General features: G+C 53.8%; 56 protein-coding genes. 16 read left to right on the forward strand and 40 right to left on the reverse strand.

Annotation, left to right across the window (positions count from 1 at the left end):
• Positions 1 to 261: 261 nt before the first annotated feature.
• Positions 262 to 1557 (reverse strand): adenylosuccinate lyase, encoded by a 1296-nt coding sequence (purB, locus tag JUJ53_RS08950; RefSeq protein WP_204151786.1) that lies wholly within the window; start codon positions 1555 to 1557, stop codon positions 262 to 264.
• Positions 1558 to 2023: 466 nt separating this feature from the next.
• Between purB and JUJ53_RS08955 the strand changes: the two genes are divergently transcribed.
• Together JUJ53_RS08955 and JUJ53_RS08960 are read left to right on the forward strand one after the other, a co-directional pair.
• Positions 2024 to 3334, forward strand: coding sequence for a hemolysin family protein (locus JUJ53_RS08955; RefSeq protein WP_204151663.1), 1311 nt, complete (start codon positions 2024 to 2026; stop codon positions 3332 to 3334).
• Positions 3335 to 3845: 511 nt separating this feature from the next.
• On the forward strand, positions 3846 to 7772 hold the full coding sequence (locus JUJ53_RS08960; RefSeq protein WP_204151664.1) for an EAL domain-containing protein: 3927 nt from the start codon (positions 3846 to 3848) through the stop codon (positions 7770 to 7772).
• 3 nt (positions 7773 to 7775) lie between these two features.
• Here JUJ53_RS08960 and JUJ53_RS08965 read toward each other — a convergent pair whose 3' ends face one another.
• From JUJ53_RS08965 to JUJ53_RS08990, 6 genes are all read right to left on the reverse strand, one after another.
• Positions 7776 to 10877, reverse strand: a complete 3102-nt coding sequence (locus tag JUJ53_RS08965) for a TIR domain-containing protein (protein WP_204151665.1) — start codon at positions 10875 to 10877, stop codon at positions 7776 to 7778.
• A gap of 307 nt (positions 10878 to 11184) precedes the next feature.
• Positions 11185 to 11367, reverse strand: coding sequence for a DUF4278 domain-containing protein (locus JUJ53_RS08970; protein WP_204151666.1), 183 nt, complete (start codon positions 11365 to 11367; stop codon positions 11185 to 11187).
• Between the two features lie 264 nt (positions 11368 to 11631).
• Positions 11632 to 12249, reverse strand: a complete 618-nt coding sequence (locus JUJ53_RS08975) for a hypothetical protein (protein ID WP_204151667.1) — start codon at positions 12247 to 12249, stop codon at positions 11632 to 11634.
• Between the two features lie 313 nt (positions 12250 to 12562).
• Positions 12563 to 13570: a GTPase Era gene (gene era, locus JUJ53_RS08980; protein ID WP_204151668.1), complete on the reverse strand. Its 1008-nt coding sequence runs from the start codon at positions 13568 to 13570 to the stop codon at positions 12563 to 12565.
• 68 nt (positions 13571 to 13638) lie between these two features.
• Complete coding sequence (locus JUJ53_RS08985) at positions 13639 to 14448, reverse strand: ABC transporter ATP-binding protein (RefSeq protein ID WP_204151787.1); 810 nt, start codon at positions 14446 to 14448, stop codon at positions 13639 to 13641.
• Between the two features lie 49 nt (positions 14449 to 14497).
• Complete coding sequence (locus JUJ53_RS08990) at positions 14498 to 15832, reverse strand: branched-chain amino acid ABC transporter permease (RefSeq protein ID WP_204151669.1); 1335 nt, start codon at positions 15830 to 15832, stop codon at positions 14498 to 14500.
• 416 nt (positions 15833 to 16248) lie between these two features.
• On the opposite strand from JUJ53_RS08990, the gene JUJ53_RS08995 reads away from it, so the two are divergent.
• Positions 16249 to 17835 (forward strand): glucose-6-phosphate isomerase, encoded by a 1587-nt coding sequence (locus tag JUJ53_RS08995; RefSeq protein ID WP_204151670.1) that lies wholly within the window; start codon positions 16249 to 16251, stop codon positions 17833 to 17835.
• 34 nt (positions 17836 to 17869) lie between these two features.
• On the opposite strand, the gene msrA is transcribed toward JUJ53_RS08995, so the two are convergent.
• From msrA to hisF, 3 genes are all read right to left on the reverse strand, one after another.
• Positions 17870 to 18352 carry a peptide-methionine (S)-S-oxide reductase MsrA gene (msrA, locus tag JUJ53_RS09000; RefSeq protein WP_204151671.1) on the reverse strand — a complete coding sequence of 161 codons (483 nt, stop codon included), beginning with the start codon at positions 18350 to 18352 and terminating at the stop codon, positions 17870 to 17872.
• 360 nt (positions 18353 to 18712) lie between these two features.
• A complete protein-coding gene (locus tag JUJ53_RS09005) occupies positions 18713 to 18997 on the reverse strand; it encodes a hypothetical protein (protein WP_204151672.1) in 285 nt (94 codons plus the stop codon).
• A 223-nt stretch (positions 18998 to 19220) separates the two neighbouring features.
• Positions 19221 to 19988 carry an imidazole glycerol phosphate synthase subunit HisF gene (gene hisF / locus JUJ53_RS09010; RefSeq protein WP_204151788.1) on the reverse strand — a complete coding sequence of 256 codons (768 nt, stop codon included), beginning with the start codon at positions 19986 to 19988 and terminating at the stop codon, positions 19221 to 19223.
• Between hisF and JUJ53_RS09015 the strand changes: the two genes are divergently transcribed.
• The 7 genes from JUJ53_RS09015 to JUJ53_RS09045 all read left to right on the forward strand — a co-directional run bounded on the left by JUJ53_RS09015 (position 19915) and on the right by JUJ53_RS09045 (position 27100).
• Positions 19915 to 20163 carry a hypothetical protein gene (locus JUJ53_RS09015; protein WP_204151803.1) on the forward strand — a complete coding sequence of 83 codons (249 nt, stop codon included), beginning with the start codon at positions 19915 to 19917 and terminating at the stop codon, positions 20161 to 20163. The genes hisF and JUJ53_RS09015 overlap by 74 nt on opposite strands.
• Positions 20164 to 20229: 66 nt before the next feature.
• Positions 20230 to 20433, forward strand: a complete 204-nt coding sequence (locus JUJ53_RS09020; protein ID WP_204151673.1) for a DUF2862 domain-containing protein — start codon at positions 20230 to 20232, stop codon at positions 20431 to 20433.
• Between the two features lie 199 nt (positions 20434 to 20632).
• Positions 20633 to 21721 (forward strand): ArsA family ATPase, encoded by a 1089-nt coding sequence (locus tag JUJ53_RS09025; RefSeq protein WP_204151674.1) that lies wholly within the window; start codon positions 20633 to 20635, stop codon positions 21719 to 21721.
• A gap of 174 nt (positions 21722 to 21895) precedes the next feature.
• The gene (locus tag JUJ53_RS09030) at positions 21896 to 23338 is read left to right on the forward strand and encodes a TldD/PmbA family protein (RefSeq protein WP_204151675.1); all 1443 of its coding nucleotides are present in this window, start codon (positions 21896 to 21898) and stop codon (positions 23336 to 23338) included.
• Positions 23335 to 24678 carry a metallopeptidase TldD-related protein gene (locus JUJ53_RS09035; RefSeq protein ID WP_204151676.1) on the forward strand — a complete coding sequence of 448 codons (1344 nt, stop codon included), beginning with the start codon at positions 23335 to 23337 and terminating at the stop codon, positions 24676 to 24678. Before JUJ53_RS09030 ends, JUJ53_RS09035 begins: the two co-directional genes overlap by 4 nt.
• 398 nt (positions 24679 to 25076) lie before the next feature.
• The gene (locus JUJ53_RS09040) at positions 25077 to 26237 is read left to right on the forward strand and encodes an AI-2E family transporter (RefSeq protein ID WP_204151677.1); all 1161 of its coding nucleotides are present in this window, start codon (positions 25077 to 25079) and stop codon (positions 26235 to 26237) included.
• A gap of 521 nt (positions 26238 to 26758) precedes the next feature.
• Complete coding sequence (locus JUJ53_RS09045; protein WP_204151678.1) at positions 26759 to 27100, forward strand: DUF1815 family protein; 342 nt, start codon at positions 26759 to 26761, stop codon at positions 27098 to 27100.
• 157 nt (positions 27101 to 27257) lie between these two features.
• Here JUJ53_RS09045 and glcD read toward each other — a convergent pair whose 3' ends face one another.
• Both glcD and JUJ53_RS09055 read right to left on the reverse strand, forming a co-directional pair.
• Positions 27258 to 28736: a glycolate oxidase subunit GlcD gene (gene glcD / locus JUJ53_RS09050; protein ID WP_204151789.1), complete on the reverse strand. Its 1479-nt coding sequence runs from the start codon at positions 28734 to 28736 to the stop codon at positions 27258 to 27260.
• 174 nt (positions 28737 to 28910) lie between these two features.
• On the reverse strand, positions 28911 to 30704 hold the full coding sequence (locus tag JUJ53_RS09055; protein WP_204151679.1) for an SLC13 family permease: 1794 nt from the start codon (positions 30702 to 30704) through the stop codon (positions 28911 to 28913).
• A gap of 235 nt (positions 30705 to 30939) precedes the next feature.
• On the opposite strand from JUJ53_RS09055, the gene JUJ53_RS09060 reads away from it, so the two are divergent.
• The gene (locus tag JUJ53_RS09060; protein ID WP_204151680.1) at positions 30940 to 31962 is read left to right on the forward strand and encodes a bifunctional riboflavin kinase/FAD synthetase; all 1023 of its coding nucleotides are present in this window, start codon (positions 30940 to 30942) and stop codon (positions 31960 to 31962) included.
• A gap of 189 nt (positions 31963 to 32151) precedes the next feature.
• Here JUJ53_RS09060 and JUJ53_RS09065 read toward each other — a convergent pair whose 3' ends face one another.
• Together JUJ53_RS09065 and JUJ53_RS09070 are read right to left on the reverse strand one after the other, a co-directional pair.
• Positions 32152 to 33048, reverse strand: a complete 897-nt coding sequence (locus JUJ53_RS09065) for a 3'(2'),5'-bisphosphate nucleotidase CysQ (RefSeq protein ID WP_343327922.1) — start codon at positions 33046 to 33048, stop codon at positions 32152 to 32154.
• Positions 33049 to 33259: 211 nt separating this feature from the next.
• Complete coding sequence (locus JUJ53_RS09070) at positions 33260 to 35905, reverse strand: EAL domain-containing protein (RefSeq protein WP_204151682.1); 2646 nt, start codon at positions 35903 to 35905, stop codon at positions 33260 to 33262.
• Between the two features lie 721 nt (positions 35906 to 36626).
• Here JUJ53_RS09070 and JUJ53_RS09075 point away from each other — a divergent pair.
• From JUJ53_RS09075 to JUJ53_RS09095, 5 genes are all read left to right on the forward strand, one after another.
• Entirely contained in the window at positions 36627 to 38333 is a 1707-nt protein-coding gene (locus JUJ53_RS09075; RefSeq protein ID WP_204151683.1) for an ABC-F family ATP-binding cassette domain-containing protein, read from the forward strand.
• A gap of 322 nt (positions 38334 to 38655) precedes the next feature.
• Positions 38656 to 40254, forward strand: coding sequence for a 2,3-bisphosphoglycerate-independent phosphoglycerate mutase (gene gpmI / locus JUJ53_RS09080; RefSeq protein WP_204151684.1), 1599 nt, complete (start codon positions 38656 to 38658; stop codon positions 40252 to 40254).
• Positions 40255 to 40490: 236 nt separating this feature from the next.
• The gene (gene secG, locus JUJ53_RS09085; protein ID WP_204151685.1) at positions 40491 to 40730 is read left to right on the forward strand and encodes a preprotein translocase subunit SecG; all 240 of its coding nucleotides are present in this window, start codon (positions 40491 to 40493) and stop codon (positions 40728 to 40730) included.
• A gap of 33 nt (positions 40731 to 40763) precedes the next feature.
• Positions 40764 to 41519 carry a peptidase gene (locus JUJ53_RS09090; protein ID WP_204151686.1) on the forward strand — a complete coding sequence of 252 codons (756 nt, stop codon included), beginning with the start codon at positions 40764 to 40766 and terminating at the stop codon, positions 41517 to 41519.
• A gap of 11 nt (positions 41520 to 41530) precedes the next feature.
• Entirely contained in the window at positions 41531 to 41785 is a 255-nt protein-coding gene (locus JUJ53_RS09095) for a hypothetical protein (protein WP_204151687.1), read from the forward strand.
• Here JUJ53_RS09095 and JUJ53_RS09100 read toward each other — a convergent pair.
• The 26 genes from JUJ53_RS09100 to rpsC all read right to left on the reverse strand — a co-directional run bounded on the left by JUJ53_RS09100 (position 41782) and on the right by rpsC (position 57656).
• The gene (locus JUJ53_RS09100; RefSeq protein ID WP_204151688.1) at positions 41782 to 43038 is read right to left on the reverse strand and encodes an exonuclease SbcCD subunit D; all 1257 of its coding nucleotides are present in this window, start codon (positions 43036 to 43038) and stop codon (positions 41782 to 41784) included. The genes JUJ53_RS09095 and JUJ53_RS09100 overlap by 4 nt on opposite strands.
• A 4-nt stretch (positions 43039 to 43042) precedes the next feature.
• Positions 43043 to 44149, reverse strand: coding sequence for a peptide chain release factor 1 (prfA, locus tag JUJ53_RS09105; protein ID WP_204151689.1), 1107 nt, complete (start codon positions 44147 to 44149; stop codon positions 43043 to 43045).
• A 114-nt stretch (positions 44150 to 44263) separates the two neighbouring features.
• Positions 44264 to 44491, reverse strand: a complete 228-nt coding sequence (rpmE, locus tag JUJ53_RS09110) for a 50S ribosomal protein L31 (RefSeq protein WP_204151690.1) — start codon at positions 44489 to 44491, stop codon at positions 44264 to 44266.
• An 83-nt stretch (positions 44492 to 44574) separates the two neighbouring features.
• Positions 44575 to 44988, reverse strand: coding sequence for a 30S ribosomal protein S9 (gene rpsI / locus JUJ53_RS09115; protein ID WP_204151691.1), 414 nt, complete (start codon positions 44986 to 44988; stop codon positions 44575 to 44577).
• Complete coding sequence (rplM, locus tag JUJ53_RS09120; protein WP_204151692.1) at positions 44988 to 45440, reverse strand: 50S ribosomal protein L13; 453 nt, start codon at positions 45438 to 45440, stop codon at positions 44988 to 44990. The genes rpsI and rplM overlap by 1 nt, the downstream gene beginning before the upstream one ends.
• Positions 45441 to 45475: 35 nt before the next feature.
• Positions 45476 to 46345, reverse strand: coding sequence for a tRNA pseudouridine(38-40) synthase TruA (gene truA / locus JUJ53_RS09125; protein WP_204151693.1), 870 nt, complete (start codon positions 46343 to 46345; stop codon positions 45476 to 45478).
• Between the two features lie 41 nt (positions 46346 to 46386).
• Complete coding sequence (gene rplQ, locus JUJ53_RS09130; protein ID WP_204151694.1) at positions 46387 to 46737, reverse strand: 50S ribosomal protein L17; 351 nt, start codon at positions 46735 to 46737, stop codon at positions 46387 to 46389.
• Positions 46738 to 46877: 140 nt separating this feature from the next.
• Positions 46878 to 47822, reverse strand: coding sequence for a DNA-directed RNA polymerase subunit alpha (locus JUJ53_RS09135; RefSeq protein ID WP_204151695.1), 945 nt, complete (start codon positions 47820 to 47822; stop codon positions 46878 to 46880).
• A 151-nt stretch (positions 47823 to 47973) separates the two neighbouring features.
• The gene (gene rpsK, locus JUJ53_RS09140) at positions 47974 to 48369 is read right to left on the reverse strand and encodes a 30S ribosomal protein S11 (protein WP_204151696.1); all 396 of its coding nucleotides are present in this window, start codon (positions 48367 to 48369) and stop codon (positions 47974 to 47976) included.
• Between the two features lie 220 nt (positions 48370 to 48589).
• On the reverse strand, positions 48590 to 48973 hold the full coding sequence (gene rpsM, locus JUJ53_RS09145; RefSeq protein WP_204151697.1) for a 30S ribosomal protein S13: 384 nt from the start codon (positions 48971 to 48973) through the stop codon (positions 48590 to 48592).
• Positions 48974 to 49053: 80 nt separating this feature from the next.
• Positions 49054 to 49167, reverse strand: a complete 114-nt coding sequence (rpmJ, locus tag JUJ53_RS09150; RefSeq protein WP_204151790.1) for a 50S ribosomal protein L36 — start codon at positions 49165 to 49167, stop codon at positions 49054 to 49056.
• A gap of 317 nt (positions 49168 to 49484) precedes the next feature.
• Complete coding sequence (gene infA, locus JUJ53_RS09155) at positions 49485 to 49709, reverse strand: translation initiation factor IF-1 (RefSeq protein WP_036002386.1); 225 nt, start codon at positions 49707 to 49709, stop codon at positions 49485 to 49487.
• Between the two features lie 270 nt (positions 49710 to 49979).
• Positions 49980 to 50543 carry an adenylate kinase gene (locus JUJ53_RS09160; protein ID WP_204151698.1) on the reverse strand — a complete coding sequence of 188 codons (564 nt, stop codon included), beginning with the start codon at positions 50541 to 50543 and terminating at the stop codon, positions 49980 to 49982.
• A complete protein-coding gene (gene secY, locus JUJ53_RS09165) occupies positions 50543 to 51850 on the reverse strand; it encodes a preprotein translocase subunit SecY (protein WP_204151699.1) in 1308 nt (435 codons plus the stop codon). Before secY ends, JUJ53_RS09160 begins: the two co-directional genes overlap by 1 nt.
• Positions 51851 to 51968: 118 nt before the next feature.
• Positions 51969 to 52415 carry a 50S ribosomal protein L15 gene (gene rplO / locus JUJ53_RS09170; RefSeq protein ID WP_204151700.1) on the reverse strand — a complete coding sequence of 149 codons (447 nt, stop codon included), beginning with the start codon at positions 52413 to 52415 and terminating at the stop codon, positions 51969 to 51971.
• A gap of 28 nt (positions 52416 to 52443) precedes the next feature.
• The gene (gene rpsE, locus JUJ53_RS09175; protein WP_204151701.1) at positions 52444 to 52965 is read right to left on the reverse strand and encodes a 30S ribosomal protein S5; all 522 of its coding nucleotides are present in this window, start codon (positions 52963 to 52965) and stop codon (positions 52444 to 52446) included.
• Between the two features lie 108 nt (positions 52966 to 53073).
• On the reverse strand, positions 53074 to 53436 hold the full coding sequence (gene rplR, locus JUJ53_RS09180; protein ID WP_204151702.1) for a 50S ribosomal protein L18: 363 nt from the start codon (positions 53434 to 53436) through the stop codon (positions 53074 to 53076).
• Between the two features lie 2 nt (positions 53437 to 53438).
• Positions 53439 to 53978, reverse strand: a complete 540-nt coding sequence (gene rplF / locus JUJ53_RS09185) for a 50S ribosomal protein L6 (protein ID WP_204151703.1) — start codon at positions 53976 to 53978, stop codon at positions 53439 to 53441.
• A gap of 98 nt (positions 53979 to 54076) precedes the next feature.
• A complete protein-coding gene (gene rpsH / locus JUJ53_RS09190) occupies positions 54077 to 54478 on the reverse strand; it encodes a 30S ribosomal protein S8 (RefSeq protein ID WP_204151704.1) in 402 nt (133 codons plus the stop codon).
• A 23-nt stretch (positions 54479 to 54501) separates the two neighbouring features.
• Complete coding sequence (rplE, locus tag JUJ53_RS09195) at positions 54502 to 55047, reverse strand: 50S ribosomal protein L5 (protein WP_204151705.1); 546 nt, start codon at positions 55045 to 55047, stop codon at positions 54502 to 54504.
• Between the two features lie 93 nt (positions 55048 to 55140).
• Positions 55141 to 55488 (reverse strand): 50S ribosomal protein L24, encoded by a 348-nt coding sequence (rplX, locus tag JUJ53_RS09200; RefSeq protein ID WP_239124913.1) that lies wholly within the window; start codon positions 55486 to 55488, stop codon positions 55141 to 55143.
• A gap of 3 nt (positions 55489 to 55491) precedes the next feature.
• A complete protein-coding gene (rplN, locus tag JUJ53_RS09205; protein WP_204151706.1) occupies positions 55492 to 55857 on the reverse strand; it encodes a 50S ribosomal protein L14 in 366 nt (121 codons plus the stop codon).
• 18 nt (positions 55858 to 55875) lie between these two features.
• Positions 55876 to 56127, reverse strand: a complete 252-nt coding sequence (rpsQ, locus tag JUJ53_RS09210) for a 30S ribosomal protein S17 (RefSeq protein ID WP_204151707.1) — start codon at positions 56125 to 56127, stop codon at positions 55876 to 55878.
• Between the two features lie 76 nt (positions 56128 to 56203).
• Complete coding sequence (rpmC, locus tag JUJ53_RS09215) at positions 56204 to 56431, reverse strand: 50S ribosomal protein L29 (protein WP_204151708.1); 228 nt, start codon at positions 56429 to 56431, stop codon at positions 56204 to 56206.
• 3 nt (positions 56432 to 56434) lie between these two features.
• Entirely contained in the window at positions 56435 to 56854 is a 420-nt protein-coding gene (gene rplP, locus JUJ53_RS09220; RefSeq protein ID WP_204151709.1) for a 50S ribosomal protein L16, read from the reverse strand.
• Positions 56855 to 56912: 58 nt separating this feature from the next.
• Positions 56913 to 57656, reverse strand: coding sequence for a 30S ribosomal protein S3 (gene rpsC / locus JUJ53_RS09225; RefSeq protein WP_204151710.1), 744 nt, complete (start codon positions 57654 to 57656; stop codon positions 56913 to 56915).
• Positions 57657 to 57671: the final 15 nt, after the last annotated feature.

The raw sequence follows: 57671 nt of genomic DNA on the forward strand, positions 1-57671 counted from the left end.
ACCACTCCGACCCATCCCGAACTCGGTTGTGAAACGCTGCAGCGGCGAAGATACTTGGGGGGTAGCCCCCTGGAAAAATAGCTCGGTGCCAGGGCTAATACTAACGAGAGCCGCCTTTATTGTCATGATAGAGGCGGTTCTTTTTGGCATCTATTGTCACTCATGACTCTGGTTTGGAGGTCGCCAGTTGCGTGAGGATAAACAAACGGGGCGATCGCTAAGATCGCCCCGTTTAATTCCCTGTCGGTCTATGTTGGGCTATCAAATACTGAGGCGCTGATAGATATGTTCTAGGTTGCGAAGATGGTGCTGAGGGTTGAAACAATCGTCAATGTCTGCCTCTGTTAGTGTTGCTGTGACACTAGGTTCTTGGCTAATCAATGCCTTGAAGTCTCCCCCTTCTTTGTTCCAAGCGGCATGGGCGCAGGTTTGAACAACGGCATAGGCATCTTCTCGGCTCATGCCGGCCTCAACGAGAGCTAGCAGAACCCGCTGACTGAAGACCACGCCGCCATAACAGTTGAGGTTGCGCTTCATGTTGTCTGGGTAGACCAAAAGGCTTTTGACGAGGTCAATGGTCTCGACCAACATGAAGTGGGTGAGGATGCAGGCATCGGGAAGGATGACGCGTTCAACGGAGCTATGGGAGATATCGCGCTCGTGCCATAGGGCCACATTTTCGAGGGCGGAAACCGCGTAGCCGCGGACAATGCGGGCCATGCCGGTCAACCGTTCTGAACGAATTGGGTTACGTTTGTGGGGCATGGCAGATGAACCCTTCTGCCCTTTCGCGAAAAATTCTTCGACTTCTAGAACATCGGTGCGCTGCAGGTTGCGAACCTCGACGGCAAATCGTTCAAGGGATGCTGTGAGCAGGGCTAGGGTTTGCAGGAAGTCGGCGTGGCGATCGCGTGAGATCACTTGAGTTGAGGCGGTGTCTGGCTCCAAGCCCAACATTTGACAGGCGATCGCTTCAATTTTAGGATCGATGTTGGCGTAGGTACCGACGGCACCGGAAATCTTACCGACGGCAATTTCTTTTTGGAGACGACAGAGGCGATCGCGATGGCGCAGGACTTCAGCTAGCCAGCCCGCTAGCTTGAAGCCAAAGGTAATCGGCTCTGCATGAATGCCATGGGATCGCCCGGCCATCACCGTATATCGATGCTGTTGAGCCTGGTAGCGAATGGCTTGAACGAGGTCTTCCAGCCGCTCCATCAAAACATTGACACTTTCAACGAGTTGCAGAGCTAGGGCTGTGTCTAAGACGTCAGAGCTGGTCAGCCCTAGGTGGATATATCGTCCAGCATCGCCAACATGTTCATTCACGTTGGTTAAAAAGGCGATCATGTCGTGGCGGACTTCAGCCTCAATTTCGAGGACGCGCTGGATATCAAAGTCAGCTTTGGCCTTGATCTCCTCGACTGCCTCGACGGGGATGCGGCCTAGCTCTGCTTGGGCTTCGCAGACCGCAATCTCCACTTGTAGCCACGTCTTCAATTTATATTCGTCAGTCCACAAGTTGCCCATCTCGGGCAAGGTATAGCGTTCAATCAAGGCTCGTATCGCAGAACACAACCGTTACATTTTAAGCTATAGTCTGCCGCCTTGAGCTTGAATTGTGATAGATCGCGGTGGATACGGTTGCTTGTTGCTGATGGTTTGGCACAATGCAGGGTATTGGTGGCATGGTTGGTTGAATCAGCCTGTTTTGCTTAGGAGTAGAACTGATGCTGTTGATAGGAATCTATGATGCTGGTGCTAAAAGTCTGGACTGCGTAGGGCTTGAGCCGTCGGGTTGAATGGTGCTAACTCGACTATCTTGGTGGACGATGAGGTAGGCGCAGGGCGATCGCTTTTAGACCGTTAGTTCTCCATGCTTTGTCCAGGGCTTCGTTAAGATTCTAGATAGGCTTAGCGATGGAGAAACGGTTGTCGAGAAGAGTTTTGTGGGGAATGCGCTAGGTCTAGAACAGCATCTGGCTATCAACGTTCACATTTATCATTGAGCACACGGCCTTTTATGTCTTCAATCACGTTGGAGCTGCTGATTATTTTGGTGTTGGTGTTGGCCAACGGATTGTTTGCCATGTCAGAAATTGCGGTGGTGTCCTCTCGTAAGGCACGGCTGCAAGAGATGTCGGATAAAGGCGATTTGAAGGCGCGGGCAGCGCTGGAGTTGGCGAATTCTCCCAACCGCTTTTTGTCCACAGTGCAAGTGGGCATTACGCTCATTGGCATTCTGGCGGGGGCCTTTGGCGGTGCGACCTTGTCTCAAAGTTTAGCGGTCTATTTGAAGCGGGTTCCGATCGCCATGATTGTAGAGTCGAGCGATGCGATCGCCCTAGTTGTTGTTGTCTTGAGTATTACCTACCTCTCGTTGATTTTAGGAGAGCTGGTGCCCAAGCGCTTGGCGTTGAACCATCCGGAAAAGATCGCGGCCTCCGTCGCCGTTCCCATGCGATTTCTATCCGTGATGACTGCGCCCGTTGTGCATCTTTTAACGACATCGACGGAGTGGGTTTTGAAGGTGTTAGGGATTGAGGCGAATCCCAATGAACCGTTAGTCACCGAAGACGAAATTAAGGTTCTCATTCGGCAGGGTACCGAGGCCGGCATGTTTGAAATGGCAGAACAAGACATGCTGGAACGGGTCTTTCGCCTCAGTGATCAGACGGTGAGTGCTCTGATGACGCCTCGCCCAGATATTCTGTGGCTAGATCTCAACGATACGATTGACATGAACCGTCAGAAGCTAATTCGCAGCAACCATACCCGGTTTCCGGTTTGCCAAAATAGCTTGGACAACATGCTGGGGGTGGTGAGCGTGACGGATGTACTCGCTCGTAGCTTGACGGAACAGGCGATTGACTTCACGGCCCTTTTACAGCAGCCTCTCTTCATTCCAGAAAATACTCGGGCCTTGAAGGTTTTAGAGTTCTTCAAACAGTCGGGCACCCACATAGCCTTAGTGGTAGACGAATATGGCGTCATACAGGGCTTGGTGACGCTGAATGACGTGATGGAAGTGATTATTGGCGACATTCCTTTCTCCGATCAGCCTCAAGAACAGCCTGCCATTCAGCGAGAGGATGGTTCCTGGCTTGTTGATGGCATGTTGCCGATCGATCGCTTCAAAACCCTCTTTAAAGTCCGTGATTTACCGGGAGAGCAGTGGGGAAACTATCAAACCTTGGGAGGTTTTGTCATTACCTATTTAGGACGGATTCCTGCTGCTGCCGATCATTTTTACTGGAATGGATTTCGGTTTGAAGTGATGGATATGGATGGTAACCGAGTTGACAAAATGTTAGTCATGCCGCCGACTTCATAAATCTAAAAACCTAGCTATATAAGTTTTTGTTTTGTAACAAAAGTGACGCGTAGATTCTGGACTTCGTTAGTGTGTTTTATAACAAGGGTTTATCTTTTTTAAGAATTGTTGTGCTTAAATAGCTCCTTCCCATAGCTTCATAGCCATGGTTTTGATGGATTATAACGATGCCTTTCTTGCGACCTTAGAGCACGAAAAAATCTGTGAAGCTTAGTGGCACGGGGTAAACGGGGATCATTCTACATGTAGAAACATAGGGGATCATGGGATGATTGGATCTAATGCTATGGGGCAAGCGTTACCCACAGGCTATAACCCACACTTCATATCCTCAAAATCAGGGCATTCTAGATATAGGGGTGTAGCTCAACGTCCAGGGTGGGATCAACATACAACGTCTAGGTTTGGGATGTGAGTTAGGGGATGACCGTGCGACTGTCGATTATGATCGCATCGAGTGGCTGTAATCTTGCTCTTTCCCCAGACGGTGGCTGGGACTTGCGTAAGCAATATGTATAAAAACGAACAAGGTTGTGAACATAATGGTACTCAGGCACCTTTTGTTGTCTGTGGTCAATTACGTTCATCTCCAGGATCAGATGGCCAGGCGATCGCTCCAGTATCCACGAGCTGGATCACATCGCCCCTATTAGGCTTGGAGGATTATCCAGAACTGTCGGAGGGGCAAATGTTGGAGGCCAGTGATACCTCTGCGATTACCGCCTTGCTCGGCATTCCGTTGGCGATCGCCCACCCCCAGGATGGACGTATTTTATATGCGACGCCTGTCTTGGCTGAGCAGTTAGCCATGCCGTTAGACGGGCTGATGGGGCAACCTTTGTCTGCCATCGTGGAAGATGTCTGCCATTTAGAGTGGGTCGCGCAGTGTCAAGAGCAGCCCAATGATCAGCATGAGGCGATCCGTCGATTGCGGCACCAACCGGATCATGGGTCTTGTGATGATGCAGAACCAGGGGCGGGCGATCGCTGGCTAGATTTGCGCTATGCGTCAGTTATTTTTGAAGGGCAGCCTGCCCTAGGCATACTCGTATACGATATTACACCCCAGACCCAGGTCGCCCAAGAACTACGGGGGCGAGTGGCTCAACAGGAAGCGATCGCTCGCCTAGGACAGCAGGCCATTGCTGAGCCTGATCTTGTATTCTTGCTGAGTACTGCGGTGGCGGTGGTGCAGGAGACCTTAGGGGTTGACTATGTGCAGATTTTAGAACTGTTGCCCAATGGTCACACCCTTTTGCTGCGCAGTGGTGTGGGCTGGCAGGATGGCATGGTGGGGAATGCGACCATCAGCACGCGACCGGATACCCAAGCGGGCTATACGCTGCTGCACCAAAAGCCTGTGATAGTGGAAGATTTGCAGATTGAAACCCGCTTTTCGGGCGCACCCTTCCTGCACAATCACCAAGTAATGAGCGGGATGACGGTGGTGGTGCCGGGAAAGCAGGATGGCTTTGGCGTTTTGGGGGTGCATACGCGTCTCTATCGTCGTTTCACCCAGGATGACGCTAATTTTTTGCAGGCGATCGCCAATGTGCTGGCTGCCGCCATTGCTCGCCAGCAGGTGGAAGATGATCTGCGGTTGATGAAACGAGCGATCGCGGCCAGCAGCAACGGCATTGTGATCACCGATCCGACCCAATTAAACAACCCCGTTATTTACGCTAACCCTGCCTTTGAGCGGATCACCGGCTACAGCGTGACTGAAATCATTGGGCGCAACTGTCGGATTTTGCAGGGAGCTGATACGGCAATAGAAGCAAAGCAGCACATTCGCCAGGCTCTACAGTCGCACCAGGACTGTCACGTCGTGCTGAAAAACTACCGTAAAGACGGCACGCCCTTTTGGAATGAGCTGTTCATTGCGCCGGTGTTTGATGCCAATGGCTATCTCACCAACTTTGTGGGTATCCAAAATGACATTACCCAGCATCGTCAGGCGCAGGAGCGCTTGCTGAATGAATACAGCTTGTTGAATGGGATTCTGCAAACGAGCGTCACGGCGGTGATTGTGTTTGATCACACTGGCGCGATCGTGTTTGCCAATGATCGGGCGGAAGAGTTGCTGGGCTTGAGCACAACCGAACTGATGCAGCAGAAGTATGACTCGTTGACATGGACGGTTTGCAATGAGGATGGTTGTACTCTGCCTGGGGAGCAGCCGTTTCAAACCATTGTGCAATCTGGGCAGCCATTGTTTAACGTCTCCGTGATGATGACGCGGCATGATGGATCTATCCGCTACTTGTCGATGAACGGATCACCGCTACGGGATTCTGAAAGGGCGATCGCTGGGGTGGTGTTCTCCATCGCTGACATGACCGAGCAGCGGCGGATGGAGGCGGCTCTGCGCGAGAGCGAGTATCGGCTGAATAGCATCCTGGATTCCCTGGATGACGTCGTTTGGTCGTACTCGCCGACCATGGCTCTGCTCTACGTGAGCCAAGCGGTGGAGAGCGTGTATCAACGCCCGGTGGCAGCTTTTCGGGAAACATCTAGTCTGCGGCTGGAGATGGTGCATCCCTATGATCAGGGGGTGGCCCAGTCTAGTTTGCACACGTTACTAACCACAGGACAGTCGGACTGTATCTACCGGATCATGCGTCCTAGCGGGGAAACTCGCTGGATTCGCGATCGCGCCCATGCGGTTTATGACGCCCAGGGGCAGGTGCTGCGCTTTGATGGCATGAGCAGCGACATCACCGATCGTAAGCGGGCTGAGGATGATCTGCGCAAGAGTGAAGAGCGCTTCCGCTTAACCTTTGAGCGCGCTCCCATCGGTATGGCCATCACCACCCCGGCGGGACAGTTTTTGCAGGTGAACCAAGCGCTCTGCCAAGCCTTGGGCTATCGGGAAGTAGACCTGCTGAAGCTCACGGCCGATGCGGTGACGCATCCAGCGGATATTGTTGCCGATCGCTTGATGCTGCAACGGTTGCTGGATGGAGAACTGTCTGATGTGCAACTGGAAAAGCGCTACATCAGTCAAGATGGCAGCTTGGTCTATGCCATTTTGCAAGTGGCGCTCATCCGCGATCGCTATGGTGCGCCCCTCCATGTGATCCACCAGGTAATTGATATTACGGCCCGTAAACGCATGGAGGAGCAAATTCTCCACGATGCTCTCCATGATGTGTTGACAGGGTTACCCAATCGCCTCCTTTTCCTCGATCGCCTCCAGCAGGCCATGGCCCGGGCCGAGCGAGATCCCTCCCGGCAGTTTGCCGTACTGTTTCTCGATATCGATCGCTTTAAGGTGGTGAACGATAGTTTGGGGCATCGTGTGGGCGATCAACTCCTGAAAGCGATCGCTGAACGCCTGGATCAATGTCTGCGTCCTGGTGATACTATTGCCCGTCTGGGAGGGGATGAATTCGCCCTGCTCCTCGACAATATTCACGGCGCAACCGGCGCGGCCCACGTGGCTGAACGTATTTATCAATTGCTGCAGTTACCCTTTCATCTAAATGGCTATGATGTCTTTGCCACCGTGAGTATTGGCATCACCCTCAACATGCAGGGCTATACTGAGCCAGAACATTTGCTGCGCGATGCCGATACAGCCATGTATCGAGCCAAGGAGAATGGCCGAGGGCATTATCTGCTGTTTCAGACGGATATGTATGATCAGGCCGTTGCTGTTTTGGAACTAGAGAGCGACCTGCGTCGAGCGATTGAGCGGCAGGAACTGCGGGTCTACTATCAGCCAATTGTTTCCTTAGTGACAGGAAAACTATCGGGGTTTGAGGCCCTGGTGCGTTGGCAGCATCCTAAGCGTGGCTTGGTCTCTCCGGTTGACTTCATCCCGATCGCTGAAGAAACGGGATTAATCATTCCCATTGGCCTGTGGGTGTTGCAAGAAGCCTGTCAACAGCTCCAGGCTTGGCGATCGACCCTGCCCCAAGCCGATCGCTTGATTATGAGCGTCAATCTATCACCCCGGCAATTGTCGAGCCCAACTCTGGTGGACGATATTCAGCAGGTCATTGAACAAGTGGGCTTGCCTCCCCACTGTCTCAAACTGGAAATAACCGAAAGCGGCATTATGGACAATGCTACCCATGCGGCGGCGCTGCTTGAGAGCTTGACCCAGCGCGGTATTCAGTTATGCATTGATGACTTTGGGACGGGGTATTCATCCCTGAGCCGTCTTCATGCGTTTCCCATTGGTATGCTCAAGATCGATCGATCCTTTGTCAGCGAGATTATGCATGATGAAGGGAAAGCCAAGATTGTGCAAGCTATTGTAGCCTTGGCCCATGCCCTGGGAATGGGGGTGATTGGGGAAGGCATTGAAACCCCTGAACAGCTTGCCGCCTTGCGATCGCTCCATTGTGATTCGGGGCAAGGCTATTGGTTTGGTAAGCCTGTATCTGCCAACGACACGGTGGAATTGCTCAAGAAGGGACAAGTGTGGTGAACCTTAGGATCTGCAGAGTTGGCGATCGCTCTCGCTGAGGTTGGCATGGCGTAGATAGTCTTGCAGCCAGCTACAGCCAATGGTGGTCAATTCATCAAGATTACCCAGCACGTTGGTATGCCAAAGGAGGACGGTGCGATCGTCACTGGCGGAGGCTAGGAGGCGACCATCGGGGCTAAAGCTGAGGTTATTAACGGTTCCCGTATGACCTGGCAGGGTGGTAATCAGCGTGCCGTCCAGCCGCCAGAGCTTCATGGTGCGATCGGCGCTAGCGGTGGCGATGCCGTCGGGAAAAAACTGCACTGCCACCACGCCATCACTATGCCCCTCCAGTGTGGCTAAGCGGTTGCCCTGTCGATCCCACAAGCCGACAGTATTGTCGTAGCTGGCGGTGGCAATGGTTTCCCCATCGGGGCTAAAGACAGCATCAAAGATCCAGCCGCTATGGCCCTTGAGGGTTTGAAGTACCTGCCCGTCTAGGCTCCAGAGTTTGGCCGTCGTGTCCCAGCTCCCGGTGAGCAATGTTTGACTGTCGGGACTGAATTGCACCGTCAAGACGCCGTTGCTGTGGGCTTCGATTTGCCGAACCAGACGACCATCCCTGGTCCACAGCCGGACGGTTTGGTCATCGCTAGCGGTAGCCATCCAGCGGCCATCAGGGCTGAAGACAACCGCATACACCGGTGCGCGATGCCCTCGCAGGGTATGGAGCAAGGCTCCGGTCTGCGGGTTCCAAAGCTTGACCGTCCAGTCGGAACTGCTGGAGGCTAGCTGTTGACCATCGGGACTAAAACTCAGATCCCAGATCGACGAATCATGGGCCGTGATCGATCGTTCTTCCGATCCCTCAAGGTTCCAGATCTTGATGGTGGAGTCTGCGCCGGTGGTGGCTAGGTGTTGGCCATTTGGGGAAAACTCGACGTCGTAGACCTGCCCTGTATGGGATTGCAGGGGGGTGAGCCATGGGCGATCGAGGCTCCAGATTTTGATGCTGCGATCGCCCCCCGCCGAGGCCAACCAAGCACCATCGGGCGTAAAGCTGAGGCTACGGACTTGGGAGGTGTGACCGCCGAGGGTGGAGACTAAACTGCCATCCAGCCGCCAAAATTTGATGGTTTTATCGGCGCTGGCCGTGGCAAATTGGCGACCATCGGCGGAAAATCGCACTTGATGGATCAGGTCATCATGGGCCTGCACCGTGCGCACCGGGGTGCCGTCGGTGCGCCATAGTCGTACCGTGTGATCCCAACTGCCTGAGATTAAGAATTGACCGTCGGGACTAAAGTCGATGGCATAGACCCGAGCGGTATGTCCTTGGAGTTCCCGGAGGGGACTGCCATCCGATCGCCACAGCCGCACGGTTTGGTCATCGCTGGCCGAGGCAATGAGCTGCCCATCGGGGCTAAACCGTACATCGCGCACGGCGGCATTATGCTGGGTGAGGGTGGTGATTGGGGTGCCGTCGAGCTGCCATAGCCTTACGGTGCTATCGTCACTGGCGGAGACCAGGCGTTGACCGTTGGGGCTAAAGCGGACATGGTTAACGGCGGCGCTATGGCCTGTGAGGGTGGTGACTAAGGTGCCATCCGATCGCCAAAGTTTAATCGTTTGGTCTTGACCCGCCGAGGCAATCAGCTGACCATCCGGGGAAAAGGAAACCCCTAACACCGGCTGGGTATGGCCCTCTAGGCTATGCAGTAGGGTGCCGTCGGGTCGCCATAATCGCACGGTGCGATCGCCACTGGCGGAGGCAATAATCTGTCCATCTGGGCTATAGCTCACGTCCCAGACAATGCCGTTATGCTGCTCTAGCTGATTGCGTTCTCGTACCCAGAAGATGGCTTGCTGGAGAGCTGTGAGCACCTGGGCCTGTAGCTCAGCAGGAGGACTGCTGTAGGCTGCTTGAAGCTGGTAACCGGCTCGCATAGACTGCAGCAAGGCATCAAAACGCTGATTGCCATCAAAGAGGGCTTCAGAGGCTTGGGTGAGGGCACGAATCCGCTCGTGGTCAGCTTGATCCCGCAGGTTTTCGGCCAATAAGCGATTGTGTTCAGCCTGTTGGTAGAGCAAGAAGCTGCTGCCTCCCAGACCTACAGCGGCGATCGACACGAGGGTGATAATGCCTAGCCAACGGCGTTGACGCTTGAGGGTAACGTTTTGCTGATGTAGTGCTGCGGCCTGTCGGGCGGCTTCAGCTTGGCCAGACGCCAGAATATATTCATGGTGGAGGGGAGCTGGGGCTGGCACTTTGCTGCCGCTGCTGCCGTACCACTGTTTTGCATCATGGAGATCGCTGCCCCGCAGGAGAAAACTTTCATCCTGCTGGCGATCGCTCCATTCCTTGGCTCGAATGAGAATGCGCGTATGCATGCGCACATAGTCGAGGTCGGTGTCTAGCGCGGTGACCAGTTTGCGAATACTTTCCCCAAACTGATCGACATCGCGGACAAAGATCCAGTTGAGCCGGGCGAGTTCGGGATGCACGTCACTGGGATTAACGTCCTCACAAACAACCGGGATCATCCGCTTGTTGTGCAGCAGGGCATGATTGATTTCCTGGGTGCAGATCGGAGACTGAACCGAAGCTGGACTGAGCACAAACACGAAGGTATCCGCAAGTTCAATACCTAGTTCAATTTCTTTCCACCAGTCCGCCGCCGAGGGAATGCTCTCCCAATCCACCCAAATTTCACGACCGTGCTTCTTTAGGGCATCATAAAGCCGCTGCACAAAGGGTTTATTGCGGCGTGAATAGGAAATAAAAATATTGGCTGTAGGACTGTTGTGATCCAGAATATCCCAAATGTTTTTGGGCATCTGGCGACCGCTCTTGGCTGCAAGCTGAACACGATAGCGAGGTGGATGGCCGGCTACAACCTGCACATAGCTTTGACGAATCAGTTCCTCTAGAATCGGCTGAAGGGCGATCGCCTCTTGCTGGAAATGCTCTGCAAGGTCGGCCATCGTTACTTCATCGCGACGGAGCATCCAGTTGACAATGCGCTGTTGATCCTTGGGCAGAATCAGCAAATCTGCCACATTGAGACCGCGTTTTCGGCGTGAACGGCCGACGGGCTGGAAGTCTCCAAGGGAATTGGAGGTCATGGTGTAGAAACTCCCTGATGAACAGCATGGATGACGATGGTGCCTCAGATAGCGGTCGGTCGGCTGGTTGAGGCATTGATGCTGGTCTATGGATAGGCTGACCTGGAGGTAGATACTCTAGTTAAACAGTAGTTTAGCGGTTAACTCTGATACGGGGATGACTAGATAGATGATTCGATCAAAGGGGAGCGATCGCGTTCATAAGAAACCCCCTAGACCTGAGTCTAGAGGGTGGTTTTCTAAGCTGCTGATGCTGACCGCATGGGCAAGTGTTGATAATAGATTGAGCTGGTTGTTTGTATAAGGTTTAGCGATGGCCTAAGTAGTTAATGCCACGGTAGGTTAACACTTGGACACTATCTGGAACATGGACGGTCGCACCGTCGAAGGATAAGGCTGCGCCTCGATAGGTGCCCTTCTGGGATGGTTGCACACCTAGCTGGCTGGAAGACTGGGGCTTGTATTCAATACCGCGATATGCATATTTCATGGTGAAATTTCCTTGGGGGACGAGTGAACGATTTTAGGACGGGTGCTCAGACGTGGTTGTCTGAGGAGCAATGAACGAGGTTTAGACGTTGAGCAACTCGTTTGTGCTTGTAATCAAAACTTCAGGGGCGATCGCGTTCCTTCCTTAGGAAAGCTGGTGTTTAAGATCCGGCTGGGGCGTGACGGTTGTCATAGTGCGATCGCCCCTAAGTTGCTGTGGCATGGTTGTGAGGGTAGAGGAGAGTCCCCCACACTTGCGATCGCCTCAAGCGTTGATGGGAAAAGAGGTAGGATTCGGTAGCTCGGAATCACGGTGGCGGGAAGCCGTCACTTGAGGGCCACCAAAGGTCGTAGGATTCGGTAGCTCAGAATCGCGGTGGCGAGTAGCGATGGCTTGAGGGCCACCGAAGGTCGTAGGATTCGGTAGCTCAGAATCGCGGTGACGAGTGGCGATCGCCTGAGGGCCGCCGAAGGTCGTAGGATTCGGTAGCTCGGAATCGCGGTGGCGAGTAGCGATCGCTTGAGGGCCACCAAAGGTCGTAGGATTCGGTAGCTCAGAATCGCGGTGACGAGTAGCGATGGCTTGAGGGCCGCCGAAGGTCGTAGGGTTAGGTAGCTCGGAATCGCGGTGACGAGAAGCGATCGCCTGAGGGCCGCCGAAGGTTGTAGGATTCGGTAGCTCAGAATCACGGTGACGAGAAGCGATGGCTTGAGGGCCACCGAAGGTTGTAGGATTCGGTAGCTCAGAATCGCGGTGGCGAGTAGCGAGTTCTGTTTGAGTGGCTGCGGCAATGCGGTTAATGGCGGTGGGGGTGGCGATCGCTTCCAGGGCAATGGCGGAGAGAGCGAGGAGAGACAGACCGGAAATGATAGTGCGTTTCATGATGAACTCCTAAAGTATTGAGTGGGTGAGGTGTTTTCCCTCAACACTTATGAGTATGGGGGCTGGGGCTGAAGCCTATCTGAAGTGTGGTTAAGAGTTTCTCCCAGGTTCTTCTCAGCAAATTCCTAGGTAACCAGAGTTCGGGATAAGCTGAAAACCTTATTCTTCCGTGAGCTAAGATCTTGATTCTTTCGTCCAACAAGCTGAAAAACCCTAACCTGAACTGACGCTATACCAACAAAACCCGCGTAGGCGGGTTCATAGGGTTCGGCGAGTTGGCATGCAAGATTGACGGAGGTCAGCAGCTTCTTCGTTATTCTTCGACTTGATAGCCTAACTCTGCCAGGTGCATCCGCGATTGTCGCCACCGGGGCTGAACTTTCACAAACAGCTCAAGGTAGACTTTGCCCATGATCAGCTTTTGGATTTGGGTGCGGGCGGCGCTGCCGATCGCTTTTAGCATTTGCCCGCCTTTGCCGATCAGGATGCCTTTTTGGGAATCGCGTTCCACATTGATGGCAGCGAAGACGCGGGTGAGGCTAGGGGTTTCTTCCACCCGTTCAATGGCGATCGCCACCGAGTGGGGCACTTCCTCGCGGGTGAGCTGCAAAATTTGTTCACGGATCAGTTCGCCCATGATGAAGCGTTCGGGCTGGTCGGTGACTAAATCCGGTGGGTAGTAGTAGGGGCCAGGATCAAGATGCTGCATGAGTTGGTGCTGTAGCTCGGGCAATCCTTGACCGGTGAGGGCCGAAAACTTGGCGGTAGACCATCCGTGGGGTTCGGCGAGGTCGCGATAGGTTTGGTCGAGGGTGCCCCGTTCTGGATCTTGGGTATCGGCTTTGTTGAGGCCTAGGATCACCGGTACGGGAGCGTGGCTGAGCAGGTCGGTAACGTAGCGATCGCCCCCGCCAGCTTCGTTGGTGCAGTCCACGACAAACAGCAGCACGTCTACGGATTGAATCGCCTGTTTGGCATTTTGCACCAGTACTTTGCCCAGTTGGTGATGGGGTTTGTGAATACCGGGCGTATCCACGAAAATAAACTGGGCTTCGGGGGTGGTGAGGATGCCCCGTAGGCGATTGCGTGTGGTTTGGGCGACGGGAGAGGTGATGGCGATTTTTTGTCCCACCATCTGGTTCATCAAGGTCGATTTACCCACGTTGGGCCGGCCGACGATGCCCACAAAGCCGGAGCGAAACCCAGGCGGAGCCACAGGAATGCTGGGTATACCCCAGGCTTGTAAGGGATCGGTGGGTGATGCTTCCGAGGGGCGATCGCCGCTATCGGATGGTGAGGTCTGGATCGGTTCGTCGGTCATCCCTGAGTCCTGCTACGCTGTGCGGGTTTGTCGAGCATCCATCTTAGCAGGTGCAGCCAGCCGGGTGCCTATTGTCCAAGGTAGGCTTCTAGGACGGCTGGATTGGTTTGGATTTCGGTGGGAGTGCCGGTGGCTAGGTTGCGCCCTTCTGCCATCACCCAAACGCGATCGCACAGGGACATAATCACGTCCATATTGTGTTCAATAATCAAAAACGTCATGCCCTCTCGGTTCCACTGCTGAATGTGGGTGCAGATTTGATTAATCAGGGTGGGATTGACGCCGGCGGCTGGTTCATCCAGAAGGATCAGCTTGGGGTTCACCATCAGGGCGCGGGCCATTTCCAACAGCTTGCGTTGCCCGCCGGACAGGGAACCGGCATACTGATGGGCCATGTGGGATAGACCGACGGAGTCTAGGATTTCTAGAGCATGGCGGCGCTGTAAGCGTTCTTCTTTGGCAATTTGTCGCGATCGCGTCCAAACATTTAGCAGCGCTTCGCCGGTTTGGTTCTGGGTGGCTAGCAGCATATTGTCGAGGACGGATAGGCGAGATAGCACCCGCGCCACTTGAAAGGTGCGCACTAGGCCGCGCTGGGCAATTTGATGGGAGGGCAGGGGATGGATGGGGGTGCCGTTAAACATCACGTCGCCGCTGTCGGGGCGTGTGAAGTTGGACAAGAGATTAAACAGGGTGGTTTTACCTGCACCGTTGGGGCCAATCAACCCAATAATGCTGCCCTGGGGTACCTCTAGAGAGGCATGATCCACGGCCCGCACACCGCCAAAGGATTTGCAAAGATCCTGGGCGGCGAGCAGGGGCGGCAGGCTGGCATCAAAGGTGCGATCGCTCTTGGAGCGTTGGGCAGGGCGATCGATGGATGGATGATCAGTGGATGGACGATCTATAGGTTGCGGTGAGGATGGATTATCGACCAAGGGTCAGCTCCTCCTTGTTGCCTAAAATCCCCTGGGGTCGCCAGACCATCAGCACCATCAGCAGGAGGCCAATCATCATCACCCGAAAGGCACCCAGACGGGCGTCGTCTAGGGGAATAATGTCAGACAAAATGAAGCGGGTCACGCTTTGGTAGGCCCAGAAGATGGCGGCTCCCAAAATGGTGCCAAGGTTGTTGCCAGCGCCCCCAAGGACGACGATCGTCCAGGCATTGAAGGTGAGCAGGGGTTGGAAGTTGTCGGGGTAGACGACGGTGAGTTGCCAGGCATAGAGCGCGCCGGCCAGTCCGGCAATAAAACCGCCTAGCATGAAGGCTTGCAGCTTATACCAAAACACATTTTTGCCTAGGGCGCGGGCCACGAACTCGTCTTCTCGGATGGCTTTGAGGATGCGTCCCCAGGGCGATCGCACTAGGGCCTGGAGTGCCTGGTAGATCAGGGCGACCAGCAGGACGGCGATCCACATGAGGCCATTTTTCGTGGGGCTGCGATCGTAGTGGTAGAGGGCGATCGCGGCAATGGTGGTCAACCATCCGCCTAGGAGCGAGAGGATGGACACCCACACCAAGGATAGGGCGGTTGTTCGAGCGGCTAGGGGCATAAGAAAGCGCTTGGCGAGCCAGGCATAGAGCAGGCTGGTGCCCACGATGGCGGATAGCAGGCCTAACCCTAAGACCCAACTGGGTAGACTAGCGGCGGCCTTCAGCGATCGCGCCCCTAGACCAATCCCCACAATCAGAATACTGAGCGATACGAGGTAACTCAAGATGGGCACTAGGCTGGTGACGAGCTGCGATCGCGAGATCGGTTGAAGCTGTTGTCCCATCCATCGCCAAAGATGGCAGTAGGCGATACCGATCACCAAGAGAAGAATGGCGATCATGCCCAGCCGGGTGGGAAGGTTGGGGCTAAACTGCCCTAGAGGTAAAGGATAGCGCTGGATGCCAAAGGATCCTCGGGTCAGCCATTCTTCATTGAGGGCGATCAGGCGCACAATTTCTGAAACCCCAATGGTGACAATCGCTAGATAGTCTTCCCGCAGACGCAGGGTGGAGAAGCCAATCAACAGGCCTAGGGTGGCGGCTAGGGTTGCGCCCAGGATGACGGCTCCGAAAATCTGTAGGGGGAGAGGTAGCCATGGAATGTCGATGGAGCTTAGCAGTGCCGTGGTGTAGGCTCCTAGGGTCATAAAGGCGACATGGCCGAAGTTAATCAGCCCCGTAAATCCCCACTGTAGATTGAGCCCTAGCCCAAAAATAGCGAGGATAGCGGTAAAGATAATGAGCGAAACGATGTATCCTTCCATACCGTTACCATGCAAGGTAATACTGCCAGGAGCGAGAGGGCAGGGCAGGGACGGTCATCTTCAGAAGATAGCCAAGTCCTCGGCGCGCTGATCCGTTGCTGGGGCAGAGTTTGAATTTTATCGCATTCGGTGGAGCATCCTGTGCTTAGTCTACCGATCGCTCAAGGTTGGACATGTATTCTAGACATGCATTGACGCAGAAGATAGACATAGATTCAGGACGATGGACGCATCAAGGCAAGATTCTTTGAGAACCTTGAATATGCCTTAAGGCACGGAGTCCGGTTGACCGAACTCGGTAAACTGGTAGGGGTTCCATCACGAGCCGCCGGTCGAGAGAGTTGACCTACCACCCTAGGGTGGAGCAATGGATATCTTATTGATGTCACTACATAAACATTTACGTGAGAGTTTCTATGGATGCGATCGCACTCTGGCAACGGTATCAAGATTGGTTGTACTACCACAGTGGTTTGGGGCTCTACCTCGATATCAGTCGGATGCAGTTTGATGATGCGTTTGTGGAGGAGATGCGTCCCAGGTTTGAACAGGCCTTTGCCGATCAGGTCGCTCTAGAGGGAGGAGCGATCGCCAACCCGGATGAAGATCGTATGGTGGGCCACTACTGGCTGCGCAATCCCGACCTTGCGCCGACCGCTGAACTCAAGCAAGACATTGTTGAGACCCTAGAGCAGATCAAAACGGTTGTTCACAAAATTCATACCGGCGAACTGCATCCACCCCAGGGCGGCAAGTTTACCGATGTGCTGTCGGTGGGCATTGGTGGATCGGCCCTAGGGCCCCAGTTCGTCGCCGAGGCTTTAGCCGATCCCAACCCGCCGTTGCGGATGCACTTCATTGACAACACCGATCCCACCGGCATCGATCGCGTCTTGGAACGCTTGGGCGATCGCTTAATTTCCACCTTGGTGATCACCACCTCCAAATCAGGCGGAACGCCGGAAACCCGCAACGGCATGATGGAAGTTCACCATGCTTACCAGGCTCGGGGTCTAGAGTTTTCTCGCTATGCGATCGCTGTCACCGGCCATGGCAGCACGTTGGATCAATTAGCCAAATCCGAAGGCTGGCTGGCCACCTTCCCCATGCACGACTGGGTGGGAGGACGCACCTCGGAAATGTCGGCGGTGGGCCTGTTGCCGGCGGCGCTTCAGGGCATTGATATCCAAGCCATGCTAGATGGCGCAGCGGAGATGGATGCGGCTACCCGTGTGCCGACCCTGGAAAAAAATCCGGCGGCGCTCCTGGCCCTGAGCTGGCACTATGCCGGCAATGGGAAGGGCGATAAGGACATGGTGATGTTGCCCTATAAAGACAGTCTGCTGTTGTTTAGCCGCTACCTGCAGCAGTTGGTGATGGAATCCTTGGGCAAAGCTACTGACCTCGATGGCAATACGGTGCATCAAGGCATTGCGGTGTATGGCAACAAGGGATCAACGGATCAGCACGCCTATGTGCAACAACTGCGGGATGGCGTTCCCAATTTCTTTGTCACCTTCATCGAAGTATTAGGCGATCGCTCTGGCCCATCCATCGAGGTGGAACCGGGGGTGACCAGCGGTGACTATCTGTCGGGGCTGCTGCAAGGAACCCGTCAGGCCCTGTTCGAAAACCAGCGCGATTCCATTACGGTGACCATTCCTGCCGTGACGCCGCAGATCGTAGGAGCGTTGATTGCTCTTTATGAGCGGGCGGTGGGCATCTATGCCTCCTTGGTCAACATCAATGCCTATCATCAACCGGGTGTAGAAGCCGGCAAAAAGGCCGCTGCTGGTGTCCTCAGTTTGCAGCAGCAGGTGGTCAAAACCTTAGCTGCAGCCAAGCAACCCCTGTCGCTCAAGACCCTGGCAGATCAGGTCGGCGCTCCCGATCAAATCGAGACGATCTACCGAATTGTGCGCCATCTCCATGCCAATCAGCGGGGAGTTGTGCTCAAGGGCGATTTGGCCCGTCCCAGTAGCTTGGCGATCGCTCTAGAGTAAAACGGGAATCGGGCGTCTGTGGGGGCGATCGCTCTTACGCTTGGCCCGCCCGCTTCTTAGCGTAATAGTTCTGATGGGCATCTTCCGCCATATAGAAAGCGGAGATCGGCTGAATCTGCGTTTGTAGCGGGCGATCGTATTGACCGGACTGGATAATCCGCTGTTTGGAGGCTTGGGCCCGCTGTTCTTGATCAGCACTATGAACAAAAATCATAGAGCGGTACTGGGGGCCCTTGTCGGGGCCCTCGCGATCAAGCTTGGTGGGATTATGGATGCTCCAAAAGACTTCCAGGAGGCGATCGTAGCTGATGCAGCTCGGTTCATAGTCGATCTGCACGGCTTCCACATGCCCAGTCATGCCGCCACAGACGTCTAGATAACTAGGATTCAGCCAATGTCCACCGGTGTAGCCCACCGCTGTGTTCACAACGCCATCCAGTTGGCGGAACGACGCTTCAACGCCCCAAAAACATCCAGCAGCAAAGGTTGCAGTCTGTGTGGATGGAGTAATATTCATGGCTAACTTCTCTGCGTTCTTACTGCATCCAGCCGTAATCTGGCCAGCTATGTTCACCATAAGACGGAACTTACGATGTGTCTGCTATCTCGGTTGCTTGTCATGGAGGCCCTGTGCCGATAGCGATCGAGGGGGGAGGGCGGGTTAATCCAACGTGAGTCTCCAACGAAAGGGGTGCGGTAAGGCACAAAAAAACATTGGAGATCCAGTTCCCCAATGCATCCTTTGTTGTCGTTATAATCGTTTTCGTTACAGTTGTTATAGTGCTGTTGCTCGAATAGCTGATCTTTTAGTCAGAAGCCAGGGCGATCGCTCTATATCATGCTGTCGGTTGATATGAACTAGGTGTTTGAGGGAATGCTAGTTCTGGGCGATGCGAGGAGAGCTTTCAACCCAGCTAGGATAATCTTCAACGGAAACAGTCCAGCCTGACATGTCTTCTGATAGGTAACTACGTTGGGTCATGTCGTTCATATAGCCGACGTAGTGCCCCATTAAAAAGTAGACGCCAACTAGGCCGGCGGCGGCGCTGGAAACCAGGAATCCTGCCAGCATTAGCGAAAACTCATGGCTCTCCACGGCTTGCTGCATCAGGTGTAATGCCCAGGCAACTAGACCTATAACTAAAAATAGGATTAGAACCATTGCTTTTCTTAAATGTGCGTTAACTAAAATTAACATTTCACTCATTGTAACAGTTTCTTTTACAAACGCACAGGCTGAGGCAGGGGTGGTGTCTGCAGAAAACCTTAAGACTTTTGGAAGGGCGATCGCTCCCTAAATCTATCAAGCTCATAACTGGTAAGGTATTCCGTGTTATTGAGGGTGAGAGCGATCGCCGAGAGATAGCGCAGGTGGATGGGGTCGGTTAGTGCCGCACCGGGATCTGTTGGGAGGCTAAATACTCTTTAATCTCAGAAATGGTGAGTTGACCATAGTGCAGTAAAGATGCTAAAAGAGCTGCCTCGGCTCCTCCGTCGGTCAAGGCTTCTCCAATATGGGCGCAGGTGCCGGCCCCGCCGGAGGCAATCACCGGAATTTGCACGGCGTTGGCAATGGTGCGAGTGAGCTCTAGGTCATAGCCAGCCTGGGTGCCGTCGGCGTCCATGCTGGTAATTAAGAGTTCGCCAGCGCCGCGTTCAGCCACATCTCGGGCCCAAGCGATCGCGTCTAGTCCGGTATTTTCGCGACCGCCCCTGATGTAGACATCCCAGCCAGGGTTGGTGGGATCGGGACGTCGCCGGGCATCAATGGCCACTACGATGCATTGATTGCCGAAGCGATCGCTAGCCCGGTTTACAAAGTCTGGATTGCGCACGGCAGAAGAGTTAATGCTGATTTTGTCGGCTCCCGCCCTTAACAATTTTTTAATCGACTCTAAGGATTGGATGCCGCCGCCCACCGTCAGCGGAATGAAGACTTGCTCCGCTGTGCGATAGACCACGTCAAAAATAATGTCTCGATCTTCATGGGTGGCGGTGATGTCTAAAAAGACCAGTTCGTCGGCCCCAGCTTGGTTGTAGATCTGGGCCAGCTCCACTGGATCCCCAGCATCCTTCAAGTTGACGAAATTGACTCCCTTCACGACCCGTCCTGCTTTTACGTCTAAGCAGGGTAAAATCCGCTTTGCCAGCATAGCCATCACCTATACGCCAGCCCTTATGGTAAACGACTCGGTGGCGATCGCTGTTGAGGAATCCCATCTTTTTCCGGTGCCATGGGGCGATGGCGTGAGGGTCACCCACGAAATTGCTGTTGATCGGGGAGAGAAAAGTTACCAGATTGGGGCAACCAGGCATTCAAATGAGTAACTTCAGGCTGATAGACTGTGAGATGGTTTGCTATGGATGGTTTATTAGTTGTTGGGACTTGTTTGAATGGCGATCTTAGAAGTAGGACAAAAGGTTCGGCTCTGCCGGCTGCGCGATCGGACGTCGGATGATGTGGTGAAGCGCTTGGGTAAGACGGGTGTGATCGAAGGCTTCAAAATGGTAGACGGCAGTGGTGTGGGACTGGTCGTCAAGTTTGAAGATGATCAGTTTTCCACCTGGTTTTTTGAGGACGAGCTGGAGATGGCATGAGCTTGAGTGGCGGCGATCAGTGGCGGGTTTCCTCGCATGTTGCCCTCCCGTGACCCATCCAATCAACTAGGCTACCGTCCCGATTGGTACGGCTATCATCCTGCCCTGGGGGTATCCTTCAGGGCAGACGTTTGGCTAGCCTAACAAAGGAACACTCCCATGGCTTTGTTCCAGATGTCGATTGCGTAGAAGGTCAACCATGTCATTTATTTTGACGTTTTTAGGAAAAGGGGGCACAGGTCGCAGCACCATGGCGATCGCTGCTGCCCATCGTTTTGCTGCTCAAGGGCAGCGTACGCTACTCTTGGGTCAAGATCCAAGTCCAGGGTTTTCAACGCTACTGGGGCATGACGTCGGGACAAGTCCGGCAGCGATCGCCCCCAACTTGTCTGTGGTGCAGCTTCATACGGCTCAGTTGCTGGAGCAAAGCTGGGATGAACTGAAGCGCCAAGAGGCTACTTACCTGCGCACCCCGTTTTTCAAGGCCGTCTATGGACAAGAGCTGGGCGTGCTGCCGGGCATGGATACAGCCCTAGCTCTGAATGCTTTGCGGGAGTACGATGCTAGTGGTTCCTATGATGTCTTGGTCTACGACGGGACGGGGGATATGGCTACCCTGCGGATGCTGGGAATGCCGGAAATTTTGAGCTGGTATATACGCCGTTTCCGCACCGTTTTGAGTGAGTCGGATTTAGGTAAAACCCTTTCGCCGTTTGTGCAGCCCATTGCCGGAGCGATTTTGAATGTAGACTGGTCGGGAGATATTTTCTCGTCGCAGCCCGCGGGGCAAGTGAATAATCTTCTGGATAACGGCAAAATGGCGGTGGCGGATTCCAGTCGGGTGGCGGCCTACCTCGTGACGACGGATCGCCCGGAGGCGATCGCCACGGCTCGATACCTGTGGGGCAGTGCGCAGCAGGTGGGGCTCACCGTTGGCGGTGTGTTGCTCAACCAAGCTGAGGGTGATGTATCGGCGGAGTTTGCGCCCCTGTCCGTATCGTCCATTCCTCACCAGGCTAGTTGGGAGGCGATCGCCCCGGCTCTGCCCGATTTTCGCCAAGCCACCCAAGCGCCCCGCCCCATTACCGTGCATGAAAGCGATCGCAAGGTGAGTTTGTTTTTGCCAGGGTTCAATAAAACCCAGGTTAAGCTAACCCAGTATGGCCCTGAGGTGACCATCGAAGCCGGGGATCAGCGACGCAACATCTTCCTGCCGCCGGCCCTGCAGGGGCGATCGGTGACGGGGGCAAAATTCCAGGACGGATACCTGATCATCTCCTTTGGCTAAGCGCGACCAGCGAGGGTCATGATCTCGGGACGTTAGGCATCTACTTACTCATCAGGCGACCATCCCGCTGTATACCTTGAATACACTGAAGAACATCGATGGCGATCGCTGGTTACAGCGGCGATTCTGTCGATCCGTTTGGTGGTCTTCAACTTAGTCTCTGCCTTGAACCCTATGATTCCTGACCTAACTCAACTCTTGCAGTCTCTGCACGTCGATGCAGACTGGATCGGCCTGCGGGCCATGCGAGAGGTGTCAACGCGGCGATCGGTGCGCCGTCAGCATCCTACCCACAACGGCACCCGTTTAAATATGGGCATCATGGTGGAGGTGGTGGTGGATGGACAGTTGGGCTATGGAGCCACCAACTCCTTTGATCGTGACGATGTCCAGCGAGCTGCGGATCAAGCACAGCTCCAGGCGATCGCCGCTCGGCAGTGGGGGCTACATGCCTGTACCACGTCGGTGCGCCCGCCCGTGGTGGGGCACTATCGCTCGCCCTGTGCAAAACCGCTGGATGTGCTGACGGCGGGGGATGTGAATGATATTCTGCTGCGGCTATGTCGCCATTTGACGGTGTCGTCTCAGGTTGTGCAGGCGATCGCCACCGCCGTCACCCGGGAGATCGATATCTGGCTGGTGAGCAGCAGCGGTTCGGATGTGCATCAAACTCTGTCGGTAGTGGAAGGGCATCTGTCAGCCACGGCGGAGGATGGCGCGATCATTCAGCAGCGCAGTGACCACGGATACCTAGCCCATTCCTACCAAGGGGGCTGGGAATGTTTTTTGACGGATGATCTCTGGGCGCGATCGCAGAACATTGGGGAGCAGGCGGTGGAACTGCTGACGGCGGAGGAATGCCCGACGGCCAAAACGACCCTCGTTCTGGCTCCTGATCAAATGATGCTGCAGTTGCATGAAAGTGTGGGGCATCCCCTAGAGCTGGATCGCATCTTGGGGGATGAGCGCAACTATGCGGGCGGTAGCTTTGTGAAACCCCAAGATTTCGGACGGTTGTCCTATGGTTCGCCGTTGATGAATGTGGTGTTTGATCCCACCATTGATGGCGAGCTAGCCAGCTACCAGTTTGATGACATCGGAGCCCCGGCCCAGCGGCAATACCTGATCCGAGCTGGCACCTTAGAGCGCGGTTTGGGCAGTTTGGAAAGCCAAGAGCGGCTGCGGGTGGGAGGCGTGGCCTGCGCTCGGGCCACCTCTTGGAACCGTCCGCCCATTGATCGCATGGCCAACCTCAACCTAGAGCCGGGTTCAACGCCCTTGCCGGAGCTGATTGCCCAGATTGACGATGGTATTTATATGGAAACCAATCGCTCTTGGTCGATTGACGATCAGCGCTATAAGTTTCAGTTTGGCTGTGAATATGCCAAGCGGATCGAACAGGGACAGATCACCCGCACGCTGCGTAATCCCAACTACCGCGCCACAACGCCCGAGTTTTGGCATAGTCTCCGTCTTGTGGGCGATCGCTCCACCTGGCAACACTATGGCACGCCTCTCTGTGGCAAGGGTGAGCCCAATCAGTTGATTTGGGTGGGCCATGGATCGCCGGTCTGCGCCTTTGAGCACGTAGATGTTTTTGGAGGAGGGGCAGCATGATGTCCACCAAAGCCGACCAGCTTGAACTTGCCTTCCGGCACTTGGTGACGGCCCTGGGCGATCGCCTCCATGCCCATGAGCACATGAGTCTTGAACTCACGGGCGAACAAAGCCAGTTTGTCCGCTTCAATCGCGCGAAGGTTCGCCAAATTGGTACCGTCAGCGACTGTCAGGTGCGGCTGACGTTGATGGCCGATCAGCGTACCGGCTACTACGACCTACCGCTGACGGGCATCTGGGATCAAGATTGGCACCATGCCCAAGCTGCCCTCGACACCCTGCGGCGCGACCTGCCCCAACTGCCGGTGGATCCCTACTTGGTCTTGCCCAGCGGCACGGCCACCAGCGGCGAACTCTATCAGGGCAATATCCCGGCTCCCAGGGATGTGCCGGATTTGGTGTTGGCGGAGGTGGCGGGACTAGATTTTGCGGGCCTATATGCGGGTGGACGCATGGTGCGCGGCTACGCCGATTCGGTGGGGCAATATCACTGGTTTGCCACCGATTCCTTCACCCTCGACTATTCTCTATTTACCGCTGAGGGGCAGGCGGTGAAGGGTACCTATGCCGGTAGTCATTGGCAGCCCAATCGCTATACTGCCCGGCTCGACCAAGCCAAGCAGCAGCTCACCCGCTTAGCTCAGCCGAGTAAGGCGGTGCCAGCGGGCAGCTATCGCACCTATTTTGCTCCGGCGGCGATCGCTGAACTGTTGAGCATGTTTTCCTGGGGAGGGATCAGTGAAGCCGCGCTGCAGCGGGGGGATAGTGCCTTCCGATTGCTGCAAACCGGGGAGCGCCTATCGCCCCTGTTCACCCTGTCGGAAGACTTTAGCCATGGTTTGGTACCCCGCTTTAACCAACTGGGCGACATGACGCCTGCCCACGTGCCGCTGATTGTGCAAGGAGAGTTGGTGAATACCCTGGTCAATGCTCGCACGGCCAAGGAGTATGGCAAGGTTGCTAACGGAGCCAATGAGGGGGAAACGCTGCGATCGCCTGATCTCCAGCCAGGTACTCTATCCCCCGATCATGTCCTGTCCACGTTGGATACCGGGCTGTATGTCTCCAATTTGCACTATCTCAACTGGAGCGATCGCCCCACGGGACGAATTACCGGCATGACTCGCTATGCTTGTTTTTGGGTCGAAGCTGGTCAGATCATTGCCCCCATTGAAAACCTACGGTTTGACGAAAGTTTCTACCGCTGCTTTGGCAGTAACCTGGTGGCGTTGACGCAAACCCAGGACTTTGTGCCAGAAGTGGGTAGCTATGAACATCGCGATCTAGGCGGTATGTGGGTTCCTGGCGCGATCGTCGATGATTTTGTCTATACTCTTTAACGGGACAGGATTTGAACGGGATCAAGATAGCGGCGGCAAGATGCCATCTAGGGCTGAGTACGGTGATGGGGACATCTGATCCCTTAGCTTTCCCTTAATCCAAGGGGGTGATCCAAGGGGTATCCAGCCGACTCGTCATGCTTGGGGACAAAAAATGGTATCGAAACTAGGGCTCAGCCTACAGGTGGGCACTGTCTACCCTACAACGGCCGTCCATCTTCGGTGCAGCCGCAGGTCGATCAAAAGCATGGTCGCTGCCGCGGCGGCACCCTGCGTTGCCGATTCGGGCTCAACCCAGGCGATCGCTCAGGGATAGTTAATCTAGCGTTGTCTAGGTGGCGAACCTAGGCGTAAGTTTCTGTGCTAGTCCTGGCGGCGTGATCCCGTCTCCCGCGTTTATGGCTAGTTTGTTTGTGCATAAGGAGCCCGATCCATTGAACGGTGTACCTGAACAACGGTTTACGTTGTCTCTCTCAAATATTTTGGTGGTGTTGGGGAGCATTGTGCTGGTGGTGCTCCTGTGGCAACTGCGCAGTTTGCTGCTACTGCTGATGATCTCCGTGGTCTTAGCTGCCACCTTCGCTCCGATTGTGGATTGGGCAGAACAGTGGCGCATCCCGCGTTGGGTGACGGTGATCTTGGTCTACCTCACCTTGATCTCGGGGATCATTGGCGTCAGCTTGATTATTGGCCCCACGGCCTTCGAGCAAATTGAACGGCTGATTCGCAAACTGCCGGTTTACCTCAAAGACGTGTTGGCGATCGCTGAAACCTGGGCGATGCAGCAAAACGAAACCCGTCCAGATTTGGTCAGTCAGCTTTTTGATCAGTTCTTTGATGTGCAAGGGGTGACCCGCTGGGCCATTACCTCCACCCAAAAAATTCTTCTGCGTTCATTTAGCCTTACCACCGGGTTTGTGGGGGGCATTTTTAGCCTGATCCTGGCGATCTTCCTCTCGGGCTACATTTTGTCCGATAGCCGCACGCTGTTGGGGAACCTAGCGCGGCTGTTGCCCCAGCCTTGGGATGAACGCCTTGCTGCGCAGTTTGCCCCCATGACCCAGCGCATGGGCAGCTATATTCGGGGGCGAGTGCTGGTGTCGGCTATTTTGGGCGTGGCAATTACCACCAGTCTTGGTTTTCTGGGGCTATCGGAGTATGCCTTGGGTCTGGGAGCGATCGCAGGTGTTACCAACCTGATTCCCTTCTTGGGCCCGATTTTGGGCTCAATTCCCGCCCTACTCGTTGCCGTTTCCCAGGGGTGGTGGACGTTCCTTTGGGTCTTGCTGCTGTTTGTGATCATCCAAAATATTGAAACCTACGTCCTGGATCCGCTCCTCGTGGGCTCCTCCGTAGGGGTGCATCCTCTCTACCAACTTCTGGCCGTGCTAGGGGGCGCGCAGGTTCTGGGCATTATTGGAGCCTTAATTGTGCCGCCTTGGATTGCTGGCGGTACCGTTTTGCTAGAAAATCTATACCTTCAGCCCAAACTACGTGCCGAACGCCAACTGAAGCTTCAGAACCAGGCTGAAGCTTCTGCCCCCGTTTCACCGTCTTAGCTAGGGACCACCAGACCTCCGTAAATCCAGGGAGGGCACCTCAGAAACATCACAAAACCATACATATTCGCTTAGAAAAAACCACGTTTCTCTTCCACGCGCTACGCTATATGGATGTGAACAGTCTGGTTACGCGTTAGACCGGCTGAATCGTTTCCAATCGCATCAAATTTATGAGTTTCTAACTCCAATTGGTTACGATTCGCGCAAACTTCACGGAAGTTCCGTCAGGTTGACTGAATCCCATAGGTAACGAGTCGTCAGCTTCCCTAGCTGCGCCGTTGAATGCTTCGACAAGCTTGCCCATCGATCCAACTTGTCTTGCTTGATACGGTACCCGTTGGACAACTTCGCTAGCGTAGGTCATGCTGCTGTTACTAAACAGCAAACTAGAAACGACTGTTGATTAGTTTTTCTGTAGTCAAAGCTACGCTAGGTTCGAAAATCCTAATCAGTGGGGTGTGGAATTCTTAAAAAAAGATTAAAGTGTTTAAATTGTGTGAGGTGACTGGAGGCAACTCATGTTTACACGTCTTGCAGAGCAACATCGACAATTTGTAAAAGATCTCGTGATGAATCTCCAGGCCATGGCGATTGTGCTGGAGCGTCGCGGCTACTTAGCGTCTTGCTACACCTGTGGCGGGCAGATGAATAGCGCATCATTTATGGTGAGCTTAGGTGATAATCACTTGATTCGGTTTTTGGTGTCCGACTACGGCATCACTTGGACGGAAATGCGCGATGATCGCGAACTGATGAAGCTAGAGGGAGCTGAGGCCATTAGTCAATTGCAGGACTTAGCGAATTTGATTAAATATCACATTCAACCGTCTGAGCAGTTTGCTATCACGAATGCGTCATAGGCTAGCCTGACCCCATGACCGATGTGTGATGGCATCTATGATGGGGACTGGCAGTGAGTCGGTAGCTTTCGCCTAACGTAATCCTTAAATCACCTAACGTTGCAGCTAAGGTGAGAGATGTCTGGTGAAAAGATGTCTGGTGAGCAGCGATCGCTCCCTAAAAACGCTCTACATTGTCTGGCCACGATTCAGGTACAGCGTTTCGAGCTGCTTCACCGCAGGTTCGGGGTGTTGGAAAAAGCTTCTCAGGATTCGCTAACCCCCTTGGATTCAGCGCCTGCCGCACGTATTGCATGGTTTCAAGATCCGAGTCAGAAAACATCTCCGGCATATAGCAGCGTTTGTCTGAGCCAATGCCATGTTCGCCGGAAATACTTCCCCCCACTTGGACACAAAGCTTCAAAATATCGCCTCCCAGGGCTTCTACCGCTTCTAGCTGCCCCGGTATGGAGTTGTTGTACAAAATCAGGGGATGCAAGTTGCCGTCTCCGGCATGAAACACGTTGGCTACGCGATAGCCATGTTTCTCGCCAAGGGCTTCAATCGCCTGAAGCACTTCCGGTAGCTTGGTTCTAGGAATGACGCCGTCTTGGACGTAGTAGTCTGGGCTGAGTTTGCCCATGGCCGCAAAGGCCGCCTTCCGCCCCTTCCAAAGCCGCAGCCGTTCTTGTGCCTCGGTGGCGGTGACTACGTTGCGGGCTCCGTTGCGCCGACAAATCTCGGCAACCCGATCGCTGTTGGCGGAGACGTCTACGGCCAGTCCGTCCAGTTCAATCAGCAAAATGGCGATCGCATCTCGGGGATAGCAGGCGGTGGCCACCACGTCTTCCACGGCATTGATGCTAAAGTTGTCCATCATTTCCATGCCGGCTGGAATGATCCCGGCGCTGATGATGTCCGACACGGCAGCGCCAGCCGCTTCCACACTCATGAAGTCCGCTAGGAGGACTTGGATGGATTCGGGCACCTTGAGAATTTTGAGGGTGATTTCTGTGGCGATCCCCAGGGTGCCTTCCGAGCCGACGACAACGCCGGTGAGGTCATAGCCAGGCATCTCCGGTACAGCGCCCCCTAGGTCTTTCACCGATCCATCGGGCAGCACCAGCCTGAGTCCTAGGACGTGATTGGTGGTGACGCCATACTTGAGGCAATGCACCCCGCCAGAATTTTCAGCCACGTTCCCGCCGATGGAGCAGACGCTTTGGCTAGAGGGATCGGGGGCATAGTAGAAACCGGCTCCGCTCACGCTCTGGGTGACCCAGGTGTTGATTACCCCTGGCTGGACGGTGACGCATTGATTCTCGTAGTCCACCTTGAGGATGCGTTTCATTAAGGTGGTGACAATCAGCACGCTGTTTTCCACCGGCAGAGCACCCCCCGATAGCCCCGTACCCGATCCTCGGGCAATGAAGGGCACCGAATGGCGATCGCAAAGCTTGACCAAGGCGGCCACTTCCTCCGTGGTGCGAGGCAGGACGACGACCGCAGGACGCTGACGATAGCTGGTGAGCCCATCGCATTCATACACCAAGAGTTCTTCCTGGCGCAGGATCACCCGACTTTTGCCCACCACGGCGGTAAAATCCTGAGCGATCGCTGACCAGTTGATGCTGGTGGAACTGGGGGGCTTGGGCATCCGGATGGTCATGGGGATCGCGTCCTAACACAGTATGGGAATCGCAGGGGAGCCGTGCTACCGGTCGTCGTCTGGGGGCAGGCTAGCGGTAGAAAGATGGCTGTACTCAAATGCTACCGTGAGCAGCCTAGAACGGCTAGGGATCAGAGGCATTGATCCCCCAGAGATTTTCCCCTAGAGTCCATAGATCAGCACAATCAGCAGCGGCGTCACAATGGAGAAAATGAGACTCAGGGGTGCTCCTACGCGGGTAAAGTCTAAGAAGCGATAGCCCCCTGGCCCATAGACCATGGTGTTAGTTTGATAGCCGATGGGGGTCATGTAGCTATTGGACGCGGCAAAGGTGACGGCAAACATGAAGGCGAAGGGATTGAGGCTCAGGGCGCGAGCTACCTCAACGGCGATCGGCAGCATGAGCACCACGGAGGCATTATTAGACAGGATTTCCGTTAGCAGTGATGTGGCCACATAGAAAAGGAAAAGAATCCAGTATCCAGGTAAATTGCCTCCGAGGGCCAGGAGTCCTTGGGCGATCCATTCTGTGGTGCCTGACTTTTGCATGGCGATGCCCAAGGGGATCAAGCCCGCCAACAGAAAGATAATGTCCCAACGGACGGCACCATAAAGTTCGCCAGGCTTGAGGCAGCCTGTGAGCACCATGGCAATCACGCCGGCTAAGGCGGTGACCATAATCGGTGCAATATTGAAAGCCGACAGCACGATGACCGACAAAACAATGGCCACTGATATCCAGGCTTTGTCGGCTCGCAGGTTTTCAATATCTCGCTGCTCTAGCACCAGCAGCTCCCGCGTGGTCTGTAGACCGAGGATACTATCCCGTGGCCCTTGCACCAACAGCACATCGCCGAAGCGCAGGGGCACTCGTCCTAGCCGCTTGCGCAACACGTCTTCTCCACGACGAATGGCGAGTACGGTGGTGTTGTAGCGTTGGCGAAACCGGATTTCCTTGAGGGTTGCGCCGCTAAGTCGAGAATTGGAGAGGATCAAGACTTCCGCAACCTGTTCTTCCCCAGAGCTAATTTCAGAGGCTAAGCTCTCGCCGCCAAACTGCACTTCGGGCAAGATATCGAGCCCCCGCTCTTCCCGGATACCTAGTAAATCTTCTCGACTGCCCCGCACGATTAAAATATCCCCTGCAGCGAGCACTTTGTCTGCAAGGGGTTGGGGAAAGTGGGTATTTTCGCGAATGATTTCTAGAACATCAATATCAACTTTGCGCTGCAGTTGGCTAGCACGAAGGGTTTGGCCAATCAAGCTAGATCGGGCAGAGACGACCACTTCACTGACGTAATCATTGAGCTCATAATCGCGTCCGAGGAATTCACCACGGGGTGGCTTGCGGGCAGGCAGGAGGTTTGGAGCTACAAGGGATAGGTATGCCATACCAATGCTGAAGACAATGATCCCCAGGATGCTGAACTGAAAGAGAGAAAACTCGCCGTAGCCCAGTTGAGCCGATATACCGCTGGCCAGGACGTTGGTGGAGGTGCCAATGAGAGTGAGCATGCCTCCCATAACCGTGGCGTAGGAAAGGGGAATCAGCAGCTTGGAGGGCGATCGCCCTTGAACCTTGCACCAGTCTTCCACAATCGGCAGGAACACGGCGACGACGGCGGTGTTATTGATGAAGGCTGTAATCGGCCCCACAATCATGCCCATGACGAAGATTTGTTGGGAAATGCGTTGACCGCCCCAGTCAATCAGCCAACTCCGCACGACTTGGATCACCCCTGTGCGAGCAATGCCAGCACTGAGGATAAACATGGCCATGACGGTGATGGTGGCTGAGTTGCCAAATCCTGAGACGCCCTCTTCTGGGGTCACCAGACCTAGGAGCATTAGCAGTACTGCGACCATCAAGGCCGTCAGGTCAACGGGTACCCATTCGGCCACGAAGCTGATCAGCGCTAGCACAATGACCAAGATGGTCTGAAAAATGGGACTCATGACGATCGAAATCAGCATTCAAGTAAACCAACTGCGTCAGGATTGCGGATGAGAGTTGGGGGTTGGGTTTCCATGACGACAGGTAATGAAATAGAGTGCCATGGAAAGTTTCGCTAGTATAGCGCTTCGTGGTTCCGAGGAAAGAGGTAGACTGGCTTGGGAATCTAGCTTTTAGGTATCGGGCGGTTATCAGGTTTGCACCAAGGGTTTCACGCTATGTGTCAGAATGTAAAGCGTGTGGATCACTTCGTCACTCACTACAGCGCGCACCCCAACGGTTGCCGCTCTTGGAAATTTTGATGGTGTCCATCGTGGACATCAAAGGGTTCTTGCGCCAATTTTGCAGGGATCTCCCGTTAATCAGCTAGATTCAGGTTCGGTAGCTACGTCGGGCCAGCAACCTTCTCAACTTGAGAACTGTCAGGGATCCGATCGCTCTCCTGATCCTAATCCCCAAGGCGATCGCCCGTTGCGAACCGTGGTGACTTTTTTCCCCCATCCTCGGGAATTTTTTGCCGGAGAACGTCGTCCGTTGCTAACGCCCCTAGATGAGAAGGTGCGGGAGTTGGCCAAGCTGGGAATTGAACAATTGGTTTTGCTGCCCTTTGACCAAGGCTTAGCGCAGTTGACCCCTCAGGAGTTTGTGCAGCGTATATTGGTCGATGGTCTTGATGCTCGTCATATTAGCGTCGGTGAAGACTTTTGCTTTGGCCGCGATCGCTCGGGAACAACGGCAGATTTGAGGGCGATCGCGGCGACTTTTGGCGTTCAGGTGACGGTGGTGCCGCTCTATGCTGATGGGGGCGATCGCATCAGCAGTTCTGCAATTCGCAACGCTCTCAGTCAGGGCACGGTGGCCAGGGCGAACCATCTGCTGGGGCGACCCTATGCCCTCACCGGCACGGTGGTGCAGGGGCAGCAGTTGGGGCGTACCCTCGGCTTTCCGACGGCAAATCTAGAGACGCCACCCCAAAAATTACTGCCCCGCCAGGGCGTCTATGCGGTGTGGGTTGATCTCGACGGCACCCTGCACCCCGGCGTGATGAACCTGGGACATCGCCCTACGGTGAATGGCCTGCAGCAAACCCTAGAGGTGCATCTGCTGAATTGGTCAGGCGATCTGTACCATCGCCGACTGTCTGTTTTTCTTAGCCACTTTCTGCGCCCCGAACAGAAATTCGACTCCCTGGATGCTCTGAAGGATCAGATCCAAGCCGACTGCCAGAGGGCGATCCATCTCCTTATTGCTTCAGGCTAGTACTGCAAGATAGAAGAACGAAGACAGAAAAATGAAAAGGACTTCCAGGACACATAAGGTTTTCCGCCTGAGCAACTAGGCGGGTTACGTCCGCCTTAGAGTACTAGGGCGTAGTTTAAAACTCATCCAAACCCTGATTCTCTTGTACGAAAGATCAAGGGGTTTAGCAGGTTTTAAACCAGAGCCTAGCTATCGGGCATCAATGGCGGCTAAAAGAGTGCGGGCGGTGGTGCAAAGGTCGGTATGATGCTGACCATTGCTGGCAATCAGACATCCCCACTGGCTCACGTCTCCCCGGTTGTACTGCAAGGGCGTTTCATCGGCGTAGGTGAACTGCCCGCCAGCTTCCGTCAAAATCAGCTCCGGTGCCGCCATATCCCAATCCTTGGGAGCCGATTTGCCCGAGAGCGAAATATAGACATCGGCCCGTTGCTCCACCACCGCTGCAATCTTGCCACCTACGCTGCCCACGGCAATTTGATGTTGGCAAGGAAGCTGCTTCAGCAGTTGGTTAAAGCGGTCATCGCGGTGGGTGCGGCTCATGACTACGACTAAGTCCTCGGGGCGATCGCGTCGGGATACCTGCAGGGGTGTGGTGGTGCCCTCGGTTGTTTCCACAAAGGCTCCGCCGCCCTTGGTGGCGTAGTACAGCTTGCCCAGTTCAGGACAGACGACCACCGTCAGCATGGGACGACCTTGGTAGGTCAACGCGATATGGAGCGCATATTCGCCAGTGCGATCGATAAAATCGCGGGTGCCATCTAGGGGATCAATAATCCATAGCCAGTCTTCGGGGAAGGGTGCTTGGCATTTCTGCGCTTTGTAGGTTTCTTCACTCAAGTAGCCAAAGGTGTCTTGCCCAAAGGCGGTGGTTAAGCGATCGAGGATGTAGTGATTGGCGGCCAGATCGGCGGAGGTCACGGGGCCATCCTTGCCTTCCTGCACATTTAGCCCTGCCTGTGCGCCGACTGGTGTTTCTCCGCGATAGTAGGTCTGTAAAATCTCCGCTGCGCCCCAGCCGATGGAGCGGGTAACCTCTAGAATATGCTCCGTGGAGAGTCCGGCAATGGTGGTCGGCAAGTTCACGCGTAAGATCCTCGCTAATGATAAAGACGGGTGGATGAGGTGATCGACTGTAGAGATTCCCTTTTGAGCCCATCGCATCATAACAGACCGGTTTGTCGTCGGGTGACGTTTGCTGGTTGGCCTGTGAAATCTCGAATCTACGGAGGCGATCGCCCTCGGTTGGAAGCAAATATTCGGCAAGGCTAACCGGTTACAGGCATGGGAGCAGCCCCTAGCTAGCATCGGTGTCGGCAATGGGGTACGAAATCATGGGGTGGGATGGCTGGCTTGTGTCTGGGGTAGGTATAGGGGCGGGGACAAAATGGCGTGGTTTCCAGCAGGGATTGGCGGCCAAAATGGCGGTGGCGTCCTCGGCGGTGAGCGGTTTGGCAAAGAAGTAGCCCTGGCCATACTCTGCCTGGAAGTGACATAGGCAGTCCATTTGCCGCGCGTCTTCAATACCCTCTGCAATCACCGTCATGCCTAGATTATGGGCTAGACCGACAATGGCGCGGACGATCGCTTCTCCATCATTCTCAGTGCCAATGCAGCGCACAAAGGACTGGTCGATTTTGACGGTGTCGATGGGAAATTGATGCAGGTAGCTGAGGGACGAGTAGCCGGTGCCGAAGTCGTCAATCAACAGTTGGGTATGCAGATCCTTGAGCTGCCGCAAAATGGCGGTGGCCACTTGGGCATCTTCCATGACAGCGCTTTCGGTAATCTCTAGCTTGAGGGTGTGGGGTGTCAGTTGGAAGTCAGCGATCGCTTGCTTGACTTGCCCCAGCAGGTCATTGGAGGAAAACTGCCGACTGGATAGATTGACGCTCATGGCCAGAGGATGCACCTGGGGGAACTGATCTTGCCAGATTTTCAACTGTCGGCAGGCTTCCCGCAGCGTCCAGTGACCAATTTGGGTAATCAGCCCCGTTTCCTCCGCCACCGGAATGAATTCTGCTGGTGAAACCAGACCTCGCTTAGGATGCTGCCAGCGCACTAGGGCCTCAAAGCCCATGATGTACCCTGTGGATAGCGAGACGATCGGCTGGTAGCGCATCTGGAAATCTTGGCCGTCGTCTGGGGTTTTGCTGGGATAGCTCAACAGGGTGGGGGTAGTTTGTCCGGCTGCGATGGTCAGCCGCAGATCGGTTTCTAGTTTGAGGCGGGCAACGACGCGATCGTACATTTCTACGTTGAAAATTTCGTGACGAGCCCGTCCCAACGACTTGGCGCGATACATGGCCGTATCGGCGTTGCGGAGGAGTTCATCGGGGCGATCGCACCCCGTATCACTGAGGGCAATGCCAATACTGACGGTGGTAAAGACATCCTGTCCGCCCAGGGTGAAGGGCTGTTGAAGCTGTTGGTGGATGGTATCGGCGACCCGAGTAGCGGCACTGAGATCTTGAATGTTTTCCAGCAGGATAGTGAATTCATCGCCCCCGAGGCGGGCCAGGGTATCGCCAGGGCGGAGACAACTTTCTAAGCGACGGGCGATCGCCACCAGCAACTCATCCCCAATGATGTGCCCGAGGCTATCGTTGACCACCTTAAAGCTGTCTAAATCTAGGAACAGCACGGCAAAGAGGTAATGTCCCTGCCGCTTGGTCTGCTCAATGGCATGGCTAAGCCGATCCATAAACAGGGCGCGGTTAAACAACCCCGTCAGACTATCGTGGAGGGCATCGTGCAAAAGCTGCTCCTCCGCCCGTTTGCGTTCGGTGATGTCGGTTTGCGATCCGGCCATGCGATAGGCCACCTGTTGCCCATCCCGCACGGCCAGCCCCCGACTGAGCATCCAGCGATAGGAGCCATCGCGGTGGCGCATCCGGTGTTCGACTTCAAAGCTGGGCGATCGCCCTTCTAAATGGGCAGCAAGCTGGGCCTTCAGCCAATCCACTTCCTCGGGATGCACGCGGCTGAACCATTCGTCGGGCCTATTGCCGATATCGGGTTCTTGATAGCCCAGCATGGTTTTCCAGCGTGGTGAAAAATAAATGCTAGAGGTTTTTAGGTTCCAGTCCCACAGACCGTCATTCGCTCCGCGCACGGCTAGGGCATAGCGTTCCTGGCTTTCCAGCAGCGCCTCTTCCACCCGCTTACGCTCGGTAATATCTAACCCCACAAAGACAGCCGCTTCCCCCTGCTGATACTTCTGGGCCACGATCAAATAGTGGCGGGGTTGATGATTGACCGTGGCGACAATTTCTACATTGCTCTCTTGCAAAGAACTTTGAAAGAAGCGTTTCACAAACTCGGCAAAGCCAGGGCTGGAGGCCATAAACCCCAGCTTCTCGCCAATAAACGAGTCGGCATTGAGCTGAAAGGTGGCGGCTAGGTAGCGATTGATGCCCAGGTAGGTGAGGTCGGAGCTAAACCATGACACACAGCCTGGGACGGCATCTAAAACGGCCTGGAGTTGATCTTTAGCATCCAGCAGCGCTTGGTCAGCGCGTTTGCGATCGCTAATGTTACGGCTAAAGACCGCCACCCCCTCCACCCGACAACTGGGGGTTAGAATTGGGTTGAATGCAACTTCACTGTGGGCAGGAATTCCGGTCACGTCGCTGTGGAACTCGGCCGTAAAGCGATCGCCCTTGAGGGCCTGATCATAGTAAGTCTGCCAGCGATCGCGCTCTGACGGCGGTAGACAGTCCAGATGGTTCATGCCAACCTGAATATCACGACCATAGGCCGCCACAAACTGCTGCTGAAAGACTAAGTTGAGGGTGGTAATACTATAGTGCGGGTCAATCGACCACACGGCATCCTGCGTGTTTTCAATCAGGGCCAGTAAATTGGACACCTGCCGGCGTAACTCCGACTCTGCCTGAGTTCGCATGACTTGGTCATAGTCGCTGACATCGCTGGTAGACACCATGCTCTCCTCTGATCGCGAAACATATGGATTCTAATCAGTCTCGGCCTTGGCTGTTGTTCACAGCCCGCCACGACATCGCAATGTTACTAGGGGATGACAGTAGGGGATGACAGTAGATGACAGATGACCCTAAGTCCTGCAACCCTGATTGACGGGCAAAACTCCTGCGACCCTGATTCTTTTGTCGGTTGGTTTAGCGTCAGCCAAGGGAATCTAAGCATTGGATTGAGCAACGGGAAACCCAGCCTACGTCAAAAGATGAGTCAGTCAACCAGCTTTCAACCTTCAGATTGTGGTGCCTACCGGAGGTGCTTGCCCGAGGCAGGATTAATGGGTATCTCAAATGGATATCTCAATTAAAACGCTAGTCCACGATCCCTTAACGTACTAAGTCTGATTTGTATTATTCCAGGTTCCTTAGGTCTAGCGTCTCATAGAAGGCTGAGAATGGTCTACTGCGTTGTTGGACAGAGGGAAAAACCTGTTGATTTGCGAACCCTCTAGCTAGAAATCTAGTTGGAAACACGGATATTTTGCCCTCAGGGGTGATCCAGAGCATGGCAGTCTCATCCATAGAGCGATCGCCATAGCATAGAATGGATTGTAAACGGATCGTCACACTTTAGCGAGGCTGACCCTTGCTTGCCATATCCCGGTCATTGCGTCTGCCGATCTGCCCGCTCGCTATACCCATCCTCCGGAAAACCAGAGAAACACTATGCTGCGTCTAGAACATATCTGCAAAATTTATCCAACTGGTGAAGTTCTCAAAGATGTGAACTGGGAGGTGAAAACGGGCGATCGCATTGGCTTGGTAGGGGTCAATGGAGCTGGCAAGTCCACCCAGTTGCGGATTATTTCGGGAGAGGAAACGCCTACGGCTGGGGAGGTGATTCGTCCCAATAATCTGCATATTGCTCACCTCACCCAAGAATTTGAGGTTGATCCCAGCCGTACGGTGCGGGAAGAGTTTTGGACGGTGTTTGATGAGGCCAATCGGGTGCAGCTCAAGCTGACCGATGTGCAGCATCAGATGCAGTCGGCGGATCCCCAGCAACTGGATGATTTGATTCATGAGATGGATCGGCTGCAGCGTCGCTTTGAGTCCCTGGATGGTTACGGTCTAGAAGCCCGCATTGAAAAGATTTTGCCGGAGATGGGGTTTGGTGCTGAAGATGGCGATCGCCTCGTCAGTGCTTTCAGCGGTGGCTGGCAGATGCGCATGAGTTTGGGAAAAATTCTGCTGCAAAGTCCAGATCTGTTGCTGCTGGATGAACCGACCAACCATTTGGATTTGGAAACCATTGAGTGGCTGGAAATTTACCTGAAGGCCCTGAATACGCCGATCGTGATCGTGTCCCATGACCGGGAGTTTCTCGATCGCCTCTGCACCCAAATTGTGGAGACTGAGCGGGGTGTGTCTACCACCTATCTAGGCAACTACAGCGCCTATTTGGCTCAGAAAGAAGAAGCTCAACTAGCTCAGCTCAGCGCCTACGAACGGCAGCAAAAGGAACTGGAGAAGCAGCAGGCCTTTGTCGATCGCTTTCGGGCTAGCGCTACCCGCAGCACCCAGGCCAAGAGCCGGGAAAAGCAACTAGACAAGGTGGAGCGCATTGAGGCTCCGACAGGACATTTGCGATCGCTGCGGTTTCAGTTTCCCCCCGCGCCGCGCAGTGGTCGGGAAGTGGTGCGTATCGAAGATTTGGTCTATGCCCACAATGAAGACATTTTGTTCCTCGGGGCCAATTTGTTGATTGAGAGGGGCGATCGCATTGCTTTTCTAGGGCCCAACGGCTGCGGTAAGTCCACCCTGCTGCGTTTGATCATGGGCATGATTAAGCCGGATGAGGGAACGGTTGCCATCGGCGAACACCAGGTGATCCCCAGCTATTTTGAGCAAAACCAAGCGGAAGCGTTAGATCTATCTAAAACCGTGCTCGACACCATCCACGATGAAGTGCCGGACTGGACGAATGAAGAAGTGCGGACGCTGTTGGGGACGTTTTTGTTCAGCAAAGACACGGTCTTTAAGTCGGTTGAATCCTTGAGCGGTGGCGAAAAGGCTCGACTGGCTCTGGCAAAAATGCTGCTGCGCTCGGCTAATTTATTGATTCTCGATGAGCCCACCAACCACTTGGATATTCCCGCCAAGGAGATGCTGGAAGAGGCCCTGTGTCAGTACGATGGCACGCTGGTGTTGGTCTCCCATGACCGGTATTTCATCTCCAAGGTGGCCACCAAAATTGTGGAAATCCGCGACGGCGAACTGCGGCTGTATCGGGGTGACTACCACTACTATCTAGATCGCCTAGCCGAGGAAAAAGAGAAAGCTAGACTGGAAGCGATCGCCGCCGAGAAGGTAGCCAAGGCAGAAGCGAAGCGCGACAAGCAAAAGCAAAAACAGCAGTCAAAACGCTCCTAAGTTGCGATCCCCACCGGATCATGCCTGCAACTCTAGTATATTTACCCAGAATTGCTCTCCTTCTGGGGCAGGCAAGCCATGGTTGACCTACGGGGAGCTGGGCGCAATGAGCTGATAGAGGCTTGATTTTAGACTGTTTCAAAGGATACGTTTCGCTATATGCTTAGAGCATCATGGCTCGATCCGCGCTAGATCCACCCTGAAACGTCTTGCGTCACATCCCCAATTAGGGATACATTCTCGATGGTACGGTTGCTGCGCAATTTCACGATCGCACAGCAAGACTTAAAACATTTAGCACTAGTAGATAGGGACGATCCACATGGTACAAGAGCCGATCTCTCCAGTGGTTCTAGTCATCTTAGATGGTTGGGGGTATCGTGAAGAGGCCGATGGCAATGCGATCGCCGCTGCCCGTACCCCTGTCATGGATGCACTCTGGGCAACATATCCCAGCACCCTAATTCGCACCTCAGGCAAAGACGTTGGACTGCCGGGGGGGCAAATGGGGAACTCTGAAGTCGGTCACCTGAATATCGGTGCAGGTCGGGTGGTTCCTCAAGAGCTGGTGAGAATTACAGACTCCATTGAAGATGGCACCTTTCTCAGTAACGCCGCCTTAGTTCGTGTATGCCAACAGGTGCAGCAGTCGGGAGGCAAGCTGCATGTGATGGGCTTGTGCTCGGAGGGCGGTGTGCATTCCCACACCGAACACCTCTATGGGTTGCTAGAACTGGCTAAGGATCAAAACCTGACCGATGTTTGCATCCACGCCATTATGGATGGACGTGACACGATGCCTACCGATGGGTTGGCGATGATCCAACGTATGCAACAAAGGGTTCAAGCTATCGGGCTTGGACGCATTGTCACCATTAGCGGTCGTTACTATGCCATGGATCGCGATCGCCGCTGGGATCGGGTGAAGCGCGCCTATGATGTCATGACCCACGACAGCCCCTCGGTAGAGCAATCTGCCACGGAGGTGCTGCAAGCCTCCTACGACAATGGGATCACCGATGAATTTATCGATCCGGTGCGCATTGCTCCTGGATCCATTGAGCCCGGTGATGGCGTAATTTTCTTTAACTTCCGTCCTGACCGGGCTAGGCAGCTCACCCAGGTCTTTGTGGATCCAGCCTTCCAAGGTTTTGAACGGACGCTGATTACGCCCTTGGCCTTTGGCACCTTCACGCAATATGACGCCCACTTTGATGTGCAGGTGGCCTTCGAGCCCCAAAACCTCAACAACATCTTGGGTGAAGTGGTAGCCAATCACGGGCTGCGCCAGTTTCGTACTGCCGAAACAGAGAAGTATGCCCACGTCACCTATTTCTTCAACGGCGGTATTGAAGATCCGCTGGAGGGAGAAGATCGGGAGTTGGTGCAGAGCCCCATGGTGGCGACCTACGATCGCGCTCCGGCTATGTCGGCCCAGGCTGTCACGGATGTGGTGGCGGCGGCGCTGGCGAAACAAATCTATTCCTTGGTCGTCATTAACTATGCCAATCCTGACATGGTAGGCCACACGGGCAATATCGACGCTGCGGTGCAGGCCATTGAGACGGTCGATCACTGCCTCGGGGAGTTGCTCGATCGTGTGGGCAAGGTGGGCGGTACCACCATCATCATTGCTGACCACGGCAATGCTGAGTACATGTGGGATGAGCATAAAAATCCCTGGACCGCCCACACGACCAATCCGGTGCCGTTTATTTTGGTGGAAGGTGAGCGGCGCAAGGTGCCGGGGCACGGCGCTGATGTGGTGCTGCGCTCGGACGGACGCTTGGCAGATGTTGCCCCAACCATCCTGCAATTGCTGGGGCTGCCTCAGCCGGAGGAAATGACGGGCAAGTCAATGATTGATTCTGCTGCTATGGATGTGCGCCCGAACCGAACGCCGGTGCGTCTGTCGATTTAAGATCGGTTGAGTCTGGTTGAGAATCGATCCAACATCGGTTCAACGATGATTGCCGATGGGTAGCGGAGGCGATCGCCCCTGCCATCCACGTCTATAGTCCGGTAAACATCGGTAGAATAGTTAGAATATGTGCGGGATCAGGCCCTCTTTAAGTTGGGGGATCGCTACTTTGGATATGCGATCGCTCCTAGGTGAGGGCGATTTCCGCCGTAAGGTTCTGTTGACAACATGGTGTTATGGCATTAACCAATATTTTGCAGATTATTTGGGCAGGCTCTGCCCTCGGGCTGATTATCCTCGTGCTGCTCCATAGCCCTAAGGGGGATGGTCTGGGGGGTTTGGGTGGACAGGCCCAGCTTTTTACCAGCACCAAGAGTGCTGAAACCACGCTCAATCGCTTAACCTGGACGCTGACCGTTGTCTTCATGGGCTTAACGGTCATTCTCAGTGCGGGCTGGCTAACGCCTGCAGCTTAACCAAGGCTTGGGCATCATGGGCTAGGGCTATCTATGGATAATCGACGGGGATGGCTCACGCGAATGCGTCGATGGGCTCTAGTCTGGCTAGGGCTACTAGGGTTAATCGCGGTTTTGGGCTTGGGGAAAGCGATCGCTCAAGATGCCCCATCGTTGCCGCCCCTCTCGGCCTACCCCTTGCCAGACGCCTTGGTAGCCTGGAATCCTGACAGCCAGGATGACTACTTTGACGAGATCACGCCCATTGAGGGGATTGGCTATCTGGTTTGGCCCGATCGCCCTGTTCAGGTCTATGTTGAACCGCCTACTGACCTCAACGATCGCTCTCAAGTTTGGTCTCAGTTGGTGCAAGGAGCGGTTCATGCCTGGAGTATCTACTTTCCCCTAGCGCTGACGACCCAGCTAGAGGATGCTAATATCGCGATTTGGCGAGATACGCCTTCGATTCAGTGGGAAGCTAATCAGTCGCCTCGGGCCCGGTCTGCGGAAACGCGATATCGCATTTTTGTAGATTCTCCTGATGATGCCACCTCCCGCCTGCGCCACCAGATGACGTTAATTATTCGTCCTGGTCAGTCGGATCAGCATATTGCCGGTGCTACCCGCCATGAACTCGGTCACGCCCTGGGTTTGTGGGGCCATAGTCCACTGGAAACCGATGCTTTGTACTATTCCCAGGTGCGCAATCCTCCCCCGATCTCGGTGCGGGATGTCAACACCTTGAAGCGTTTGTATGAGCAACCCACCCGATTAGGTTGGCCCCTGGTGCGATCGCCTTCTATTCCATAGCCTGGTTTGCCATGTCCCTTTCTGCCAACGCCATCGCGGCAATTTTGATAGCGGCATTTTGGTCGGTTGTCCTACCGTTAATCGCCATCCAAAATGCTGAGATTGTTGTCCTTAAGTTCCTCACCCTACAGTCCGTATCTCTACCGTTAGGTCTAGTGTTGGCCTTGAGTGTAGCAACGGGGATGGTGGGAACCATTGCTGTGCGTCTACTCTGGACAACGCCATCCCGCCGCCGACCTGCCTTTTATGAAGAGCCGCTAGATTAAGCTTCGTCGCAACAAAAGCCAGCTAAGAAATGATAAAGCTCTTCTTCCTCTGCACCACTGAGCTGTAACTGTTTCAGATCAAGTAATGCTTCCGATAAAGGCTGGGCTTGGGATCGATAGGCACTGCTGGCCGACAGCAGGTCTAAATAGATATCGCGTTCAATCTGATGGCGATCGCTGTCGGGGCTGGAAGGGGATCCGTAGGCTAGGGTATCGACGTTGAACTTGAGGAGAAAAATTAGCGCATGGGTGAGGGTTTGTAGTTGCTGTTGCAGATCTCGGAGGTCGAGATCAAGACGGTTGAACCCGACGGTGCCGCGAATTTGCAACTCCACAATGGGCCGTTCTTCTGGACAAATAGCTCCACGAGCGATCGCCGCTTGAGTTTCTTGTAAGGCAAGCTGCACGAGGTCTTCCATCAACTCCTGCCCCTGAGTTTTGATACTCAGCCGCACAATAGGGCGTTGCTGATAGTCTTGACAGAGCTTGGCTTGAATGCCGCTAGGATCGATAGTGACTTGAAAGCCCCCGCGCTCATAGCGAACTTCTTCGACGCTGTTGGCCTCCACCGAGCCTGGGTTAAACACCCAATCTTCGACAATGTAGCTCTTGTGGATGTGACCTAGGGCTAGATAATCGACGCCAGCGGTCTTGAGCGGTAGCAGATCGCCATAGCGCAAGGCACCTTGGTAGCGAGCAATTTGTCCTTCTAGCCCATGGTGGAAAAGGAGGATCTGATGGGCTGGCCCCGGTGGGAGCTGTTCGATGGCGGTGGCAATTTGCTGAATAGCCATGGGAGCCGAAGCTCCATACCATTGGGAGCCGATGATCCGCACCCCACAGTCCAGATCAATATACCCACCACGCTGGCCATCCCAGGGTTCATAAAAGGGCTCACCCGCATCCTGGGCTCCTGGCTCAAGCAGGGTTAACAATCCCCAGTCGGAGAGGTAGCGGAGCCAACTGGTTGCAGCTCCGTAGGGACGATTGTCGTGATTTCCCTCAATGGCAATTACTGGAATATTGGCAGCTTGGAGCGATCGCAGAACAATCTGGGCGTGATTCAAGACGGCCGGCTGAATTGTGCGATGCTCAAACAAATCGCCCACAATAATGACGAAATCAACCGCATCCTCAATGGCATAGCGCTCGACGAGGTCGTTAAAGGCATAAAAAAAATCGCGGGTTCGCTCTGGGCTATCGTAGCGATCAAACCCAAGATGAACATCCGCGATATGAAGAAATCGAGCCATGGCTTTAGACCGATGCTGAGGCGGTGGAGACGGCCATTTCTTGGAGACGCTCCTGCTGATCTTTGGAGATACAGGATTGAATCACCGTTTCTAACTCGCCTTCTAAAATTGGCATCAGCCCATAGTTCTGACCCAATCGATGATCGGTGGCTCGATTATCTTTGTAGTTATAGGTGCGAATTTTCTCAGAACGAGCCCCTGTGCCCACCTGCGATCGCCGCATTGATGTGACGGCCTCTTGCTGCTCCCGTAGCTTTAATTCGTAGAGCTTAGCCCGCAGAATTTGCATGGCGCGCTCTCGGTTTTGCAACTGCGATCGCTCTTCGGTGCAAAAAATACGAATCCCGGTGGGTTTGTGGAACAGGTCAACTGCCGTTTCAACTTTGTTCACGTTCTGACCGCCGGCACCGCCGGAACGAGCTGTGGTTAGTTCGATCTCTTTAGGATCAATCTCAACTTCAACATCGTCCACTTCCGGCATGATCGCCACAGTGGCCGTTGAGGTATGAACTCGCCCACCCGCTTCCGTCACCGGGACGCGCTGCACCCGATGCACGCCAGCCTCAAACTTCAGCTTGCTATAGACGCGATCGCCACAGATTTCTAGGATAGCTTCCTTAAAGCCGCCCATATCCGCAATGGATTCACTCACAAGCTTGACCTGCCAACGCTGACTTTCCGCATAGCGAGAATACATGCGCACCAAGTCGCCTGCCCAGATACTAGCTTCATCCCCACCTGTGCCAGCCCGAACCTCCAACATGATGTTTTTGTCATCATTTGGATCTTGGGGCAGCAGCAGAATTTTGAGGCGTTCCTCTAAACGGTTTGTTTCCGCGACTAGCTCTTCAACCTCGGCTGCTGCCATCTCGCGCATGTCCGGATCGGCATTAGCTTCTTTGAGGACTTGCCTTGCGCCTTCCAGCTCCTGCTGAGCCAGTTTCCACGACTCAAACGTGTTCACCGTTTCCTCTAAGGAGGAACGGGACTTGGCTAGGCGTTGAAATTCCTGTGGATCAGTCGCCACGTCAGGGTCAGCTAAACGACGAGTCAGTTCATGAAACGTTTGCTCAACCGATCTCAGTTTATCTAGCAAGTAAGACTCAGTCATTCGATCCACTCATGCGGCAATCAACAGACACGCTATTACCATCATGACTTTAGCAGGATGGGGATGTGTCTTTTTTCCTAGTACAGGTCACAGGCAAGTCGGGAGATGACCCTGCTAGCTATTCGCTGACGATGAGTCTGTCATCCCATACTTCCGCAAGAAGCGCTCAACGCGGCCTTCCGTGTCAATAATCTTCTGGGTTCCGGTGTAAAACGGATGGTTTCCAGACCAAACGTCCACGTGCAACTCTGGCTTGGTTGATCCAACGGTCATCACCACTTCGCCATTGCAGTAAACTTTGGCTTCAGGATACCACTCTGGATGAATACTGTCCTTTGGCATAGCCCTTCCCTCGTGTCTTGTTTCAAAATTACGAACGATACAATTCCAACCTGGCTGGCATTGCGAAAAGCCAACATTCCATCCTAACGCTTGGAGTACTGAGGAGCTTTCCGAGCCTTGTGCAAACCATACTTCTTCCGCTCTTTGCGTCGAGGATCACGGGTGAGGTATCCTTCAACTTTCAACGGCTTGCGGTTTTCTGGATCCAGCTCACATAGAGCCCGAGCCACACCCAAACGAATTGAATCGGCTTGGCCGGTGAGACCACCGCCATGGGCATTCACAAGAATGTCGTACTCGTTCTCTAGACCCAAGGTTTCCAAAGGAGACTTGGCGGCGGCGAGGTAGGAGGGATTGAACTGGAGGTAAAGATCCCCAGGACGACCGTTAATGGTTAGTTGTCCTGTGCCGGGCACGAGACGAACCCGAGCCACCGATGACTTACGTCGTCCTGTTCCCCAATACACTACGCGATCTGACTTGTCCGTTGCTTGCATTAACCTTGTCCTCCAGTCTTGTTCAGTTGTAATACTTTGGGCTGCTGTGCTTCGTGGGGATGGGTGGAGCCAGCATAGACCTTCAGCTTGGTGAAGAGCTGACGTCCTAGGGAGTTCTTGGGCAACATGCCTTTGATAGCTTGTTCAACAATCCGCTCAGGGACACGGGCTTGCAGCTTGGCAAAGGTTTCTACCTTCATCCCACCAGGACGACCGGAATGGCGGCGGTAGAGCTTCTGGGTGCGCTTACGCCCAGTCACTTCAATTTTTTCGGCGTTAATCACCACCACAAAATCACCCGTATCCATATGAGGGGTGTAGATGGGCTTGTTTTTGCCACGCAGAATGCGAGCTACTTCACTCGCCAGCCGACCGAGGCGCTGACCTTCCGCATCAATCACGTACCAGTCACGGACGATGTCGGCTTGAGGGGGAACGTACGTTTTAATCATGACCCACTAAGTAATTCTAAAATTTGCAACAACCATTAATAGATAGATTCGCTAGGATCTCGTTCTAGAACAGGGGCGGGGAACAGAGAAAACTGTGGCTGGGTATCAAACCATAGAGCGGGATGCAACGGAAAGTCAGGATATCCAACTCTGAGCAGACAAAGTCCTTGAGGGGGAGCGGCATACCTCACCTGATCTCGCTGCTCTTCGCGCCAGATCGTTGTAAAGCTGTCTGGCGATCGCTCTCCAGTACCCACCTCTACTAGCATACCAACCAATAAGCGCATCATGCCGTACAGAAACCCGCTAGCCTGTACTTCAATGGAGACTAATGCTCCGTGGCGTTGTGCTCCTACTTCATGGACATCGACCCAAGAGTGAGGACGACTCGACCCGGCCCGATGAAATGCTGCAAGGTGGTGTCGTCCTACTAGAGGATTGAGCGCTTGCTGCATGAACTCGACTGACAGGGGGGTGTGGTAGTAGTGCCAACTGTAAGGACGCAGGAACAGGTTGGGGCGTCGCCCTGTGTAGATGGTGTACCGATATCGCCTGGAAATCGCCGAAAACCGCGCATGCCAGTCTAGGGACATTTGGGTGGAGGCGGTGATGACAATATCGGTCGGCAGCCGAGGGTTTAACACATCTGCCCAGCGAGCTGCCGGGATTTGCATGGGAGCATCAAAGTGCGCAACCTGAGCGGCGGCATGAACACCTGTATCGGTTCGTCCAGAGGCATGTAAAACAACGGAATAGCCTAATACAGAGGCGATCGCTGCTTCAAGTTCTTCCTGAACCGTCCGCTGGCGTGGTTGCCGCTGCCATCCTCGGAAGTGAGTGCCTAGGTATTGAATGACCAGGGCAACTCGCTGCTTGGGAGAGTCCACTGGCAAATGAATCGCCATTCTGTTGCTCAACGCCTACTTACCCTATCCCTTAGAACCTATTACAGCAGCTCAATGACAGCCATTTCCGAGTTGTCGCCACGACGGCTCACGGTCCGGATAATTCGGGTGTAGCCGCCTTCGCGATCGGCATAACGCTCAGGTGCCTGTTCAAACAAAGCATGAACGAGGGGCTTATCGTACATATAGCCCAAAGCCCGACGCCGAGCCGACAGGGAGCCATCCTTGGCTAAAGTGATCATTCGTTCTGCTTCTGAACGAACTGCCTTAGCCCGAGTCTTTGTGGTGGTAATCCGTCCGTGACGGATCAACTCAGTCGTCAATGCCCGTAGGAGCGCTCGACGCTGGTCAGCCGGTTTTCCCAAGAGAGGGACTTTACAACGATGACGCATAATAACCTAAGTGGACTTGCCCTTAAACAACTTACAACTGTTAACGTGATCCGTTATGTGATCCGTACCTCTTCAAGACCATAATCTGTGGGAGGCAACGGACGGCATCAGCACTCTTTCAAGCGTGGATGTGCTTTTACCTAGGCTCCCTTGGGAGACTTTTCATGGGGAAGAGTAATGCCAAGGCGCTCTTGGAGTGCAATGATCACTTCTTCCGCCGACTTTGCCCCGAAGTTCTTGATTTCTAACAGATCTTCTTGGCTGTAATCAAGGAGGTCAGAAACAGAGTTAATCTGAGCGCGCTTCAAGCAATTGTAGGCGCGGACAGAAAGCTGCAATTCTTCGATGGGAATTTGGCTTTCAGGGCTTTGGGTATCCTGAGTATCATCGGCACTGGGCGTAAAGTCGATGTCTTTCAGAGGATTGAAGAGATCAACGAGAATCATGGCAGCTTTGCCGAGGGACTCTTGAGGTGTCAGGCTGCCGTTAGTCCAGATCTCCATAATCAGGCGATCGCGCTGTAGGGATCCGCCTACCCGTGCATCTTCAACGGTGTAGTTGACTTGTCGAACTGGCATGAACACAGAGTCAATCTGCAAAAAGTCCAGTGCGGCTGTTTCGTCTTGCCCGCGCTCAATCGCTCGGTACCCAACCCCAGTCTCAATCCGAAACTCCATTTCCAAGGTCGCACCTGCGCTGACCGTTGCAATGTATTGATCTGGATTGATCACCTCGATTTCTGGTGGAAGTTCGAAGTGCCCAGATGTTACGGTTGCTGGCCCTTGAACCATCAACCGCCCAATTTGAGGCTGGGACGAATAGCTTCTAACGACCACTTCCTTCATGTTCAGCAGGATATCTAACACATCCTCCCGAACACCAGGAACCGCCATGAATTCATGGGTGACGCCAGCAATCCGAACCGCTGTTACTGCCGCTCCCTCAATGTTAGAAAGCAGTACTCGCCTGAGGGCATTGCCCACGGTAATGCCTTGACCTCGATCAAGAGGCTCAATCACAAATCGGCTATAGGTATTCGGTTCGGTTCCACTATCCGCTTCCACGTCAACCTGGAATTGCATCACGACTTAATCCTCCTGCTTGCCCCAACAAAACATGTATCCGTTCATTCGTGACATTGATGTCACCACCGGGCGTCTTTGCGCCTCACGGCTCCTGAAGAGAAAAGATGATGAACTAATCTCTAGGTGGCGGATGAACTTGACCCCACGTACCTTAGACCCGACGACGTTTCGGAGGGCGACACCCATTGTGAGGAATTGGGGTCACATCACGAATTAACGTAATCTCTAACCCGGCAGCTTGGAGGGCACGGATAGCCGTTTCACGCCCTGCTCCTGGGCCGCTGACCATCACTTCAACTTGTCGCATCCCTTGATCCGAAGCTCGGCGAGCGGCTGCTTCGGCTGCGGTTTGAGCCGCAAAGGGTGTTCCTTTTTTAGCACCCTTGAATCCACTGGATCCGGATGATGCCCAAGAAATAGCATTTCCTGCGGTGTCAGAAATCGTGACGATCGTGTTATTAAACGTGGATTGAATATGAACAACCCCATTTGGAATATTGCGTTTCTGACGCTTTGCGCCACCACGCTTTGCTGTTTGACGTGCCATTCGTTACCCCATTTACCCAGGTCAGTGATGTACAAAAAGATGCAGCGGACTAAGTGCAGTCTGGTGTCTTGGTGCATCAGATTACCAATGGCGATCGCTTCTTGGATCCCATCGTTACCTGATGTGGCGATCGCTCCATTGCAGTTGAGCGCTAAACGCCATAGGAACGGCTGCTGCAGCTTGTGCTTAGAACCGGCTCCATTCACCAAGGCTCCACTAACTACTTCTTGCTCGGGGCCTTCTTCTTGCCCGCCACTGTTCGACGTCCCCCTCGACGAGTCCGAGAGTTGGTACGAGTTCTCTGCCCTCTCACGGGAAGCCCCATGCGGTGACGTCGACCTCGATAGGCACCAATGTCCATCAATCGCTTGATGTTCATTGCCTCCCAGCGTCTTAAATCACCCTCGATCTGATACTTACTCTCAACTTCTTCCCGCAGAGACGCAACGTCAGAATCTGACAAATCCTTAACTCTCGTATCAGGATTGACACCTGTAGATTCTAGAATTTGCTTGGATCGAGCTAGACCGATGCCATAGATGTAGGTCAGCCCGATTTCAATACGTTTGTCTCTTGGAAGGTCAACTCCGGCAATCCGTGCCACGCTCTACTTCTCCCAGAACTACTTCTACTCAACCAATGTTCAATGCTGATGCCCAACGGAACACAGCTTACGTAGGGATGCTATCCCTGACGTTGCTTATGTTTTGGGTTTTCACAAATGACCATAACTCGACCGCGACGACGGATCACGCGGCACTTTTCACACATTCTACGAACCGATGCTCGGACTTTCATGTCCCAACCACACCTTAACAACTGCAAAACTTTTATATTAATAATCAATGTGACAGAAGTCAACCGTATAGGCGAGAAGATTCTGTCTGGCTCAAGTGACTATAGTTAGGCAGTGTGACGGCTAGGATGACTGTTGATTGATTACAGTCGCGTCACTCGATCGCTAGCTATATCATCAACCTCGGACGTGATCGGAGGGTTGATGAACCCCTAGGGGGCGATCGCTACCAAGCAATGTTGCTATGAGATTATGGAAACTGAAAAGGGCTAACGCTGTAAGAGCGACAATAACTCTCCTACGGTAAAGTGTCCTTTGCCTACTTTTTCCGTAGCCGGTAGGTGATGCGCCCCTTCGTCAAGTCGTAGGGCGTTAGCTCAACCTTGACGCGATCGCCCGGCAGAATCTTAATGTAATTCCGGCGAATTTTGCCAGAGATATGGGCTAAAACGTTAAACCCATTGTCGAGATCAACTCGAAACATGGCATTAGGAAGTGAATCGGTAACCGTTCCTTCCATTTCAATTAAGTCTTGTTTAGACAAAGCAAAGTCCTCCTAAGGAATGAGCACACTACTGAAGTTGGGATGAATAGCAGACGAACGTCCTTTATGAATCTGGATAATGGGCCAGATCCTTTAGGAATCAGCATTCAGCACCTTTCATAGCTTAACAAATGACGATAGATCTCATCGGAAAAACCCCTGCCAGGTCGTTGATCGACCGCCTTCAGTAGCGCCCAAGATTGATGAGCTTCAAGATGTTCCGTAGCGGGATCGCGGCTTATCCCGCTGACAGCATGGGGGCAACCTGAACTAGTGAGCCAGGCTATTGACGACAGCTTTTAAGGATTGGGTGACCTCTTCCACAGAGCGATCGCCATTTACCGAAACTAGCTTCTGGCGGCTTTGGTAAAAATCAATCAAGGGTGCGGTTTGCTGACGATAGACCTGAAGACGGTGGCGAATCACCTCTTCATTGTCATCTTTGCGCCCTCGCTCCAAGAGCCGCTTGACGATGGAATCATCCGACACCTGAAGGTTTAGCACCCGATCACAGGTTTGACCAATGCCATCCAGCAACGACTCTAGATAGGTCGCCTGTTCAACGTTTCGAGGAAAACCATCGAGCAACCAGCCTGTTTTGGCATCTGGTTCGCTCAGGCGATCGCGCACAATACCTAAAATCAACTCATCGGGTACAAGATCGCCCCGGTCCATGTAGGTTTGTGCCTTCTGACCTAGTTCGGTTCCTTGGCTTACCGCTTGGCGCAGGATGTCCCCAGTGGAAATATGGGGAAAGCTGTAGGAACCAGAGATAACTGCTGCCTGGGTACCTTTACCGGAACCCGGAGGCCCGAGAAATATCAACCGAGTCACTACTGCTTCACCATCCCTTCATAGCGCTGCGAAATCACGTAGGTTTGTACTTGTTTCGCTGTGTCGATGGCAACACCTACCAAGATTAGAAGGGAGGTTGCGCCTAGTCCTTGGAAGGTTCTGATTTGAGTTGCCCCTTCCACAATGGTGGGAATAATAGCCACCAAGCCTAAGAAGATGGCTCCCAAAAAGGTGAGACGGTTGAGAACCCGCTCAATGTACTCCGTGGTTGCCCGTCCGGGTCGAATCCCTGGAATACTAGACCCCATCTTTTTGAGGTTCTTAGACATGTCCTCAGGATTGACAATCAACGAAGCGTAGAAATAGCTGAAGAAAAGAATCATCAGCAGGTAGACGCCAATGTAAACCCAACTGCCTGGGGTGAGATAGCTCACGGCCTGGTTAAGGGTATCGTTTTGAAAGAAGTTGGCTACGGAGGCAGGCAAGATCAAGACTGCCGAGGCGAAAATGATCGGCATGACCCCGCCTTGGTTCAGCCGCAATGGTAGGTAGCTGCTGCGCTCTAGGTAGAGACGACGCCCCACTTGGCGACGGGCTGAAATGATGGGAATTCGGCGCGTGCCTTCTTGAACGAAGACAATGCCGACAATCATAGCCAGGAAGACGAGCAGTAGAATAATCACGCCACCGACTAGGCTGCGATCGCCACTTTCTGCCAACTGGATGGTTTGCCCCAGCGAGGTTGGGAGTGTGGAAACAATGTTGACGAAGATCAGCAGGGAGGCACCGTTGCCGATACCGCGTTCTGTAATCAGCTCACCCACCCACATCACAAACATGGATCCAGCCGTGAGAGCTAGAACGGTTTGGATGAGGAAAACAGGCCCCTGCACTTCAGCGTACTGACGGACTAACCAGGCGATCCCTCCACTCTGCAGGACGGCCCATCCCAGAGCCACGTAGCGAGTGATCTGAGAGATTTTCCGCCGGCCGGCTTCCCCCTCATTTTTTTGAAGATCTTCAAGCTGGGGCACGGCTGCCGTTAACAACTGGATGATAATCGAGGCATTGATATAGGGAAGAATCCCTAGCGCAAAAATCCCGAGAGCAGACAGACCGCCCCCGGAGAAAATATCTAAAAACCCAATAATGCCGCCGAGGGCATTGCCCTCAATGCCAGCCTGAAATGCGGCTCGGTCAATACCAGGAACGGGAACAAATACCCCCAAGCGCACAAGGATTAGCATTCCAATAGTGACAAGCAACCGACCTCGTAAGCCGGCTGCTTGAGCCATTTGCATAAATGTTTCTTGTGCAGTTGGAGCCTTATCGCGGCTAACAACCATTCAAACCTACCTCCACTGGCGATCGCAACAAACTCTTGCCTTTGGCGAATGACACGGCCCTAGGGTTTGCAGCAAACACCACCACCCTTGGAACACAACGGACATCCCTACATTTAGTCTAGACCACTAGATGGCAGGATCCACCCGCCGCCTCAATTTTTGCCTTGGCACCGGCGGTAAATGCAGTGGCTTCTACCTCCAGAGCTACGGATAACTCACCATTACCCAAAACCTTGAGAGGCCCGTCATCCGTGGTGAGAAGACCAGCTTCGAGCAGAGAGTCTAGGGTGACTTTCGTGCCCGCAGGTAGCTCCTGCAAGTCTTCTACATTGATGATGGTATAGTACTTACGATTGATAACCGTGAAGTGCTTCAACTTAGGAATACGGCGGTACAGAGGCATTTGACCCCCTTCAAAGCCAGGGCGAGTGCTCCGACCAGAGCGAGACTTTTGACCCCTCATCCCGAACCCGCAGCTTGCGCCTTGTCCTGCCGCAATACCTCGACCAACCCGCCGTTTTCTTCGACGAGAGCCGGCTTGGGGCACAGCATCATGTAATCTCATGTTCAATACCTCTAGCTACTTCTGTCTATTAGGCGTATAGCCGTTCAATGGGGATGCCCCGCTCTTCTGCCACTTCACTGAAGGTGCGGAGAGAGGATAGGGCGTTAACAGCAGCTCTTGCATTGTTGAGAGGGTTATCTGAACCCAATTGCTTGGCAAGAACGTTCTTGACCCCTGCCAGTTCTAGTACGGTTCGCACCGCACCCCCGGCAATAACCCCCGTTCCTGGCGCTGCAGGACGCATCATCACCTTAGCGCCACCACCTACACCATTCGTAGGATGGGGCAAGGAGCTAGATTTTGTCAGAGGAACATCAATGAGATGCTTCTTGCCATCGGCTACGCCCTTACGGACTGCACCGATGACGTCACTGGCTTTGCCGACGCCAACGCCGACTTGACCCCGCTCATTGCCAACGACAACAATGGCACGAAAGCTAAGTTTTTTACCGCCTTTGACCACTTTGGTGACCCGACGGATTTGAACAACGCGTTCTTGCCAATCGGTCTCTTTTTCCTTTGCTCGTCCGCTTTTCCGACGATTTGCCATAATTTCAGCCTTTTACTGTAACGTCAGACAGTGATAAAACTCGTGCTCCCTTCGGGCATATAAAACAGAAGCGATGCTGCTGTCTCTGAGCCAAGAAGGGCAAGCCGACTAAAAATCTAGCCCTTGTTCGCGGGCAGCTTCAGCGAGCGCCTGCACTCGTCCATGATAGAGGTTGCCACCTCGGTCAAACACAACTTGTTTGATACCTAGCTGAAGCGATCGCTCCGCAATTAACTTCCCAACCTGAGCTGAGGCTTCACAGGTTCCTCCAGACTTAAGGCTAGAGCGAACCTCGGGCTCCATGGTGGAGGCCGCCGCTAAGGTATGGTGACGAGTATCGTCAATGAGCTGCACATAAATATGTTGGTGGGAACGAAAGACAGCTAGCCTTGGGCGCTCGGGCGTTCCAGATACGGCGCGCCGGATGCGTGCATGCCGCCGTCGCAGTGATTCCTTGCGAGTTTGTTTCATCTCTATTTCTTCCCTGACTTCCCAGCCTTGCGTCTAACTTGCTCACCTGCGTACCGAATCCCTTTACCTTTGTAAGGCTCGGGAGGACGGACACCCCTAATTTGTGCGGCAATGTTACCTACAATTTCTTTATCAATACCGCTAATAATGACATTGGTGTTGTTCTCAACAGCTACGTCAATACCTTGTGGCGGCTCAATTTGAACTGGATTGCTATACCCTACGTTGAGGGTTAAGTTACGACCTTGAACTTGAGCACGATACCCAACTCCCTGGATCTCCAGGCGCTTCTGAAATCCTTGGGACACACCCTCAACCATGTTGGAGACTAGCGTTCTGCATAGTCCATGGAGTTGACGAGCGGTACGGGATTCATTGCGGCGGCGAACCGAGAGGATACCGTCTTCTTGAGACACTTCCACATGTTCGGGCAAAACTCTAGAGAGCTCTCCCTTTGGCCCTTTGACCGCAACGGTTTGACCATCAATGGTGACAGACACCTTTTGCGGTATGGGAATAGGGCGTTTACCAATACGAGACATGACTGACTTACTCCTGTATGCGGCAATAGCTATGGACTCACGTGATGCAGAGTGCAATATGACCCCGTCTAACTGAGACCTTGGGGATTACTGAACACTTACCAGATGTAGCAAAGCACCTCGCCACCTAGCCCTTTCCGCCGAGCATCGCGATCGGTCATGATACCGCTAGAGGTGGAGATAACCGCCACCCCAATACCGCCCAAAACCCGCGGTAGTTCTTTGCAACTCGCATACACTCTCAATCCGGGCTTACTCACCCGTTTTAAAGTGTTGATAATCGGCTGATGACTCCGTCCCTGATATTTCAGAGAAATCATGAGTTTGCGCTTCACGCCTTCGCCGTCTTCTGTAAAATCGGCGATAAAACCTTCGTCACGCAAAACCTGAGCAATGCTCCGAGTCATCTTAGTCGAAGGAACCTCAGTGACCTGGTGCCTTGCCAAGCTTGCGTTCCGGATGCGTGTCAGCATATCTGCAATCGTGTCGTTTGCTGCCATAGCTTCCTCTTAGTGAAAATGCCTCAGTTATCCCGGAAGGGCATACCAAATTCTTTGAGCAATGCACGACCTTCTTCATCGGTCTGTGCAGTGGTCACAATCGAAATATCCATGCCACGAATCTGGTCAATGCCGTCGTAGCTGATCTCTGGAAACAAGAGTTGTTCGCGCAACCCTAGTGTGTAGTTCCCTCGTCCGTCAAAGCTTTTAGGGCTAATCCCGCGAAAATCGCGGATGCGGGGCAGAGCTAGGTTAACGAGTCGGTTTAGGAAGTGGTACATCCGATCCGAGCGAAGTGTAACCGTCACGCCCACGGGCATCCCCTGACGGATCTTGAATCCAGCGATCGCCTTCTTAGCACGGGTGACCACGGGCTTTTGTCCGGTGATAACCGCAAGTTCATTCAGCGTCGATTCCAACGCTTTCGCGTTTTGAGCGGCTTCACCAATGCCGCGATTCAGGGTGACCTTGACTAACTTTGGAACCTGATGAATGTTCTCATATTGGAACTGCTTCATCAGATTCGGAACAATGGTTTCGCGATATACGGTCTTGAGTTGAGCTGTCATAGTTTTTGAACCTCACAATCCCTGGGCTTGGTCAGGGACATTTCAAGTGCTTGAGCCAATGGGAAGAATTCATAGAGGTCAGCCGACGTTGGATTAGTCGATGACTTCGCCTGTTTTCTTCAACATCCGAACCTTCCGTCCGTCGTCGGTGTAGGTGTAGCACACACGGCTAGCCACCTTTTGCTTATTGGAATAAAGCATGACGTTGGAACTATGAACCGGGGCTTCAAAGGTCGTAATTTGACCCGATTCACCCTCTTGCTGAGGCTTAATGTGCTTGGTTTTGATGTTGACCCCTTTCACCACTACCTTGCTCGACTTGGGCAAGACAGTCATGACTTCGCCAACTTTACCCTTCTCGGCACCCGAGATGATTTGAACGGTATCGCCTTTTTTAACGTGCATTTTGTGCCGTTGAGGCTTAACGTTTGCGCTTGCCATAGATCAAAGTACCTCCGGTGCCAGGGACACAATCTTCATGTAGCCCTTTTCTCTAAGTTCCCGCGCCACAGGGCCAAACACGCGGGTTCCGCGAGGGTTGCCTTCAGCGTTGATAATGACTGCGGCATTATCATCAAACCGGATGCTCATGCCACTGTCTCGGCGAAGCCCCTTGCGGGTACGCACCACGACGGCACGCACCACGTCGGACTTCTTGGTAGCCATGTTGGGCAGTGCATCTTTTACAACGGCGACGATTACGTCTCCAACCCCGGCATAGCGACGATTGCCGCCGAGTACACGGATACACATGAGCTTTTTGGCTCCACTGTTATCCGCTACGTTCAAATATGTTTCTTGCTGTATCACAATTCCCCTCCCCTTCCCTTAAACACGAGATGCAGTGCTCAAAATCTCAGCGACAGTCCAGCATTTGGTGCGACTCAGGGGACGAGTTTCCTGAATTTTGACGCGATCGCCCACGTTGCACTTGTTGTCTTCATCGTGGACTTTGTACCGCTTGGTACGAACCACAATCTTGCCGTATTTTGGGTGGGGAGCACGGTTCTCGATTGCTACCACCACCGTTTTGTCCATTTTGTCGCTTACGACTACGCCAATGCGCTCTTTAACAGCCATCTAAACTCTCTTCCTCTTGTTCAGTCATTCCCATAGGTTAGTGTTGAAACGGAATTAATCCTCAGGTGCGATCGCGTCAGCCGTTTGATTCAGATTGAGATTCTGAGGCTATTTGACGTTCCCGTTCAACGGTCAATAGTTGGGCAAGACGACGACGAAGATGCTTAATGTCATGGGGCTTTTCTAAGCGGCGGGTTCCTTTTTGAAACCGTAGATTAAAAAGCTGACGCTTAGCTGCCAAAATCTCGTCACTGAGTTCCTGCTCGCTCAAACTACGAGCTTCCGAAGCCTTGGATAGAGGCATCGCTTACACCTCCCCCTGTTCACGCATGATAAATTTAGTCTTAATGGGCAGCTTGTAATCGGCTAGGCGCATAGCTTCCCTTGCAGTTGCTTCCGGCACCCCTTCAATCTCAAACAAGATGCGTCCGGGCTTCACTACTGCAACCCAGTACTCGGGGTTACCTTTACCAGAACCCATCCGGGTTTCTGCAGGACGCATGGTGACTGGCTTGTCAGGGAAAATGCGAATCCAGATTTTCCCACCCCGGCGAATATAGCGGGTCATCGCTCGACGACTGGCTTCAATCTGACGAGATGTGATCCAGTGGGGCTCTAGGGCCTGCAACGCAAATTCACCGAAGCTGATTTCGTTGCCTCGTGTGGCCATGCCGCGCATTCGACCGCGGTGCTGCTTACGAAACTTTGTTCTTTTAGGACTTAACATGAATCCGTACCTTCTCTACCAAGTGCAGGGATAGCTGTAAATTGCATCAATACTTCAGCTATGAATCGTTAGAGCGATCTTCAAATTGTTGCCGACGTCGCTGCTGCTGTTGCCGACGGCGCGGCTGGGTATTGGCAGGAGTTTGAACTTCCTCTTGTCCAGGGATGACCTCTCCCTTGAACACCCACACCTTGATGCCCAAGACGCCATAGATGGTTTGAGCGGTGCGGTAGCTATAGTCAATATCAGCTCGCAGCGTGTGGAGCGGTACTTTACCCTCACGGGTGTATTCTGTCCGAGCAATTTCTGCCCCATTCAACCGACCACTGACCTGAATTTTGATGCCTTGAGCTCCAGCTCGCTGCGCCCGCTGAATCGCTTGACGCACGACTCGTCGGAACGAAACCCGGCGTTCAAGCTGCTGAGCTACATACTCAGCGATCAGGGCGGCATCTGCATCGACTCTGGCGACTTCAACAACGTTGATGCCAATTTGACGACTGCCATTCCCTAGCTCTTTCTGGAGTCCAACGCGTAGGGACTCAATCCCTGCGCCGCCGCGTCCAACCACAACACCAGGACGGGCAGTGCGAATTTCGAGCTGGATCTGATCCGCTTTCCGTTCAATGCGAACATCAGAAATGCCAGCGTTCTTTAAATCCTTATCATTCGCAATGTAGCTGCGAATTTGGTGATCTTCTTGAAGTAGTGCTGGATAGCGGCTGGAATCAGCGAACCACCGTGAACGGTGTTCTTGAGTAATGCCAAGTCGAAACCCTACTGGGTGAATTTTTTGTCCCACAATCTGCCCTCTATT

Source organism: Leptolyngbya sp. CCY15150, from assembly GCF_016888135.1.
GTDB lineage: Bacteria > Cyanobacteriota > Cyanobacteriia > RECH01 > RECH01 > RECH01.

Bases quoted from the DNA above. Each gene is read 5' to 3' on its own strand.
- JUJ53_RS09025 (WP_204151674.1), top strand. From the start codon at position 20,633: ATGTCATTTATTTTGACGTTTTTAGGAAAAGGGGGCACAGGTCGCAGC.
- rplR (WP_204151702.1), bottom strand. From the start codon at position 53,436: ATGAAACAAACTCGCAAGGAATCACTGCGACGGCGGCATGCACGCATC.
- rplQ (WP_204151694.1), bottom strand. From the start codon at position 46,737: ATGCGTCATCGTTGTAAAGTCCCTCTCTTGGGAAAACCGGCTGACCAG.
- rplM (WP_204151692.1), bottom strand. From the start codon at position 45,440: ATGATTAAAACGTACGTTCCCCCTCAAGCCGACATCGTCCGTGACTGG.
- JUJ53_RS09040 (WP_204151677.1), top strand. From the start codon at position 25,077: ATGGCTAGTTTGTTTGTGCATAAGGAGCCCGATCCATTGAACGGTGTA.
- JUJ53_RS08995 (WP_204151670.1), top strand. From the start codon at position 16,249: ATGGATGCGATCGCACTCTGGCAACGGTATCAAGATTGGTTGTACTAC.
- JUJ53_RS09030 (WP_204151675.1), top strand. From the start codon at position 21,896: ATGATTCCTGACCTAACTCAACTCTTGCAGTCTCTGCACGTCGATGCA.
- rpsQ (WP_204151707.1), bottom strand. From the start codon at position 56,127: ATGGCTGTTAAAGAGCGCATTGGCGTAGTCGTAAGCGACAAAATGGAC.
- prfA (WP_204151689.1), bottom strand. From the start codon at position 44,149: ATGACTGAGTCTTACTTGCTAGATAAACTGAGATCGGTTGAGCAAACG.
- era (WP_204151668.1), bottom strand. From the start codon at position 13,570: ATGACCGACGAACCGATCCAGACCTCACCATCCGATAGCGGCGATCGC.
- JUJ53_RS09075 (WP_204151683.1), top strand. From the start codon at position 36,627: ATGCTGCGTCTAGAACATATCTGCAAAATTTATCCAACTGGTGAAGTT.
- rpmJ (WP_204151790.1), bottom strand. From the start codon at position 49,167: ATGAAAGTCCGAGCATCGGTTCGTAGAATGTGTGAAAAGTGCCGCGTG.
- rplX (WP_239124913.1), bottom strand. From the start codon at position 55,488: ATGGCAAGCGCAAACGTTAAGCCTCAACGGCACAAAATGCACGTTAAA.
- rpsE (WP_204151701.1), bottom strand. From the start codon at position 52,965: ATGGCAAATCGTCGGAAAAGCGGACGAGCAAAGGAAAAAGAGACCGAT.
- rpsK (WP_204151696.1), bottom strand. From the start codon at position 48,369: ATGGCACGTCAAACAGCAAAGCGTGGTGGCGCAAAGCGTCAGAAACGC.
- rplP (WP_204151709.1), bottom strand. From the start codon at position 56,854: ATGTTAAGTCCTAAAAGAACAAAGTTTCGTAAGCAGCACCGCGGTCGA.
- JUJ53_RS08990 (WP_204151669.1), bottom strand. From the start codon at position 15,832: ATGGAAGGATACATCGTTTCGCTCATTATCTTTACCGCTATCCTCGCT.
- rplO (WP_204151700.1), bottom strand. From the start codon at position 52,415: ATGAGATTACATGATGCTGTGCCCCAAGCCGGCTCTCGTCGAAGAAAA.
- JUJ53_RS09055 (WP_204151679.1), bottom strand. From the start codon at position 30,704: ATGAGTCCCATTTTTCAGACCATCTTGGTCATTGTGCTAGCGCTGATC.
- JUJ53_RS08955 (WP_204151663.1), top strand. From the start codon at position 2,024: ATGTCTTCAATCACGTTGGAGCTGCTGATTATTTTGGTGTTGGTGTTG.
- secY (WP_204151699.1), bottom strand. From the start codon at position 51,850: ATGGTTGTTAGCCGCGATAAGGCTCCAACTGCACAAGAAACATTTATG.
- JUJ53_RS08960 (WP_204151664.1), top strand. From the start codon at position 3,846: ATGTATAAAAACGAACAAGGTTGTGAACATAATGGTACTCAGGCACCT.
- rplE (WP_204151705.1), bottom strand. From the start codon at position 55,047: ATGACAGCTCAACTCAAGACCGTATATCGCGAAACCATTGTTCCGAAT.
- hisF (WP_204151788.1), bottom strand. From the start codon at position 19,988: ATGCTGGCAAAGCGGATTTTACCCTGCTTAGACGTAAAAGCAGGACGG.
- glcD (WP_204151789.1), bottom strand. From the start codon at position 28,736: ATGCCCAAGCCCCCCAGTTCCACCAGCATCAACTGGTCAGCGATCGCT.
- rpsH (WP_204151704.1), bottom strand. From the start codon at position 54,478: ATGGCAGCAAACGACACGATTGCAGATATGCTGACACGCATCCGGAAC.
- secG (WP_204151685.1), top strand. From the start codon at position 40,491: ATGGCATTAACCAATATTTTGCAGATTATTTGGGCAGGCTCTGCCCTC.
- JUJ53_RS09090 (WP_204151686.1), top strand. From the start codon at position 40,764: ATGGATAATCGACGGGGATGGCTCACGCGAATGCGTCGATGGGCTCTA.
- rpmC (WP_204151708.1), bottom strand. From the start codon at position 56,431: ATGCCTCTATCCAAGGCTTCGGAAGCTCGTAGTTTGAGCGAGCAGGAA.
- msrA (WP_204151671.1), bottom strand. From the start codon at position 18,352: ATGAATATTACTCCATCCACACAGACTGCAACCTTTGCTGCTGGATGT.
- JUJ53_RS09020 (WP_204151673.1), top strand. From the start codon at position 20,230: ATGGCGATCTTAGAAGTAGGACAAAAGGTTCGGCTCTGCCGGCTGCGC.
- truA (WP_204151693.1), bottom strand. From the start codon at position 46,345: ATGGCGATTCATTTGCCAGTGGACTCTCCCAAGCAGCGAGTTGCCCTG.
- JUJ53_RS09005 (WP_204151672.1), bottom strand. From the start codon at position 18,997: ATGGTTCTAATCCTATTTTTAGTTATAGGTCTAGTTGCCTGGGCATTA.
- rpmE (WP_204151690.1), bottom strand. From the start codon at position 44,491: ATGCCAAAGGACAGTATTCATCCAGAGTGGTATCCTGAAGCCAAAGTT.
- JUJ53_RS08975 (WP_204151667.1), bottom strand. From the start codon at position 12,249: ATGAAACGCACTATCATTTCCGGTCTGTCTCTCCTCGCTCTCTCCGCC.
- JUJ53_RS08965 (WP_204151665.1), bottom strand. From the start codon at position 10,877: ATGACCTCCAATTCCCTTGGAGACTTCCAGCCCGTCGGCCGTTCACGC.
- JUJ53_RS09095 (WP_204151687.1), top strand. From the start codon at position 41,531: ATGTCCCTTTCTGCCAACGCCATCGCGGCAATTTTGATAGCGGCATTT.
- JUJ53_RS09100 (WP_204151688.1), bottom strand. From the start codon at position 43,038: ATGGCTCGATTTCTTCATATCGCGGATGTTCATCTTGGGTTTGATCGC.
- gpmI (WP_204151684.1), top strand. From the start codon at position 38,656: ATGGTACAAGAGCCGATCTCTCCAGTGGTTCTAGTCATCTTAGATGGT.
- rpsI (WP_204151691.1), bottom strand. From the start codon at position 44,988: ATGCAAGCAACGGACAAGTCAGATCGCGTAGTGTATTGGGGAACAGGA.
- JUJ53_RS09045 (WP_204151678.1), top strand. From the start codon at position 26,759: ATGTTTACACGTCTTGCAGAGCAACATCGACAATTTGTAAAAGATCTC.
- JUJ53_RS09035 (WP_204151676.1), top strand. From the start codon at position 23,335: ATGATGTCCACCAAAGCCGACCAGCTTGAACTTGCCTTCCGGCACTTG.
- JUJ53_RS08970 (WP_204151666.1), bottom strand. From the start codon at position 11,367: ATGAAATATGCATATCGCGGTATTGAATACAAGCCCCAGTCTTCCAGC.
- rplF (WP_204151703.1), bottom strand. From the start codon at position 53,978: ATGTCTCGTATTGGTAAACGCCCTATTCCCATACCGCAAAAGGTGTCT.